We start from the raw sequence: 57,671 nt of genomic DNA, 5'->3' as shown, positions 1-57,671 counted from the left end.
GCAACGGCAGCATGCTACGGTTCGAGCGCGCAAACTGCTGCCTGCGGAACTCCTCGACAAACGCGGTAGGCTCCAGGTCGAAGGCAAGTTCCTCGATGCCAAAGTCCTCCAGGCAGTCATCGACATCAAACACATAGTCGATATCGAAGTCGCAGGCATCATGTGCTAGGCGTGCCTCAAAGCGCATGCCCTCGGACAACAGCTGGTAGGCAGGGATCCGCGAAGCGGCATCTCCCAAGCAGGCGCGCAGGGTGCGTTCTCCCGTCTTGCCAAAATCGAGCGCATGCCGAGCGCTCGGGTTCGTGGCCATCAATACGTCCTTGCGGGCAGTCTGAGACCATTGGACGGCATTGACGAGCGCGACCTCCTCACCAGCAAGAATCTCGGGGACAGTCTCAATAAACTGATTCCAGCGCGACTTGCTGCTCGAAAGCATGGTGCCAACAAGTACCGCATAGCCGAGCTTGAGGTCCTCGGGGTCCGCTTCGCGAACAAGGTCGAGGTCACACACGACCAAGCCCGGTTCGGGACGGAACGCGATAGCGGGAAGCGCATTGGCCGACGAGGCGACGAGCGGCTTCATGGTCGTCGCGACCGTGAGCATGGCGTCGAAGGTCGTCGGCAGCAGCGCGCACTCAGTTCGGCCGCACCACTGGTTGGCGCACCAGCTAACAACCGAGCAGGTCGCCGTGTCGCCGACGGCGACAACGAGATCGTCACAGGTAATGCCGTTAGCCGACAGGGCGCCAAAGACGGTATCGGCATCGGCCAGCGTGGCACCGGCAGGCGAAACCTCGAGGACGAGCGGCGACACGGCAAAGCCAGCATCGACCAGAGCGTGCTCAACGACCTCGCCAAAACGCTCTGACGTGGCGGTGTTCCAAACGACCATCGCACGCTTAGGCTTGCCCACGGCCGAGGCAAACATACGCGACAGCTCATCGAACGCGCCCAATCCGACACGGACATCGACGCTGCGGTTTTGGAAATTGATCAGTTGACGGCGAATCATAGCAGTCCACGCTCCAAAAGCATCTCGGCACAAAGGTAGGAAACGTCCTCGAAGGACTTGTTGCGAATATCAAGGGTAAGGTCGGCTGCCTGGCGATACAGCGGACGGCGATGCTCAAACAGGCGCGCGGCATGCTCGGGCGAGCGGAAATCGGGGCGCGTGTCGCACCGACGAATCTGGCGCAACGAGTCCTCGAAGTCGCCCTCGAGGTACACGCACGTACCCATTTCGTGCATCAGTTTAATGTTCACTGGCGTCTCGACGATGCCACCCCCGCACGATACCAGCAGGCTGCGCTCGCTTTGAAGCGAACGGAGTGCCGAGGTCTCGAGCTCGCGAAAACGATCCTCGCCCTCGGTCTCAAAAATCTCGGTAACCGACTTGCCGCATCGACGCACGACCAGGCGGTCGGTATCGATAAAACGCCGCTTGAACATGGTGCCGACGTTGCGCGCGAGCGTCGATTTGCCCGCGCCCAAAAAGCCGATAAAGAAGATATGGTCGCAGCCGTGTTTGATGTGCTGGGACATAGCGAGACCTATTCCTCGCAGGGAAGGTCGCGCAGGGCCCGGCGCTCAAAGATACGGAAGATCTGCGTGTACCACAGGTCCTGGGTTGCTTGCGGCTTGACCAGGATGGTATCGACGCCGGCAAAGTTGCCGCTCCACACGTCCGTGTAGAGCTGATCACCGATCAGCACCGCCTCATCGGCCGTGGCGCCGAGGCGCTTAAGACCCGCCTTGAGGGCAAACGGAGCCGGCTTCATAGCGTGGCTGATGGCCTCGAGCCCCAACTCGCGTGCAGAGCTCATGACCTGGTCGCGATGCCAGTTGTTGGACACCATGCACAGCTTAAAGCCTTTGGCACGGGCGGCATCGAGCCAAGCGGAAACCGCGGCGGGAACCTGCTCGGTATCGCGCGGCACCAGGGTGTTATCGCGATCGAGCAGAATGGCGCGTTTGCCGTCGGCCCACAGGGTATCAAGGTCGATGCGATCGACCGAGGCAACGTATCGTTTGGGGCTAAAAATCCTCATGCTAATTCCAAGACTGTTGATGTTCTTCGTAGGTTTGCGAGAAATACTCCTCGTCCTGTGTAATGTAGAAATACAGGTCATCGGAGTCGGTCGGCTCAAGGGTGGCCTTGAGCGCCTCGAGCGACGGAGAACAGATGGGCGTGGGCGGCAGGCCCTCGTGCTTATAGGTGTTATACGGGCTATCGCTCTGCAGGTCGTCGGCGGTAACCTCGCCGCCGGTAACATACATCATGGTCGCATCGCTGTTGAGATAACGCAGACCGTCAAGCTTACCGGCAAGGCGGTTGTAGAAGACCGAGGCCACGTGCGACCGTTGATCGGCGTTGAGACCCTCGCGCTCAACGATAGAGGCAAGGTTAACGATGTCGTAATCGGACATCTCCACACCGTAGCGCTCCTTGATCTTGGCCTCGCAGCTGGCAAAGTCAAGCGACTTGTACTCGGTCTTAAACTGATCGAGCATGGCGCGAATCACTTCATCGGCCGTCGGCGAATCGCCCAGCGAATAGGTCTTGGGGAACAAGAAGCCCTCGAGCGAATCGTTTGCAGCACCCCTAAGGAAGCTATAATCGTCCACGTAGTTGGAGGCCTTGGCCTGGTTGAGGAAGTCTTCCTTAGAGATGCTGTCGTAGGCCTGGGCCACACGGTCGGCGACTTGATCGACCGTCAAGCCCTCGGGAATCGTCAGCGCATTGGAGCCCGCGTTGGGGCCTTCCATGAGTTGCTGCACCACCTTAGTCGTATCCATGAGCGTGGTGAACGAATAAGTACCGGGCTTAAGCGACATATCGGCGTTGAGCTTTTTTACCGCCGCATAGTAATCCTTGGGATTTTCGACGATATGGTTCTCGGAGAGAATCGAGGCGATCGTATCGCCCGAAGCACCGTCGGGAATGGTCACCGTAACCTGCTGACCAGCCGTGACCTTCGAATCCTCGCCGGCAAAGAAGCCCTTGACGACTGGCACGACAAAGAAAACGATCGCGACAAGCGCAAGCACGGCGACGACGCCACCGATAATCATAGGCACCGGGGAGCTTTTCTTTTGGGCACCACGGCGGGCGTGCGTGTTATAGCTCGATCGCGTGGCCGGAGCAACGCCGTGCGAGCCATGAGCGTGATACGAATGCGATTGGGGGGCCTGCGTTCGCTGGATAGGTGCCTGCTGCTTAAAGCGGGTACCGCCTGTAGGCTGGGCTGTACGAGCAGTGGGCTGCTGACCCGTCCGCTGAGCAGGTTGGGCCGAACGAGAGGAGGACTGCACCGGGCGCGCGGCAGGCTGAGCTGCGCGCTGTGTCGGCTGTGCCGGACGCTGGCCAGGTTGGGTAGGGCGCGGCACAGGCTGTCCCTGGCGAATCGGCTGGCGCGGATCGGAAGCGCTAGGCATGCGAGACCTCCTCGTTTTTACGATCAAGCCACGTCTGCAAAAACAGGCTAGCGGCAATCATGTCAATCTTGCCCCTCATCTGCTTTTCGTTGAGTCCCTGCTCGCGCAAGATGCGCTTGGCCTCTTGCGAGGACAGGCGCTCGTCCTCAAACTCCAGCGGAAGTTCGAGCTCGTCGGCAATCTTTTGCGCTACGGCGGCGACGCGCTCGGCCTGGGGGCCGGGCTCACCGGCCATGGTCAAGGGACGTCCGCTTACCAGGATATCGGGCTCATAGTCCTCGACCATGTAGCGAAACGTCTTGGACATACCGGTGACCTCAGCAGCCGGAAGCACCTTGACAGGCATTGCCATCTTGCCATCACGGCTTGAGACGGCAATACCGATCCTAGTCTCCCCTATGTCCAGCGCGAGCGCGACCACAGCGACTACTTAGGTTCTTAGGCGCCGAGCGCGGTCTTGGCGGCCGCGATGGCATCGGCGATACCGGCAGCGTTCTTGCCACCGGCCTGGGCCATGTTGGGACGACCGCCACCGCGACCATCGACCAGGCCCGCGATCTGCTTGATCACGTTGCCGGCGTGGAAACCGGCCTTCACAGCGTCATCGGAGCCGGCGGCGAGCAGGGCCGGGGTGCCCTTCTCGGTAACGCTGGCAACTACGCAGGCGACGGGGCCGGCAACCTTCTGGTGCACGGTATCCCAGACGTTGCGCAGGTCTGCGGCCTCGAGACCCTGGAGCTCAGCGACGACGAGCTTGTAGCCATTCAGCTCGACAGCGCCGTCGATGGCGCTGGAAATGGCGTCGGAGGAGCCACCGGTCAGAGCCTTCTTGAGCTTGTTAGAAGTCTCGCGCAGCTCGGCCTGCAGGTTCTCCACGCGGGCGGGAACCTCGTCGACGTGGCACTTGAGCGCAGCGGCGGCAGCGTCGACGAGCGCCAGGCGGTCGGCCATGTAATCGAGAGCGCCCTTGGAGGTCACGGCCTCGATACGGCGGACGTTCGAGCCCGTGGAGGACTCGGAAATGATCTTGAACAGACCGATCTCGGCGGTATTGGCGGCATGCGTACCTCCGCAGAGCTCGCGGGAGAACGGCTGATCCTCGGCGCCCACGGAGACGACGCGGACGACGTCTCCGTACTTCTCGCCAAACAGGGCGACAGCGCCGGCGGCCTTGGCCTCATCGATGCCCATGACGCGGGTCACGACCGGCTTGGAAGCGAAAATCTGCTGGTTGACCAGGTCCTCGACAGCCTTGAGCTGCTCGGAAGACAGAGCCTCGAAGTGCGTGAAGTCAAAGCGCAGGTGCTCGGGCGTCACGAGCGAGCCGGCCTGGGAGACATGCTCGCCCAGGACCTGCTTAAGCGCGGCGTCGAGCAGGTGGGTGGCGGTGTGGTTGCGGCGCAGGAAACCACGGCGCTCGGCGTCGAGCGCGGCGGTCACGGTAGCACCGACGGTCAGCGTACCCTCGGCAACGTGCGCGACGTGGGCATACAGGCCGTTGTGGTTCTTGGTATCGGAAATGGTCAGCGCAACGCCCTCGGCGGAAAGCTCGCCGGCGTCGCCCTGCTGGCCGCCCATCTCGGCGTAGAACGGGGTACGGTCGAGCACAACCTCGACGTCCTCGCCGGCGGCAGCGGACTCGACGGACTCGCCGTTGCGCACGATGGCGACAACCTTGGCGCACTCAATCACATCGTTGTCGTAACCGTCGAACTCGGTCGCGGCAACCTTGTCGGAAAGCTCGACCCACACGTCGTTGAAGCTGCCCCAGGCGTCGCCCTTGGCATTGGCGCGAGCGCGGGCCTTCTGGTCCTCCATGCAGGCGGCGAAACCGTCCATGTCGACGTCATGGCCAGCAGCACCGGCGATCTCGACGGTCAGGTCGATGGGGAAACCAAAGGTGTCGTGCAGCTTAAAGGCAACGTCGCCCGGAAGGACGGCGCCGTCGGCGAGCGCTGCCAGGGCCTCGTCAAGATAAACGCGGCCGTTGTCGAGCGTCGTGGAGAAGCGCTCCTCCTCGGAGGCAACGATACCCTTGACGAGCGCGACGTTCTTGAGCAGCTCAGGATAGGCCTCGCCCATCTGAGCGTTGACCTCGTCGATGAACTTGGTCAGGAAGGCGCCCTCGATGCCCAGCAGGCGGCCGTGGAACACGGCACGGCGGAGCAGTCGGCGCAGGACGTACTCGCGGCCCTCGTTACCGGGCAGGATGCCGTCCGAGATCATAAAGTCGACGGCACGGGAGTGGTCGGCAATGATGCGCAGGGAGCGGCTGGCGCCGGAGTAATCGTCGGCGTCATAGGTCTTGCCGCTAATCTCCTCACCGAGCTTGATGAGGTGCTGCATCAGATCGCCGTCGTAGTTGGCGGTCTTATGCTGCATGATAGCGGCCATGCGCTCCAGGCCCATGCCCGTATCGAGGTTGCGGTGCGGCAGCTCCGGCATGGAGCCGTCCTCCTGGCGGTCGTACTGGGTAAACACGAGATTCCAGAACTCAAGGAAACGGTCGCAGTCGCAGCCGGGCTTGCAGTCGGGACTGCCGCAACCGACCTCCTCGCCCATGTCAAAGTAGATCTCGGAGCACGGACCGCAGGGGCCGGTGGGGCCAGCGGCCCAGAAGTTGTCATCCTCGCCCAGACGCGAGATGTGATCCTCGGCAACACCCAGAGAGCGCCACACGTCGTGAGTCTCGTCGTCTTCGGTAAAGACGGTGAAGTACAGGCGGTCGAGCGGCAGCTTGAACTCCTTGGTGATGAGCTCAAAGGCCCAAGCGCAAGCCTGCTGCTTGGAGACGCCGCCAAAGGAGAAGTCGCCGAGCATCTCAAAGAAGGACAGGTGACGGCCGTCCTCGCCGATGCAGTCGATGTCGTTGGTGCGGACGCACTTCTGGCAGGAGATCGCGCCGATCTCCTTCATGGTCTTCTTGCCCTGGTAGTACTCCTTAAACTGGTTCATACCGGCGTTGGCAAGCAGCAGCGAAGGGTCGTCGGGGACGAGGGACGAAGAAGAATAGAGCTTAAGACCGCGCTCCTCAAAGAAGTTGAGGAACTTGGAGCGAATCTCGGCCGTAGTCATTGACGGGTAGTCAGCACTCATAGAGGGAATCTCCTCGGTTTCACATCGAAACAGTTCAAACGTAACGATATTACCATCCCACCGCGCAAGTGCAAAAAGAGGGCCGGCACAATGCCGGCCCTTCAGCGAAATTGCATGTTAGCGCGTATGAATGTTGAATCGAATTACCCCGCTAGTTGTCGTCATCGTCCATGGAGCCGTCGATACCGGTTTTGGTGTCGTCCGTATTGGAATCGTCATCCATGGCGAAGGGGTTCTTGAAGAAACCGGTCGCATCGGGCTGCAGACCCGAGAGCTTGATCCAGGGATTATCGAGCTCGGGCTTGGGCATGGCCTGGGCCTCGGGCGCGGTCTCGTTGCCGATGAGCTCGGACTCGTAAATGAAGGTGTCGTCGCCGAGCGCGTCATAGGCGGCGACCGGATTGCCATCGGCATCGCGGTACGGCGTGCCCTTAAACACGGCGCCGTCGTATGCCACGAGCTGGCGGCCGGTCTCGTTCTCAAAGTAATAGACGAAGATGCCCTTGAGGGCAGCGCACAGCGGGATGGCGATAATCATGCCGATGGGGCCCATGAGTGCCGAGCCAATAACGAGCGCCGTGAGGCTCATGATGGGATGCACCTGCACCGAGCTCTGCATGACCTTAGGCGAAATCACGTTATCGGTGACGTTTTGTGCGACCATCGTCACGATGAGCGTCCATAACGCCAACATGGGGCTGAACATAAAGCCGAGTACCGTGGCGATTGCTGCGCTCACCCAGGGACCGACGACCGGAACCAAATGCATGATGCCGGTAAAGATAGCCATGAGCGCCGCATACGGATGGCCGATGATCATAAAACCGATAAAGGCAAGGAAGCCACCGCAGATGGACGTCACGACCATACCGCGCATGTAGCCGCCGACGGAGCGAGAAAGGATGGCGACCATAAAGCGGTACGAGGTCTCCTTCTCCTGACCGATGATGGTGCAAATCTCGTGATGCATGCGAGGGTAGTCGCAGGCCATCCAGTAGGCAAGCACCAGACCAAGGAAGATCACGAACAACTGCGAGGCCGTATTGGTGATGAGCGGGAACACACCGCGGCCAAGCTCGGCAGCGATCTGTGACACATACTTCGATGCCACAGCGACCAGCGACGAAAGATTATCGTCCAAATACTCCTTGAGCGGCGTGTTGTTAAGCGTCTTGGCATGCGAGATCATCTCATTGAGATCGCCACCCGCAACACGAAGCTGCTCGGGCAGGCGGCTCAGGACTTCCATGATCTGACCAAAAAGAATCGGCGACAAGATGCAAACGACACCGACGAGCACGGCAACGACAACAATAAGCGCAATAAGCGAACCGATGCCGCGATTCACACCATGGTGCTCGAGCCAGTTGGTGATCGGGGACATCACAAAAGCAATAATGGAGCCGACGGCGAGAAACTCGATAACCGGTGCCAGGATGCCCATAAGGTTAAAGATGACAGCAGCAATAACAATGCAGCCGACAACAGCCCAAATGCGCAGCGTCAGAATGCGGGTGCCGCGCAGCGCGCGATCGGTTTGCTGGGGGCGCTCACTCATGAACGAATCATCACTCCGTCGGGGTCGATCTTGTCCTGAATCTTCTTAAGCGTGCGGCGCAGCAGGCGCGAAACCTGCACCTGAGAAATACCCAGCTTCTTGGCAATCTCGATCTGGGTCATGCCCTTCACGAAGCGCAGCTCGATCACCTCGCGCTCGCGCGGCGAGAAATCGCGAATGGCCTCCTCAATCACCAAGCGGTCATCGGTAAAGTCGAGTTCATTGTCCTCGTCGGCATAACGGTCGAGAATCGAAGGCGAATCGTCGGAATCAGATGTACCGGGAGCCTCGATAGGCACCGAGGTATAGGCCGAAGACGATTCCATAGCCTCGAGGACCTCGTCGACAGTCACATCTAGATACTCAGCGATCTCCTCAACCTTGGGCGAACGCTGCAGCTCGTTGGTAAGTTTGTCAGTAGCCTGGTTGACCTTGGCCGAGAGCTCCTGCAGACGACGCGGCACGCGTACGCTCCAGCCCTTGTCGCGGAAATGGCGTTTGATCTCACCCAGGATAGTGGGTGTCGCAAACGTCGTGAACTCAAGTCCGCGTTCAGGGTCAAAGCGGTCGATAGCCTTGAGCAAGCCCAGATAGCCGACCTGCAAAAGGTCATCGAGTGGCTCGCCGCGATTCTTAAATTTGTTGGCAAGAAACCTTACCAGGTTCATATGGGACATGACGAGCTGCTCGCGGGCGTCCGGATCACCGGTCTCCTTGTAGCGGCGAAACAGCTCGCGGGTTTTCTCCTTATCCCAAGCGGTCTTGCCGCTCCGGGAACGTTCGGTCATATTAGATATCCGCCTTGAGGTCGAGGGAAAGCGTCAGGGGCGCCGCGGTCTTTTCGTAGGAGTCGCACACGCTTGCAAGGATGAGCTCGGCATACACCGCAGCCTGGTCGTCTTCATCGACAGTCGCCTGATCGCCAAAGGTAAAGGTCATGCCCACGTGCGATTCGTCGACATCGAATTTGATCGAGATATCGTCGGAATCAACAGCCGTGCAGCCAAAGATGAAGGCTTCCTCGGCAGCCATGCGGATGTCCTCGATGCGATCGACAGACATGGAGCACAGGGCACCAACGTTGGCCGCCGTCATGCGCACAAGGCGAGCGAGACGCGGGTCACCAGCAACGGTAAGCGTGATGGGGCAGGTTGCTTCGCTACTCATCTCAGGACTCCTCAGAGGTCTCGGCGGGCGTATAGGTGTAATACTGAGCCGGCCTGGCTACAGACTTGTGAGCCACATCTGCGCCATCGGCGGCCTCGTCCTCGCCAATTAGGACGCGCTCGGTGGGCTGCTCGGCCTCCGCAGCGGCAGCGGCGAGCTTGCGCTCGGCGTCAGCTGCAGGTGCCTTCACCTTATTGAACAGCTTCTGCACGGCACCGGCGGCAGAATCGGTCACGCTCGACACGGCGTTGCTGGCCTCGGCCATACTGCCCGTGACCTCGGAAATGTCGCGAACGACGGCCTCAACCTCAACGAGGTTGGACGTCAGGGCGTCAACGGCGGTCTTGCTCGACTTAAGCAGCGGCTCAATCTGGGCAAGTGCCGGTGTAAGCTCGTCGACAGCGCCGTCGAGTTTTGCCACCACCGGCTGCGCCTCGGCGATAGTGTTGTTGAGGTCGGTTACGGTCTTATCGAGCGAGTCGACTACGGTGCGGGTCTTGCGCAGCGTGAGCGCGAGCTCAGCGATAGCCCACACGCCGGCAATGGCAAGCACCAGCAGGGCAATTTGAATGGGACTCATACAAGCCTCCCGGAAAAATCGAAATACAGACGCTGTTCATGGTACCCCAAAGAAGGGGAAAGATACCCAAAGGGAATGTGCGAGGTGCCGATGACCTACTTGGGCGCGTTACCGCTACGGTCACGTTCGCTTTGCTCCACACGCCACTCTTCCCAACCGCGGCCGGCAGGCTGCCAAAAGGCACCATGTTCCAGGCCGTCGGGCAAGTAGCGCTGATCGACCCAGCCTTCGGGATAATCGTGCGGATACTTGTAAACGCCGTACTCATCGCTACCAGGGCGATGGCGATCGCGTAGGTAACTGGGCACCTCGCGAAGACCACTGCTGTGGATATCGGCTAGCGCCGCATCGATCGAGGCCTCGCACGCATTGGACTTAGGCGCCAAGCACACATAGAGCGCAGCTTGTGCCAGGTTAATGCGACATTCAGGATAGCCAATAACTTCAGCAGATTTAAAGGCAGCATGCGCCACCAAAAGTGCCTGCGGATCGGCATTACCAACGTCCTCAGAAGCCTGAATCATAATGCGGCGGGCGATAAACTTAGGATCCTCACCCGCATCGATCATGCGCGCGAGCCAATAAATGGTGGCATCGGGGTCGCTGCCGCGCATGGACTTGATGAACGCACTGATAATGTCATAGTGCATGTCGCCGTTTTTGTCATACGAAAAACCGCGACGCGGATTGGCAATCTTCACGTTATCCACGGTAATGGGATAGCGCTCCCCCGCCGCAGGCGCTGGCGTTCCCTCGGTATCGGGACGCGTGACGGCAATCTCGCTCGCAAGCTCGAGCGTCGTGAGCGCCGAGCGAGCGTCGCCGGCGGCCAGCGTGCAGATGGTCTTAACCGTATCCTCATCGGCCGAGAACTTGCCGTTCAGACCCTGCGGCGCCTCGAGCGCACGCTCGATAAGCGTGGCGATATCCTCGTCTTTGAGGTGCTCAAGCTCCACCACGCGACCACGCGAGAGCAATGCCGAGTTGACCTCAAAGTACGGATTCTCCGTCGTGGCGCCGATCATAATGACGGTACGATTCTCGACTGCATGCAACAGGGCATCCTGCTGCGACTTGGAAAAGCGATGAATCTCGTCGATAAACAGGATGGTGCGACGGTCGTAGGTATTCAGGCGCGTCTTTGCCTCGTCAATCACGCGGCGCAGATCCTTCACAGTACCCGTGACGGCGCTGACCTCGACAAACTCGCTCTTGGTATGGTTGGCGATAATGTGGGCCAGCGTCGTCTTGCCCGTACCGGCCGGCCCGTACAGAATCACACTCGACAGCACGTCGTGCTCAATCGCGGCACGCAGCCATGAGCCCTTACCGACGGCCTTTTGCTGGCCCACGTAATCATCGAGCGAATTGGGGCGCATGCGCACCGCGAGCGGCGCATTTCTAAAGGAACGCTCGCGCGTCGAGGCAGAAAAAAGGTCGTCCATAGCCATCCCGTGCATCAATCAAAATCGTTGTTGACCAACAGTATACCGAAAGGATACGAACTACCGTTCGTTAATATAGGTGCGGTGCGGAAACTTTAAACCCGGGAACAGCTTGCTCGTGAGCTCGCAGAAATAACCGTCCGTCATGCTCGCGATGTAATCCACCACGGCTTGATCCTTGTCGTCCTGCCAGGCATACACGCGATCGTAGTAAGAAAGCTGCTGCTCAATGCGAGAAATGTGATGCTTAAAGATGTACGAAGACTCGTCGCCTTCGTTTATGTCCCGCAGGCAACGGCCGTAGAGCTTTTCGAAGGCCTCTCGCAGCTCCGCTTCGGAGTCGCCTTCGATACCGCCCTTGCTATAGATTTTCTCGTAGTTCTCGCGCTTGGCTCGGCGTATTTCCTCAAACAGGTCCTCGCTCATCTCGATGCGCGGCTTGCCATAGCTGTGCTCGACGATATCGATGGAAGCGTGCGTGAGGATCCAACTGTTGTAGGCACCGCCCCGGCCATCATCAAAAGCGTCTGGCGAAAGCAGGCCCGCCGCGATCGCATCCTGACGGTCACGACCGACGTAGGCGAGGATGTCCGAAATGCGAACGACGCAGCCCTCGAGCGTCATGGGACGCAGGTGCTCAATAGCGCCATAGCCCGTGGCGATACAGTCCTCAACTGTCCGATCGAACTGGTCAAAGGAGCCCATATCCGACAATTCAAACTCGCGCTGCTCGTACTCGCCGTTATGGCATAGCACGCCGTCGAGCGTCTGGAGCGATACGTTGCGGCCATACAGGGCATCGAGCACGCGCACCGACTGCACGTTATGGAAAAAGAAGCGACCGGTACGCTCGTGGTAAATATCGTTGAGGAATCGCTCACCGGCATGGCCAAAGGGCGTGTGCCCCAAGTCGTGGCCCAGGCCAATCGCCTCGATCAGATCACAGTTGAGCCCCAAGGCGCGGCCGATATCGCGTGCGATGCGCGAAACAAGCTGCACGTGCAGACCGCGGCGCGACAGGTCGTCGTTGCTGCGAAAACTGAAGACCTGCGTTTTGCCTGCATACCGGGTGTACGCCGGAAGATGAAGTATCTTTTCGGTATCGCGCATAAACGCCGGACGCATAAGCGTGCCTTTGTCGGCGGCGCGATCAACACGACGAATGACCTGGTCGTCGTTGCAACGATACGGGTTGACATAGCCCGAAGCACGATCGGCGGCAATGCGCTCGACAAGTTCGGGCGATAACGCCGAGGGGATACGGTCCATGCGCGCCTTGATGACGGCAGTTTCTTGATTAGTTGCCATGGCATGCTCCTTAAGAAGGATGCGCAATCGGTTACAATGTGCAGCCCACGACCTCGATTATGGCAAAAATCGGCACCAAAAACGGGAGCAATGGCAGGGAGCGCGATTTTGTGATGAGGCAGGAGAGGGCAAGGGCCAGGAGCGCGGCGGCAAATGCCACGATGCCACCCATAGGGTCGAGCGTGCAAAGCGCGAAGAGCGCCTTGGCATCTCCCATGCCGATGCCCGGGGTTTGGCGAAGACGACGCCAGAGGGACTCAGTCAGCACGAGAGCAAGATACATGATGACGGCTAGACCCGCGTGGTCAAGCGCTGTGCTCAAACCGAGGTCGAGCCAAACGCCCGCAAACGCCGCCACCGCGCACGCGCCGGCAAGCTCATTCGGGTACCGCCGCTCGCGGGCATCAACCACCGCACCGGCAAAGGCGCAGATCCAAAATGGGATATAGAACATCATGCACCTCCATGAACAGCTGCTCGAAAGCAAAAACCACCACAAAGGTGCCTGTCCCCTTTGTGGTGGTTTTGGTGGTGGTTATTTAGCGCCTTGCATGACCTCGTCGAGGGTAACGTTGACGGCGTGCTGCGTCGGGACCCAGTCGACCTTTAGGAACAGTGCGGCCACCGTGATGGGAATATAGCTGAACATAAAGATCGGGAAGGTAAACAGGTTGGTCACCAGGCGCCACTTTTGAGCGCAGTGAATGTGCTTGTACTCAAAGATGGTCGTGAGCAGCGCCAGGATAAAGAAGGTCTGGTACATCATCGCGAAGGTCATAATGAGCGAGGCGGCACAAGCCTGCATCTCGACTTCGGTAGCCAAGAAGCCGTGTGAGAGTCCACCCACGATAAGGAACGTCGCGTTGGCTAGCATGGAAATCAGGGACAGAAGCATGCCCGGAGCGATGGTCATAAACATGTCATATGCGGCAAAGCGATGATAGCGGAAAGTCGACTTGACCAGGTGCTTACCATACGTAAAGAACACCTGGTAAAAGCCCTTGGTCCAACGCATACGCTGCTTCCAGGATGCCTTGAACGTCACGGGCTGCTCGTCAAAGAACTCCGCCGGCGCATAGCCAATGCGGATGCCGTGAATGGCGCAGAACGTGGTGAACTGGATGTCCTCGGTCAGCGTATGGAACTGCCAACCGTGCATGCCCTCGATCACGCTCGCCGAGATAAGGTAGCCCGAACCCGAAACGGCACAGGAAGTCTTGCAGATATTACGTGCGTTATTGAGGAAACGCGCCTCGCGCAGGTACCAAGTGGCGTTGGCAGCCGAAATCCACGAGCTACCAAAGTTTTTGGAGTTGCGGTAGCTTGTGACCACATGGAAGCCCTGGTCAAAGGCGTCATTCATCTTGGAGACGTAATCGCGGGAGATAACGTTGTCGGCGTCGAAAATAAAGTAGCCCTCAAAGGTATCGGGATACTCGTTAAGAATGCGGTCAAAACCAAAGTCCATGACCCAGCTCTTACCCTTACGGGCCAGGTCGTTACGCTCATAGACGATGGCGCCAGCCTCGCGAGCGAGCTGCGCCGTGTTATCGGTGCAGGCATCGGCGACCACAAAGACCTCGATAAGCTCGGACGGATAGTCCTGGTCTTTGATGGAGCGCACGAGATTGGCAATTACCGCCTCCTCGTTATGCGCCGCAATGAAGAAGGCATAGCGATGGAGCTTTTTGGCCTTGGGAGGTGCAACCTCACCGCGCAGGGCGCCAATGACAAAGAAGACGACCTGGTACAGAAAGCAGACCGTGAGCAGCGTAACCACAATCTGGTTAAAGATCACGATGGGCGTGTTGGTTTGTAAATAGGCGAGCATGCAGGCTCCCAGGAACGCGTTACGTAAACAACCGTATATTTTACCGCAGGCTAGGGGCGTTCAAGAAACCACCTAATACCGACTAGGCTTCGAGAAGACCGAGCTGAGGAACGATCTCGTCGCCGGCAGCGGTGCGACCAAGCGAGCGCGGGGCCAGGTCGTCAAGAACCGCAGCTAGATCCCACGGCAGCTCGTCGCGGCACTCAATGCGCTCCCCCGTCACGGGATGGTCGAATGAGACGCGCCAGGAATGAAGGAATTGCCTGGTCAAACCCTGATCGGCGTGTGCATCGCACTTGCCGTAGAGCGGATCGCCCACGCAGGCGTGGTTGATATGGCGCATATGCACGCGAATCTGATGTGTGCGGCCCGTAAACAGGTGGCACTCGACGAGCGTATAGCCGTCGTCAAAACGCGTGGAATCGAAGCGCTCGAGGACCTTAAAGGTCGTAATGGCCTGGCGGGCAAAGGGATCATCTGAGACTGCCATCTTGACGCGGTCACGCGTAGAGCGGGCGATACCAGTGTTGATGGTCCCCTCATCCATAGCGATATGTCCGTGAACGAGCGTGATATAGCGGCGGTCGAGCGTGCGCGTACGGATAAGATTTTGGAGCGCGCGCTGGGTGTCGTCGTCCTTGGCCGCAAGCATAAGGCCCGAAGTGTCGCGATCCAGACGATGCACGATGCCGGGGCGATCCTCGCCCTGCACGGTGCCCAGATGGTCGATACCGCAGTGATAGACCAGGGCATTCGCGAGCGTACCGCTCTCATGACCATGCGCAGGATGGCACACCAGGCCGCGCTGCTTGGAGAGCACAATGAGATAGTCATCCTCATAGCGAATGTCGAGCGGGATGGCCTCGGGTATCACGTCGGTCGGGTCGTGCGGCTCGGGCAAATCGACCGAAATACGGTCGCCGGCTCGCACGGCGTACTTTTTGAAGAGACAGGTCTCGCCGTTGACGGCAACGGCGCCGCCCTCAATCAGATGCGCGCAGGCAGAGCGTGTGGGACAGCCGTCGTTGGCACCCAGATAGGCGTCGAGACGCTGACCAGCGGAATCGTCAGCAACAAGAATATGAATGTCGGCCATTAGCGCTCATTCCTTTCGCGAATCTTGCGGGCGCGCTCCCCACGCTGCTTGGCTTTGCGTTTGGCGCGGGCCTCGTCACGAGCGTTGAGCTCGGCAGTCGCATCGACCTCGCGAGCGGCGGGGCTCAAGAACATGTAGCCGATGAGCGCCAGCACGACACCGACCGTAATGCCGATATCGGCAACGTTAAAGACGGGGAAATCGATGAAGGTGGTGGCAATAAAATCGGTCACGAACCCAAAGGCGAGACGGTCGATCACGTTGCCGACGGCACCGCCCGCGACCATAGCCATACCAACGACCTCCAGGCGAGCAAGCTGAGGCGCACGAACCAAGTACACGGCAATGGCGGCAATGACCGCAAGCGCCAGCATAGCGAACGCAACGCCATGGCCCTCGCCCATGCTAAACGCAGCTCCGATATTGCGAACAAACACAAAATCGATCACGCCAGGGATAACGGTCATATGCAGGGCATCGCCCACGGCACGAACCGCAAGCTTGGTCAGCTGGTCAACAAGTAGCACAACCAGCGCCACCCCACCAGCAATACCCAGCCGCCAACGCAAAGACGGCGCCATATCCGCAGTACGACCCAAATCAATCCCCTACCCTCAAGAACATCGAATTACGTTTAACGCAAATCAATATCTTATATTGACCAGCAACGAAATAGCCGATGATTCGTTACCGACAGCGAAAACCCGCCAGAGCGAGCAAGGTGCCTTGAAACAAGGCGGCATTGACCTTCTGGTCATGCCGCCGAAGTTGAAAGGCAGATTGCCGCTCTGGCGGGTTTGCAGCGTCAACTGGTTACGCGGTTTGGTAAAACCGCGTAGCTAAAGAGCTTCGGCACAACGCTTGCAGATGTGCGCGTGGCCGTTGTACTCGCCGACCGTGGTGCGGTAGTTCCAGCAACGGTCGCAGCACTCGCCTTCGGCAGCCTCGATGGCAACGGAAAGCTCCTCGCCCTGGGTCAGCTCAACATCGGAGACGATGTAGAACTCGGCCAAGTCGACAGCCTTATCACCGGTCAGCAGCGCATACATCTCGGCGGGAACGACCGCCTTGACGCGGACCTGCTGGCTCTTGGTGAAGGTGCCGGCGGAGCGGGCATCCTCAAGGGCCTTGGTCACGGCGCCACGGAGCTCGAGCGAAGCCTCAAGCACGCCCTCAAACTCGTTGGCCTCGTCGACCGTGATGGGCGACTTGTACCAATCGAGCAGCGCAGCGTACTTCTGGTGATCGACGCAGCCAGCAGGCGCATAGGCCATGGCCTCGTCGACGGTGTAGGACAGGATCGGCTGCAGGTCGCGCATGAGCATCGAGAAGAGCTCGGCCAGCACGGTCTGGGCGCTGCGACGCTCGAGCGAGCCGGGCTTGTCGCAGTACAGACGGTCCTTCAGGGCGTCAAGGTACACGTTGGAAAGCTCGGTAACCACAAAGTCGTAGAGCGCACGGTAGGCGCGCGGGAACTCGTAGCTAGCGTAGGCGTCGTCGACCTCGGCCTGGACCTGGGTCAGACGGGCGACCATGAGCTTGTCGAGCGGCAGCAGGTCGGCAAAGGCGACGCCGTCGGTCTCGGGCTCAAACTGGCCCTCGAGCTCGGAGAGCAAGAAGCGCAGCGTGTTACGGAAACGACGGTAGGCATCGGACGTACGAGCGAGAATCTCGTGGTCGATGGAGACGTCGGAGCTGGTGTCGACGGAGGCAACCCACAGACGGATGATGTCGGCGCCCATCTCGTCGCAGACCTTGTTGGGGTCGATGACGTTGCCGAGCGACTTGGACATCTTGCGGCCCTGGCCGTCGAGGGTAAAGCCCTGCGAGACGACCGCCTTGTACGGAGCATGGCCGTTGGCACCCACCGAGGTGAGCAGCGAGCTCTGGAACCAACCGCGGTGTTGGTCGGAACCCTCGAGGTAGACGTCCGCCGGGTACTCCAGCTCGGGACGATACTCGCAGACGGCCTTCCAAGACACGCCGGAGTCCCACCATACGTCGAGGATGTCCTTATCGGCCTTGAGGTGATGGCCGCCGCACTTGGGGCAGACGCAGGCCTCGCCCAGATAGCTCTCGGGAGCGTCGGTGAACCAAGCATCGGAGCCCTTCTCGTGGAAGAGCTTGATGACGGCGTCGAGCGTGGCGTCGTTCATGACCTTCTCGCCGCAGTCGGCGCACGTGTAGCTGGGGATCGGCACGCCCCAGTTGCGCTGACGGCTGATGCACCAGTCGGGGCGTTGCTCGACCATGGCGCCAATGCGGTTGGCGGCGTGGGCCGGATACCACTTGACGTTCTCGCGGACCTCCTTGCCAGCCTGCTCGCGCAGACCGGTCTTGTCCATCGAGACAAACCACTGGTCGGTAGCACGGAAAAGCACCGGATGCTTGCAGCGCCAGCAGTGCGGATAGCTGTGCGTGATCTTCTTCTCGAGGACCAGGGTGCCGCGCTCGCGCAGGAACTCGATGATGTGCGGGTTAGCCTCGTCGGTGTCCATACCGCTGAAGGGACCACCGGTGCCAAACTCCTCGCCGGTGTAGAACTTACCGTCGTCGTCGACCGGCATGCAGATGTCGGTGATGCCCTCCTTGAGGCAGGCAAAGTAGTCGTCGACACCGTGGCCGGGCGAGTTGTGGACAATACCGGTACCGTCATCGACACCGACGTAATCGGCCAGCAGCGCCACGCCCTCAACACCGTCAAAGATCGGCTGCTTGTAGTGGATGTGGTGGAAGGTCTCGGCGGGAACCACATAGGGCTTGCCGTCGACCGTGACCGGGGTGTACTCCCAGCCAAACTCCTCGCAGCACTTGGGAGCCAGGTCCTCGAGCATGACCTCGGCGCGGCCGTCGTGCTCAACGGCGACGTAGGCGGCACCGGGCTTTAGGGAAACTGCCTGATCGGAGGGGATGGTCCACGGCGTGGTCGTCCAGATGATAAAGTCGACCGGGCCATCGAAGCTCTCGAGGCCAGCGGGCTTGGAAGTCATCTCAAAGCGGACGAAGATGGAGGGGCTCGTCTCGTCGGAGTACTCGATCTCGGCCTCGGCCAGCGCGGTATGGCAATGCTTGCACCAGTGAACCGGCTTGTGGCCGCGATAGATCATGCCTTTGTCGAACATGGCCTTAAAAACCTCGATGTCGGCGGCATCGTGCTGGTGATAAAGCGTCAGGTAGGGGTTGTCCCAGTCGCCAAGCACGCCCAGGCGACGGAAGCCTGCCTTCTGCAACTCGATGTTCTCGACAGCGAACTTGTTGCAAAGCTCGCGAATCTTAGCCGTGGAGGTCTGGTTGAACTTCTCGGTGCCGAGCTTCTCCTCGACCTTATGCTCAATCGGCTGACCGTGGCAGTCCCAACCGGGGACATAGGGAACCTCATAGCCCTGCATCATCCAGTAACGGTTGATCATGTCCTTAGAGATCTTGTTCATGGCGTGGCCGATGTGGATCGGGCCGTTGGCGTACGGAGGGCCGTCGTGCAGCACGAATTTCTTGTGACCCTCGTTCTTCTTCAAAACCTGCTCGTAGACCTTGTTGTCCTGCCAGTCCTTGAGTCGCTTGGGCTCGGACTTGGAAAGACCGGCACGCATGGGAAATCCGGTTTTGGGCAGATTCATCGTCTGCTTGTACTCGTTTGCCACGGTACCCCTTTCATGTCGTGGGCGCACACGCCCTCTGGGCACCAAAAATAGCGCCCGTCCCTACAAGCTGGGACGAAGCGCCACAAAACGGACAGACTGCCCGTAAAAGCTCTTCGCTTAACCACCCAGCTTAGATGCCCTCGCCCGCGTCGCCACGCGCTCGCATCCGTTACTCGGCTGGCCTGTATCGACGACCATCTCGGCGATGTCTACTAAGACGTGCCTGTGCGGCGCGTCCGTTGGGACCGCAGCTCCGGGGTGATTTTCATCGGTCGCATGCACGGGTTCTCAGCGCTCCCCGCTCTCTGTAGCATGCGGATGGCCGACTACTCGTCCCCATCAACGCTTATGCGCTGTATAGTAGCACGGTCAACGCCGGCAAAAAACCCTCAACACTGGTTTTATACGTTCGAAAAATCTCGCGGCTGTGGACTTTCTCTTGGAGCAAAATACCGGGCGGCCAACGCCTACGGTCACACGCTCCTCGCCTAACCTACCAAAACCACCACAAAGGGGACAGGCACCTTTGTGGTGGTTTATTATTGCTCCAGCATGCTGGGGTCGAACTCGCTAGCCGGAATCACGCGATAACCGTGGCGCAGCAGTAGGTCGACGAAGACACCGTTGCCCGCGATGAGCGTACCGCTAAAGGTTCCATCATAGATACGACCCGCGCCACACGAGGGACTGCGGTCCTGAAGGAAGCACGCAGCGATCTCGGACGGGCCGCCAAAGTGCTCGCACATATCGAGCGCACGCTGGGCACCTAGACGAAACTCGCGATCGACCGAGGTGCCCTCGCAGGTGCGGACCTCACCGTCCACAATCTCGGACGGCTTGCGCGGCGTAGGCAGACCGCCAAAAACCTCAGGGCACACCAGCAGGACCTCGGTCCCCGTACGTTCGCAAGCCTCGACCAGCTTGCGATGGTAATTGTCAAGCCCGTTATATTTACAGTTCTCGCCCATCAAGCAGGCGCTCACCACGATCTTCATTTCCATCCCTCTCAAGCAAAACGCCCCATTTGAGAAAGCTGCTCAAATGGGGCGTCGGCGATCACTGGCTCGGCCGCGGCTTTACTGCTGCTTTGGCATCAGCGGATTCTCACGCGTGAGGAGGTTCATGAACTCCTCACCCGTAATCGTCTCCTTCTTGTACAGATAACGAGCCAGCTCGTGAAGCTTAAACTTGTTCTCCTTGAGGATCTGCAGGGCGCGATCATGCGCATCCTCGATCAGCTTGGCGACAATCGCGTCCACGCGCTCAGCCGTACCGGGGGCGCAAGTGAGCGACGTGTCCTGGTTGAGGTACGCGTTCTGAACGGTACCGAGCGCCATCATGCCAAACTCATCGGACATACCAAAACGCGTCACCATGTTGCGGGCGAGCTTGGTGGCCTGCTCGATATCGTTGGCCGCGCCGGTCGTCATCTCACCAAAGATGAGCTCCTCGGCAGCACGTCCGCCGCAGTAGACAGCGAGCTTGTCGAGCACCTCCTGGCGCGTGGTCAGAAAACGCTCGTCCTCCTCGACCTGCATGGTATAGCCAAGAGCACCGCTCGTGCGCGGCACGATGGTGATCTTGGTGACCGGGGCAGAGCCCTTTTGGCGGGCAGCGACAATGGCATGGCCAATCTCGTGGTAGGAAACAACCTGCTTCTCGTGGTCGGAAAGCACCGTGGACTTACGCTGCTGGCCGGCGATAACAACCTCCACCGACTCCTCGAAGTCGTCCTGGGTTGCACGCTTTCGACCCTCGCGAACGGCGCGCAGGGCGCCCTCGTTGATGATATTGGCCAGGTCGGCGCCCGAGGCACCGGGCGTAGCGCGGGCAATCGCGGTCAGATCAATCGGTGGCTGGGTCTTCACACTCTTGGCGTGGAGCTCGAGGATGTTCTTGCGGCCGGTCAGGTCGGGCAGCTCGACGGGAATGCGGCGGTCAAAACGGCCGGGGCGCAGCAGGGCCGGATCGAGGCTGTCGGGGCGGTTGGTGGCAGCAAGGACGACAATACCCTTGTGGTTATCGAAGCCGTCCATCTCGGTCAGCAGCTGGTTGAGCGTCTGCTCGCGCTCGTCGTTGCCGCTAAAGCCGCCGCCATCGCGCTTCTTACCGATGGTATCGATCTCATCGATAAAGACGATACACGGGGCCTTTTCCTTGGCCTGCTTAAACAGGTCACGCACCTTAGCAGCGCCGCGACCAACAAACATCTCAACGAACTCAGAGCCCGAAATGCTAAAGAACGGCACGCCCGCCTCGCCGGCAACAGCCTTGGCAAGCAGGGTCTTACCGGTACCCGGAGGGCCAACAAGAAGAGCGCCGCGCGGCAGCTTAGCGCCGATCTCCTCGTAGCGCTGCGGCTTCTCCAGAAAGTCGACGACCTCCTTGAGGGACTCCTTGGCCTCTTCCTGGCCGGCGACGTCCTTAAAGGTCACGCCCACGTCCTTGGAGGCGATCACGCGCGCGCCGGACTTACCCAGTCCGCCGCCGCCAAAACCGCCGCCGCCAAAGTTCATCGACGGACCGTCATCGCCCATGGCCTTCTTCATGCGGCGGTTGAGCCACCAGCCAATCAGGAAGAAAATCGCCATGGGAAGAATGAGGGTGAGCAGGTAGTAGGTCATCAAACCCGAGTTTTTATCGGGAACGACCGACTCAAGCGAGGCGCCAGATTCAAGCACGCGATCGGTAAAGCCCGCGTCATTCGGCACACCGGTCGTCTTGTAGGCGATGTTCTCGTCCTCGCCCTTCTTGGTGTAATAAATCGAGTAATCGTCCGTGTTGTACTCGACCTTGTCGACACTCTTCTTATCGAGCGCTTTGACAAATGTCGAGTAATCGGTCTTCGTAATCTGCTGCGTGTGACCGATGTTAGGGAACAGAACGGTCGAGAGCACGAGGTAGACGACGAAGGCGATGAGCACGTAGAGGATCATATTCCGTCTACGTTTGTTGTCATCCATCTCCATCTGCTTGAACTCCATCTACTGGGGTTGATAATGTTTTTAGAATACCCAACCCGGACGGCGATAAACCGACGCCGGGCACGAAAGGACAGAGATGGCATCACTGGAAGTCGGCAAGGTTCAAATCTATACGGGCGACGGCAAGGGCAAGACAACGGCTGCGTTGGGGCTCGCCTTGCGCGCGACGGGCTACGGACTTAACGTGCTTATGCTGCAGTTTGCAAAGAAGCTGCACTGCGCCGAGCATGATGCGGCGTCCCGTTTGGGTCTGCGCATCGTACAAGCCGACCGCGACACGCCCGAAGCCTGTGCCGCACAAATCATGGAGCTGGCGCGCGAGCAGATTAGCCAGGTCGACGTGTTGATCTTGGATGAGCTGGGAGAAGCCATGCGGCGGGGCTTTGTGACGCGCAAAGATGTCGAAGCGCTGATCCCGATGAAGCCCGACACCACGGAGCTCGTACTGACCGGCCGAGGCTTGCTGCCCCTCGCCGACCTTGCCGATCTGGTAACCGAAATGCGCCCAGTCAAACACTACTTCGACGAAGGCCTCCTAGCCCGCCAAGGCATCGAATACTAAATGATCCGAAGGGGACGGAGGAAAACGGATCATCGACATCACGACGGGGAGCAATGGTCCGTTTTCCTCCGTCCCCCAGAGATCATTAGGCAGTGGCGCGGCCGAGCCAGTTGCCACTGTGGTGGTAGATAGTAAACATCGTGGCCGTGATGAGCCAGGTTGCGGGGTAAACCAGCAGCAGGTGCTCAAGCGACGGATCGAACGGCATAATCGCAAACACCCAGATCACCCTGAGCACGACGGTGCCAAAAATCGTGAGCAGCATGGGTTGCAAGCTCACGCCGGCACCGCGAATGGAGCCCGACGCGTTTTCGATAATCGAGAAGATCGCGTAGAACGGCGCGATGAAATGAAGAATCGTCGTGGTGTAGGCCGAAATCGCGGCATCGTCGATGAACAAACGCGACAACGGACCCGAGAACACAAGCAGCACGGCAGACAGGCCACCAATGAGCATAAACGACAGCACGAGCGACGTGTGGTATCCCTTTCGCATGCGATCGTAATTGCGCGCACCAAAGTTCTGCGCCGAGAACGTGGTGATCGACACGCCGAGCGCCTCGGTCACCATCCAGATAATGCCATCCAGGCGCCCAGATAGACCCCAAGCAGTCGTGACATCGGCGCCAAACGAATTCACCGACACCTGAATCAGCACGTTCGATATCGAATAGGCAGCCGATTGAAAACCGAGTGGCAGACCACACGAGATCATACTCTTGCAAATACCGCGATCGATGCCGAGCTTAGACAGCGAAAGCCGCCACGCACCCGGTGCGTGCATCATGCGAATCACGATCATCGTTGCATTGGAGCAAATGGTCAGAGCCACTGCGATGCCGCAGCCCAGCGCCTCCATATGCAACACAGCGACAAAGATGATATCCAGCACCACGTTAACCAGGCAGCCAGAGGCAATAATCACGGCAGGCCCGCGCGTGTCGCCCACGGCACGCAGCAGTGCGGTTCCCATATTAAGCAGCAGCGCCGCAACCATCGCGGCAAAATAACAGCGAGCATAGGCAACGCCCTCGGCAAGTAGCTCGTGCGGCGTGTTCATAAGCACCAGCATGGGCTCAACGAACACTATGCCAAGAATCGAGAAAACGATACCGCCCACCAGCGCGAGCGTCATAGCCGTATGGACCGATCGGCTCAGGCGCTCGTCATCGTGCTGGCCAAAAAACTGGCCCGTAATGACCGCGCAGCCGGCACCGACGCCGACACAAAAGCCGATGCAGAGCTCCGTAAGCACCATCGTGGCCTGAATGCCACCCAGCGCGAGCTTGCCGCCAAACTGACCGACGATATAGGTGCCGATTAGCGTGTAGGCCTGCTGAAAAAACGAACTAAAAAAGATGGGAACGCACAGCGACAGCAATTGCTGCCAAATGACACCTTGCGTCACATCGATAGCCGTAGATTTCTTAGCCACACGCCCTCCCCACACGCATACGTCAAACAGTAAAACAGCAATTTAAAACCAAAGCCAAAACCAGCTTAGCACCGACTGGCAGCGACCGAAACGCCCCGAATTAGAGCACGGTGCGGAATAACTGCCTAGTGATACAAACCCGGCTGGTAGTGATACTCATTGCTCACGTGCGGGCATAGCTGCCAAAAGGCGACGGCACTCGCCGCGGCCACGTTGAGCGAATCGACCCCGTGCGCCATCGGAATGCGCACGGCCCGGTCGCAGCCGGAAATGGTCTTGGCGCCCAGGCCGGCACCCTCGGTGCCCATAAAGATCGCCAGACGGTCAATCTCGCGCAGCGCAGGGTCGTCCAGCGAAACGGAGTCGTCCGTCAGCGCCATGGCGGCACAGGAAAACCCGGCATTGTGCAGCGCCGCCAGGCCATCATGCGGCCACACCCGCGCCTCGCTGCCAATACGCGTCCACGGCACTTGAAACACGGTGCCCATGCTCACACGAGCCGAGCGACGATACAGCGGATCGCAGCACGTAGGGCTCACCAGAATACCGTCGACATTGAGCGCGGCGGCCGAGCGGAAAATCGCGCCCACATTGGTATGGTCGACAATGCCCTCAAGCACGCACACGCGCACCGGACGCTCCCCTGCCGCCTCAGCGACGCCGCCGAGAAACTCATCGACCGGAATCTGCCGCGGGCGACGAAAAGCCGCCAGCGCGCCGCGCGTCACATTAAAGCCCGTCAGCTGCTCCATGAGCTCCATCGAGGCAACAAACACGGGAACCGGGCCCTCACCGTCGCGAACGGCCAGACGCCCAAACAGCGGCATCATCTGATCGAGCCAGCGCTCGCCCAACAGAAAGCTCACCGGCTCGTAGCCGGCGCGTACCGCACGCTCGATGACCTTGGCGCTCTCTGCGATAAAGATGCCCTTTTGCGGCTCCAGCACGCAACGTAGCTCACGCTCCGTCAGTCGCACGTAGGCATCGAGCCGCTCGTCCTCGAGCGAATCGATTCGCAGCACCTCAACGGCATCAGTCATAGTAGCCAGCCCGCACCTTTCTTTGCAGCACCTATACAAATATCGGGGCAACGCCATGCGCCGCCCCGTCATTCATTTCATCCCGATAATACCGAAGGGATAATCGGTTTTACGCCTCGATGCGACGATACGTCACGAACTCATAATCGACGCCCTCGTCACCCTCACCGGCGGCAATCGTTGCGACCCCGCTACGCTGCGCAATCTCCCACGCAGGATCGGTTCCCAAATCGGGAAAGTACGTATCCACGACATGCACGCAATGGTTGTGCGTGACCTCGGCCTCGACGCAATACGGCAAAAACTGCCGATAGACATCGCCGCCACCAATCACCCACGCAACGGGCTCATCGGCAACCGCAGCGAGCGCCTCATCAATACTATGCACCACATCGACGTCCTCGGGAGCAAAGTCCACGTCGCGCGTGAGCACGATATTGCGGCGGTTCTTGAGCGGACGCCCCCCGGGAAAACTCAGCAGCGTCTTGCGTCCCATGATGACCGGACAGCCTTTGGTGCACGCAACAAAATGGCGCATGTCGGCGCGATTGGACACTACCATGTCGCCCTCGCAGCCAATGCCCCAGTCGTCACACACGGCGACGATGACAGAAAGCTTACACGTCATAAGCGCCACCTACACCGCAATAGGAATGTTCTTGACCTGCGGGCCGTGCTCGTAGCCCTCGACGATCAGGTCGTCGGTCGTAAACGCGTAGAAATCGTGCACGTCGGGATTGAGCGAAACCTTAGGCGCCGCAAACTGCGGACGCTCGATAAGCTCGCGGACAATATCGACATGACGGTCGTAAATGTGAGCATCGGCAATCACGTGCAGCAGCTCGCCGGGAATCATATCGACGGACTGCGCAACCATCATGAGCAGAATGGCGTACTGGCACACGTTCCAGTTGTTCGCGGCCAAAATGTCCTGGCTGCGCTGGTTGAGAATCATGTTGAGCGTCGGTTTGTCATCCTGCGGGCGCTGCGTCACGTTATATGTCACGCTGTAGGCGCACGGATACAGGTGCATCTCGGACAGGTCGCTGAACACATAGGTGTTCGTCATGATGCGACGGCTATACGGCGTATGCTTAAGGTCGTACAGCACGCGGTCCATCTGGTCAAAGTCGCCCTCGGCATAATGGCTCTTCTGGCCAATCTGGTATCCGTAGGCCTTACCGATGGAGCCGGTCTCGTCAGCCCACTCGTCCCAAATATGGCTGTGGAGGTCATGGACGTTATTGGACTTCTTTTGATAGATCCACAGGATCTCGTCCATGGCAGACTTAAGCGCCGTGCGGCGCAGCGTGAGCGCGGGGAACTCCTCGCGCAGGTCGTAGCGCGCCGTAACGCCAAAGTTTTTAATGGTATAGGCAGGGGTGCCGTCCTCCCACACCGGACGGACCTTTTGGCCCTCGGTGGTGGTGCCATGGTCCAAGATATCGCGGCACATGGCTACAAACTGTTGATCAGCTTTGCTCATTGACCCTCCTGTCAGTCGCCTATAAGCAATTTTTATTGTAGCCCAGGAGCACAGCATCGGATGGGACACTTGGGCCGGCACACGCAATGCACGGCAGCTCACTCTCAGTCGCAACGGCTTTGCCTTTTTCTGACATATGCCAAAAATGCCTTGCGCTGGTCCGCAGGTGCGCTATCCTATTTTTGACATATGTCAGATTTGGAGTGTATATGGCAGGAAGACGCAAAAAATTGCGCCGTGTTGGGATTATTCCCGAATATCGCGGTTTTACCCCCGATGGCCTTGCCAGCGGAGACGCCATCGACATGACGGTCGACGAGCTCGAGGTGCTGCGGCTGTGCGACCTGGAAGGCCTCAATCAGGAGGCTGTCGCCCAGCACATGGGCATCGCTCGTGCAACCGTGGCGGCCATCGGCAGCCGCGCGCATCGCAAGGTGGCAAACGCGCTGGTCAACGGGCGCGCGCTGAGTATCGAAGGTGGCAACATCGCGTACTCCCCCATTACCACGACGACGGCCGCATGGCCAGCAAAGGAGGTTGACACTATGAGGGTGGCAACGACGTACGACAACGGCAACATCTTTATGCACTTTGGCCGCAGCGAGCAGTTCAAGATCTACGACATCCAGGACGGCGAGGTGATCGACGAGCAGGTCGTGGGCACCGGTGGCACCGGTCATGGCGCGCTGGCGGGTCTGCTCGCCAACGGCGGCGTCGACACGCTCATCTGCGGCGGCATCGGCGGTGGCGCTATCAACGCGCTTGCTCAAGCCGGCATCACCGTCTATGCGGGAGCCCAGGGCAGCTGCGATGCGTGCGTCGAAGCCCTTATCGCTGGCACGCTCGCACAGAACGGCGAGGCCACGTGCGGCTGCCACGGCCATGACCACGAGCATTCCCATGAGCATGGCGAGTCCTGTGGCTGCCACGGCCATCACGAGCACGAGGGCCATGAGGGCTGCGCCTGCCACTAGCGGCAGGCAATCGATGCCATCACGTGCCTGCTCACACAACAAATAACGCACCAACGACGAAGGCCGCCTGGAATACCATCCGGGCGGCCTTCGCCATACACGACTCAGCCAGTCGCTACTTTTTATTACGCATCTGCGCTTCCATCTGGCGCAGCAGATCCATATCGGACTTGGGGCCACCCGTTCCCAGGCCGCCCATGCCGCCCAGGCCCATGGCATCCAGGCCGGGAATATTGGGCATGCGCATCTTTTTGCCCTTCTTACCCTTTTTGCCCTTCTTGCCGCCGGCCTGTGCCTGATTGGCCATCGTGCGCATGCGGCCCATCATCTTGTTCATCTCGCCCCACTGCTTCATAAGGCTGTTGACCTCGGTTGGGGTTACGCCAGCTCCCTTGGCAATGCGGGCACGGCGCTGACCGTTGATGATGGAGGGACGCAGGCGCTCCTCCTTGGTCATCGACATGATGATGGCCTCGTTCTTATCGAAGATGCCCTCGTCCAGGTTGCCGCCCATCTGGTTGAGCGCGCGCTGGCCACCGGGAAGCATGCCCAGAATGCCCTTCATGCCGCCCATCTTCTTAACGGCCTTCATCTGGTCGAGCATATCGTTCATGGTGAAGCCCTCGCGCAGCATGCGCTCGGCAGCCTCGAGCTGCTCGGCATCGGCTGCCTCCTGGGCCTTCTCGATGATGCCGACGACGTCGCCCATGCCCAAAATACGCTTGGCCATACGATCGGGATAGAACGGCTCCAGCGAATCGGGCTTCTCGCCCATGCTCACAAACTTGATGGGCTTGCCGGTCACCTGGCGCACGGAAAGCGCGCCGCCGCCACGGGCATCGCCGTCGAGCTTGGAGATGATCACACCGTCAAAGTCGGTGCGCTCGGCAAAGGTCGAGACCACGTTGACGATATCCTGGCCGGTCATGGCATCGACGACCATCAGCACCTGATCGGGCTTGACGGCTTTCTTGATGTCCACGGCCTCCTGCATCATCTGCTCATCGATCTGCAGGCGACCGGCGGTATCGACGATGACCACGTCGCGCAGGTGGTCGACGGCCTCCTGGATGGCGCCCGTGGCAATGTCGACCGGATGCGCACCGTCACCGCGGAAGACCGGCACGCCAATCTCGCCGCCAAGCGTTGCCAACTGGTCGGCAGCGGCAGGGCGGTAGACGTCGCACGCGGCGAGCAGCGGCGAGCGGCCCTGCTTCTTGAGCAGGTAGGCCAGCTTAACAGCCGCCGTGGTCTTACCGGAGCCTTGCAGGCCCACAAGCATAATGACGTTGGGAATACGGTTGCTAAAGACGAGCTTGCTCTCGGTGGAGCCGAGCATCTCGGTGAGCTCGTCGAGCACGATCTTGACGACGTTTTGCGCCGGCGACAGCGACTCCATGACCTCTGCGGTCATGCAGCGCTCCTTGGTCTTGGCGACGAACTCCTTGACGACCTTAAAGTTGACGTCGGCCTCGAGCAGAGCCATACGGATGTCGCGCATGGCCGAGGTGATATCGGCCTCGGTCAGCTTGCCCTTGCCGCGCAGGCGGTCAAATGTGTCATTGAGGCGATCGCTCAGGGAATCAAACACTAGTCACTCCTTAATTGGACTCGCCCACCAGGGCGCGGCAGAAATCTTTGGCATTGAACTCCTGCAGGTCATCGACCTGCTCACCCACGCCGATGCGCAGGATCGGAAGCTTGAGCTTCTCAGCCACGGCCATGGCGATACCGCCCTTTGCCGTGCCGTCGAGCTTCGTCATGATAATACCGTCCAGACCCAGCGCCTCGTTAAACTCGAGCGCCTGGTTCAGACCGTTCTGACCGGTGGCGGCATCAATCACGAGGACAACCGAGACGGGCATGGGGCCGGCGGCCATATTGGCGGCGCGCTTACGCGTCACGTTGACCACCTTGGCAAGCTCTCGCATGAGCTCGGGGCTTGTGTGCAGACGACCGGCGGTGTCGATCAGCACCAGGTCGCTGCCGCGCTTATCGGCCTCGTCGAGCACGTCATAGCACACGCTCGCCGGATCGGAGCCGCGGTCGCGCTTGATGACGGGGACGCCGGCGCGCTGGCCCCACACATCGAGCTGCTCGATGGCGGCGGCGCGGAAGGTATCGGCCGAACCGATCACGACGTTCTTGCCGCGGGCGGCCATGGCGCTCGCGATCTTACCGACCGTCGTGGTCTTGCCGGCACCGTTAATGCCCACAAACAGCACGCAGCTTGGAGTATCGGAAAACGGATCGCGCTCAACAGGCACAAAATGGCCCTCGAGCTGCTCGGCCAGGGCGCGGCGAAGCTGCGGAGCGGTCTTAAGGTTCTTCTTGGCCGCGGCATCGCGCAGGTCATCGGAGACCTTGATGGCAACCTCGGCGCCCATGTCACCCATGACGAGGGTGTCCTCCAGGTCTTCCCAAAAATCCTCGTCGACCTCGCCGCCAAAGTAGAAGACCTCGTTGAGGGCTTCACGGCTGCGCTCAAGTCCGCGCGAGAGTGCGTCAAAGAATCCCATTATGCATTCACGACCTTTCCGGTTTCGCGATCGAGTTTTTGCGAGACGACGCGACTGACGCCGTCGGCTTGCATCGAGACGCCATAGAGAACGTCAGCGTCCTCCATGGTACGGCGCTGATGCGAAATGACCAAGAGCTGCGTATCGGAACGCAGCACATCGAGGGCGCCGATGAGCTTGGACAGGTTGGCGTCATCAAGCGCCGCCTCGACCTCGTCCAGCACATAGAACGGCACCGTGCGCGTGCGGTACACGGCAAAGAGCAGGGCGAGCGCCGTCAGACTCTTCTCGCCGCCCGACATGAGCATCATCTTGGTGATGCGCTTGCCGCGCGGCTGCGCCACGACCTCAATGCCCGTCTCGGCCGGATGCTCGGGATCGGTCATCTCCAGATGAGCCTGACCGCCCGGGAAGAGCATGGCGAAGATCTCGCGGAAGTTCGCGTCGACCTTCTCAAACGTCACCAGGAACGCCTTGCGCATCTTGCGGTCGATCGCCACCGTGATCTTGGTGAGCGCCTTGCGCGCGCTCTCCAGATCGGCCAGCTGCTCCTCGATGTAGTCGGCGCGGCGCTTGAGCTGCTCGTACTCCTCCATGGCAACTTGGTTCACAGGGCCCAGGTTGTTGATCTGGCGCACAAGCTGGTTGAGCTCGCGCTCGGCGGCATCGCGGTCCGTGGGCGCGGGAAGCATGAGCGCTTCCTCGAGTACCGTGGTGCCATCGGCGGTAATGGCCTTAATGGCGGCCTCTACCTGCACCTCGAGCTTGCCACGCGCGACCTTAAACTCATTCTGCGTGGCGGTGGCGGTATCGACCCGCTCCTTAGCGCGGGCAACCTCTGCCTTGGCATCCTCGATGGTCTTCTTGAGCGAAGCGGAGTCTGCCTCTTCCAGAGAGGCCTGGTCACGCAGGCGCGCTGCCCAATCCGACGCGCGTTCCAACAGGGCAGAATAGCGTTCGTACATGGGGTCGACGCGCAGGCGCAGCAGCTCGAGCGAGCGCGAAGCCTGGCGTGTTCCGCGGATACGACGGTCGATGCCCTCAAGACGATGCTCCAGGTCGGGCACGCGGCCCTTCAGCGAACGCAGGCGCTCGCTCGTCTGGGCCAGACGCACCTTGGCATCGGCGAGCTTACCGGCGGCCTCGGAGTCATCGCGGCGCACACGGTCGAGCTCATCGTTAGCCTCGGCAATCTGGAGACCTAGGTCGTTCGCATGCGCACGAGCCTCGTCACGCGAACGAGTGAGCTCGTCCACGCGCGGGCGCGCAGCACGAACGGCCTCTGCGGCCTGCTCACGGCGCTTGGAGATACGCACGCGCTCGATCCCGGCATTGTCGGCGCTTTGCTCCAGACGGCCGATCTCGGACAACAGGGAGCGGCGCTCGCCCTCAAGGCGGGCAATCTCGCCGGCGGCATCGCCCTCGGCGGCACGCGCTTCCTCAACGGCCGCATTGGCCTCAACGACCTGATCAGAAACATGCTCAAACACGGCAGCAAGATCGGGCTCCAAGCCATCGAGCTCACGAATGCGGCGCTTGCGCTCCAGAGCACCCGAGGCCTCGCCAGCATCGAGCCCCACACGCACCAAGCCGCCGCAGGCAACGCGGGCACCATCAGGGGTCACATAGGTCACACCGTCAACGACCGGCGCCGACAGCGCGGCAGAAAGATCGTCCACTACGTAATAGCCGCCGAGCAGTGCCTCGACAATCGGACCATAACCGGCACGCACGGAAAGGCGATCAACCAGACGCGAACCGGCAGCGCCCTCGGCGGCAGCAGTGCCGCTCACGCCGCGCGCTACCAGCAGCGCCTCGCCCGAGGCCTTCTTCTGGTCCAGGGCCGCACGACCGGCACGCTCAAGCGCGGACGTATCGTCGAACAGCAGCGCATCGATATCGCCGGCGAGCAATTGCTCAACCAGGCCCTCAAGCTCACGCGGGGCCTCGAGCACGTCGCCCAGACGACCCGAGACATCGTCGCCCAGCGCACCCACCAGGCGGCTCACGAGCGGCGAGCTGTCGGCCATGCGGGCATCGAGTTTCTTTTGACTGGCAAGCTCCGAGCGCACCTCGGATAATTTGTCGCGCGCCTCGCTCTCGCGGGCACGCAGGCCCTTCAGGACCGCGCGTGCCGTCTCGGTGGCTTCACGCGCATCGACCTGAGCCTGGCGCGCTTCGTCAAGAGCGCACTCAAGCTCCTCGGCGCGGTCGCGACGGCTCTCGAGCGAAGCCGTGACCTCCTCGAGCTGTTCATCGATCTGCTCCAGGCGCGAGGCGTACATGTTGTCCTCGACCTCGGCATTGCTCAAGGAATCCTTCACCTTAGCGAGCTCGAGCGCGGCGTTATCGGCCACGCGCTGCACATCGCGTTGCTCACGCGTAAGCTGCGAAAGCTGATTGTCGAGCGCCACGCGGCGCTCGTGGAGCTCGGCGGCGGCAGGACCAGCGGCGTCAACGTCCTCCTGGGCCTGCATGTGCGCACCGGTCACCTCCTCAAGCTGCGCACGCGCGTCCTCGAGCTCCTCGACCACGCGACGACGCTGATGCTCGGAGCTCGAAATCTGGCCGCGCATGTCGGACAGGCGCGACACCATGTTGTGGCCCTTTTCCTCGAGCAGGCGCATATCGGAGTTAATGCGGCCGACCACGTCTTGCATATGGCGGCGCTGCTCGCCCAGATCGCCCACAAACAGGCCCTTTTCCTCGAGCATAACCTGGAGCTTCTCGAGCTCGCGCTCCTTTTCGCCCATGCGGTACTGCGCAAGCTCCAGCTCGGCGGCACCTTCCTTGGAGCGGCTCTCCAAGTCGTTCCACTGCGACTGCAGCGAACGCAGCTCGTCGACAGCCAGCATCTGCGTAAGCTCATTCGCGCGCGAGGACAGCTCTTTGTACTTGCGCGCGCGATCGACCTGACGCTCCAGCGGTCGCAGTTGACGGGCGATTTCCTTATTGATGTCGCGGGCACGCGTCAGGTGCTCGTCCATCGACTTGATCTTTTTGAGCGCACGCTCCTTGCGGCGCTTGTGCTTGGAGATGCCGGCGGCCTCCTCGATGAGGGCACGGCGCTCCTCGGGGCGGCTCTGCAAAATGGCGTCGAGCTTGCCCTGACTGATGATGGAATGCGTATCCTTACCCAGGCCCGAATCGTGCAGGATGTCCTGAATGTCCATCAGGCGGCACGGACTCGAGTTGATGAGGTACTCGCTTTCGCCCGAGCGATACATGCGACGGGTGATGGCGACCTCGTCAAAATCGACGGGTAGCACATGGTCCGAGTTATCGAGCACCAGCGTGACCTCGGCGACACCCACCGGCTTGCGAGCCGACGAGCCCGAGAAGATGACATCCTCCATGGCCTGGCCGCGCAGCTGCTTGGCGCTCTGCTCGCCCAGAACCCACAGGATGGAGTCGGAGATGTTCGATTTTCCCGAGCCGTTGGGACCGACGATGACGGTCAGGCCCGGCTCAAACGTCATATGGGCGCGGTCGGCAAACGACTTGAACCCTTTGAGCGTGAGGGACTTGAGATACACGGTTCCTCGCTTACACAGGCTTCTTGTTGAGAATCACGCCGTTAGTGGTGTAGCCCATGCGGTCAAGTGCCTCGAGTGCAGCGGCCCCCTCGGCTTCCTTCTTTGAGGAGCCGGAGCCGCGACCCTGGCGAATACCATCGATCAACACCACGGCGGTAAAGGTGGGCGCATGCGCCGGGCCCTCGGAGCCAACGAGCTTATACGCCGGGGGTTCGTGACCGTCGGCTTGCACGCACTCCTGCAAGAACGACTTGGGGTTCGCAGGGTGCTCGGCACGCTCGGAAGCCAGGTGCGGCTTAAGCGTACGGTGGATGAACTCCGCCGCCGCATCCCAGCCGGCATCCAGGTACAGCGCGCCCACGAGCGACTCGTAGACGTTCTCGAGCGCCGAATGCAGGCCGCGCGCACCCGTACCGGTCTCGGAGGCACCAAAGATGATGATGTCGTCGATGCCCAGCTCGTTAGAAACCTCGGACAGCGTGGCGCCCGAGACAAGCGACACCTTCAGGCGCGTGAGCTTGCCCTCGTCAAACTCCGGATAGGACTCAAACAGGGAGCGTGCGACCACGGCGCCCAAAATGGAATCGCCCAAGAACTCAAGGCGCTCATAGCTGGCAGAAACCGGCTGGCCCTCGACTGCCGAGGGATGCGTAAGCGCCGCGCGAAGCAGCACCTTATTATTGAACTCATGCCCCAGGATTTCCTGGGCGCGCGTAAGTCGTTCAGACAAAGCCAAGACCTAGGCCTCCCTGGCGTTTTCGATCGCGTCGACGGCGTCGGCGACAGAGTTGAGCGAAAGCAGAGTCTCGTCATCGATCTCGAGGTTGAACTCGTCCTCGATAGCCGTAACCAGCTGCAGGCGCTCGAGCGAGTTGGCATCGAGGTCGTCAAAGGTGGTCTCATCGCTAATTTCGGCAACATCGACGCCCAGAACGTCAGCAGCGACCTCGGCGATCTTGTCGAAGATTTCGGAGCGGTCCATAGCGCTTCCTCTCATAGTGCATGAATACCAAAAGAATGGTACCGCCCGGGCGGTACCAAGACACGGTTCTGATTCTACCCCACGACGCACGCCCCGAGGCGCATAACAGCGCTCTAACTCGCTCTTATAAAACGATACCGTCCATAGAGTTGGCGACATTCTCGACCAGCCCGGCGCGCACAGCTTCGGCCGCCGCGAGCGTACCGTTTTTGACAGCTTCGACCGACGTGGCGCCGTGGCCGATCAGAACCACGCCGCGCAGGCCCAAAAGAATCGCGCCGCCCTTGGCGTCGCCAGAGAGATTGGCCTTGATCTCGCGCATCTGCTTTTTAATAAGCAGCGCGGCGATCTTGGTTCCAAGTGAAGACATAAAGACGCCCTTGAGTTCCTGCAGCAAAAACTTAGCAGCGCCCTCAGTGGCCTTGAGCGCGATGTTGCCCGACATGCCGTCGGCGACCACGACGTCAAAATTGCCCGACGTAAGATCGGTGCCCTCGCAGTTACCAACAAAGCCGGGAACGACGGCTTTCATGGCCGGGAAGCACGCCTTGGTAAAGTTGGAGCCCTTCTCGTCCTCGGTGCCGTTAGCAAGCAGGCCCACGCGGGGATGCTCAATGCCCAGGACGACGCGGGCATAGGCGCTACCCATCTGAGCAAAACGCACCATGTCATCGACCTCGACATCGGGGTTGGCGCCCATATCGCACAGCACCGTCAGACCGCCGGCGCGATTGGGCAGCGCATTGGTCAGACAGGGGCGCACCGGCTGCTTCTTGCCTTCGGCCTGATACCTAAACGGCGTCACATAGGCGGTGGCGGCGGCGGTCATGGCACCGGTCGAGCCGGCAGAGAAGAACGCGTCCGCATTGCCCTTCTTGATGGCGCGGCAAGACAGCACGATCGAAGACTTGCGTTTGGTCATCACGGCGCGAATGGGATCGTCATCCATGGCGATAACGTCGGGTGCCTCAAGGGCCTCAACACGTGCATGGGAAGCTGCAAAGGGATTGACGATTTCGGCGGGGCCAGCTGCCAAGACCTCGATATCGGGATCGGCGGCAAGCGCAGCCTCGATACCATCGAGAACAACCTGAGGTTTCTCGTCTCCGCCCACAACGTCTACACAAACGCGAACGTTACTCATATACATGCTCCTTATACAAAAATGGCCGACTCATTGAGCCGGCCATTGTGGTTCCATTTGGAACGGCATCGCATCCAGAGTATACCGTTACTCGGTAACGATAACCTCGCGGTCCTTGTAGAAACCGCAGCTGGGGCACACGTGGTGCGGGAGCTTGACAGCGCCGCAACGGGGGCACGTGGACTGAGCCGCAGCCGAGATCTTCATGTTGGCGGAACGACGGGTGTGAGTGCGGATACGACCCTGCTTTTGTTTAGGTACGGGCATAGTGACCTTCCTTATGAACTATCCAGTGTGGCGATTACGCGCAAGTAGCGATACTACCACAGTTTTACTCGTCAAGCTTGAGATTCTTCAATGCTGCAAATGGATTTTCCGTGGCAGCGGCCCATTCGGCCTCCGCCTGGGCGGCGCAATCGCATTGCTCGACGTTGAGATTGCAACCGCAAGTGGAGCACAGACCGTGGCAATCGGGCTTGCAGAGCACCACAAACGGCGTGTCCATGACGACCGCGTCATTGATGGGCTCACCCAGATCGACGATGCGGTCCTCACCCAGGAGCTCGTAGCCGTCCTCGTAGGCCTCGGGGTCCTCGGGCTCCTCAAAGAGGTAGAACTCCTCGATCTCGCCGGCGATATCAAACGAAGCGGGCTCCAGGCAACGGTCGCACTCGCCGGTGGCGTGCGCGCGGACCATACCCGTGAGCAAGACACCGGTACCGGCGTTGGTAAAGACAACGTCGTAGTCGATGCCGTCCTGTAGCTGGTACTCCTTCTCGCCCACCGTGTAGGTGGCGACATCGACCTTACCGGTCAGCGGATACGAATCTCCAGGAAACTCGAGCTGCTCAGATAGATCGACGGTAACGCTCGGGAACTCAGCCATTACCACTGACCATTCTGTTGGGCGGCACCCTCGTTAAGCTGCTGACGGCAACGAGTAACGGTGCCGGTCAGGCTCTTGAGGTTCTCCTCCAGGTGCGTAAAGACCTGCTCTGCGTAGTCCTCGGCAGCATAACGCGTCTCGCGCTCGTACTGCTGGGCACGATCACGGATGTCGTCGGCCTGCTGCTGCGCTAAGCGGACGATCTCCTGCTCACCGGCAATGGTAAGGGCCTGCTGCTGAGCGTCGGCGATGATGGAATCGGCCTGAGCGGCAGCGGAAGCCATAAGCTCCTCGCGCTCCTTAAGGATACGGCGGGACTTCTGCCACTCCTCGGGATAGCTCATGCGGATCTCGTCGAGGATGTTGAAGAACACGTCGGCGTCGATGACCTTGAACTGAGCGTTCTTGCCGAAAGGCGGCTTGGCTTCCTCGATCAGCCCTTCGAGCTCATCGACCAAGCTGACGATCCTATCGCCAGGAAAATTCTCGCCCGGCATCCGGTCTCCTTTCATAGGTAACATATCATCGTGCTAGTTTACCACATGCCACCAGGCAATAAGAAACGTCACGAAAAGCGAAGTCTGAGCGCTTCGACCACGTTGGGCGGGACAAACGTCGATACATCGCTGCCGAGTGAGGCGATCTGGCGAACGACCGAGCTCGAGATGTAGCCGTACTGCGGCGCACTCATGACAAAGATGGACTCCAGCTCGTTATCCAAGCGATAGTTGAGATCTGCCTGCTGCAGCTCGTACTCAAAGTCGGTCATGGCGCGCAGGCCCTTGACCACGGCCCCCGCCCCCTGCTCACGTGCAAAGTCGACCAAGAGGCCGGTGAAGGGCAGTACCTCAACGCCGTCCAAATCACCGAGGGCCTCGCGGGCCAGCGCCACGCGCTCATCGAGCATAAACGTCGTGCCCACACCGTTTTTACCCTGCGACTCGGCAACAGCGACGATCACGCTGGGAAAGATGCGGCGGGCGCGGCGGATTACATCGATATGGCCAAACGTAATGGGGTCGAAGGTGCCCGGAACGATGACGCGGTTAATGGTGTCACTCATGGGCGTCCTCCTGAAACGTCGTGGCATCGTTGTTGTCAGCATCGGTGCCGGCGTTATCACCCTCACCATCGTCATCGCCGACCCAACGAAGCAGATCGACCGAGGTGATGCCATAACGCTTCTCACGCACGGTCTCAAAACCTGCCGGATGCGCGCCCGCATCGGCAGCGGCATGCTCAAACAGGGCATAAGCGCCAGATGCAAGCAGACCCTGCTGAGCCAGGTTCTGCAGCAGCTCCTCGACCGGCTCGGCACCAAAAGCATATGGTGGGTCGAGCAGGACCAGATCAAAGGGGCCGCCCGGCACACGACCGCGCGAGGCACTCGCCAGCATGTCGCCCGCTACCACGCGCCAACGCGCACGGTCACAGCAGAGCGACTCGATATTCTTGGTAATGAGCCGCGCGGCGTTGCGATCGATCTCAAACGTCGTGAGCGAGCGGGCCCCACGAGAGAGCATCTCTAACCCTAAGGCACCGGAGCCGCCAAAGGCGTCCAGCACACGGACCTCGTCCAAATCGAAGTCGAATGCCGACATGACCATAGATGCGCACGCCTCGCGTACGCGATCAGTCGTGGGGCGGGTGACATCGCGACCACGGGGCTCCTCGATCTTACGACCGCGCCATTCGCCGCCGATGATTCTCATCCTCCGCTGACCTCCTTAAAAATGTGTCGATATCGCATGGCGACCGCATCGCGCAGGGGGCGCGTCGCCACGGAGTCAAGGGTGCAAGCATACCGCAAGAGCTCGACCGCGTCCAAATGTGCCCACTCAATCAGCTCCTCGTCGGCATCCAGGTCGACAAAGCGCAGGGTCACACCGCCATGTTGGCGGTACCCCAGGATCTCGCCCTCGTGGCGCAGACGCAGGTCCATCTGGGCGAGCGTAAAGCCATCCGAGGTCTTCTCGAGCGATTGTAGGCGATCTTGTGCTGCCGACGCGCCGCCGTTGCCCTTGGAGTGCGTCATGACCAGGCACGTGCCCGACACGCTGCCACGGCCCACGCGACCGCGCAGCTGGTGCAGGGCAGCCAAACCAAAGCGCTCGCCGTTCTCGATGACCATGACGGTGGCATTGGGCACGTCGACGCCCACCTCGACCACCGTAGTCGAGACGAGCACGTTGATCTCGCCACGCTTGAAGGCATCGATGACCCGATCCTTCTCCCCCGCCGGCATGCGGCCGTGAAGGCGCTCGACGGTAAGCCCAGGCAACGCAAGACGCAGTCGGTCGAGCTCGGTTGCCGTATCGTGCAGCGGCACGGGGACCGTCACGCGGCCCTCGTCGTCGCGGGCGATACCGGGCACGTCCTCCAGCTCATCGGCCGAGTCACTCGGCTCCACGAGCGGGCAGATCACGTAAGCCTGCTGGCCCTTTTCGTGCGCCTCACGGATGGCGCCATAGGCGAGGTCACGGCTCGACTCGGTCAGCACGCGTGTCGTCACGCCAGCGCCAGGGACGGGCCGATGGCGGATGATGCTCGTGTCCAGATCGCCGTAGACCGAAAGCGCCAGCGTACGCGGGATGGGCGTTGCCGTCATTACGAGCAGATCGGCACCGGGGCCCTTCGCGCGCAGGGCGTTGCGTTGGCCGACGCCAAACCGGTGCTGCTCATCGATGACCACGAGCGACAGGTGCTTGAACGCAACGTCATCCGAAAGCACCGCGTGGGTGCCAAAGAGCACGTCAAGCTCGCCCGATTCCAGCTGTGCATGGATGCGCTCGCGCTCTGCGGTCGGCGTAGCACCCGTCAGAAGCGCCCAGGACATGCCGGCCTGCGAGAGCAGAGGGCCAGTCTTATCGGCATATTGGCGCGCCAGCACGCCCGTGGGCGCCATAACGCAGGCCTGGGTGCCCGAATCGGCCGCGACAGCCAGTGCGCAGGCGGCGACGGCGGTCTTACCGGTACCGACATCACCCAGCAGCAGGCGGTTCATCACGCGCCCGCCATCGCACATATCGCGCAGGATATCCTGGAACGCGGCTTCCTGCTCGTCGCTCAGCGAAAACGGCAAGGCCTGCTTGAGCGCGGCCAGGTGATCGCCCGCGGTATGGGCATAGGGCACCACATCGACCAGGCCGCCGTCGTTGCGCAGGCGCAGCGCCAGCTGCAGGTAGAGGCACTCCTCGTAGGCAAGCCGTGCGCGCGCGATATCGCGCTCAGCCATGCTCGAGGGAAAGTGGATCGAGTGCAAAGCACGGGCATTGCTCATGAGCTTCCGCTTTGCGCGCAGCGGTGCCGGAATGGGATCAAAGGGATTGCCGACAACCTCGAGCGCGCCGCTTACAATGCGGCGCATCCATGCCTGGCTCACCCCATCGCTCACATAATGGACCGGCAGGATCGTGCCCGCGGCACGCCCGTCCTCGAGCTTTTCGAAATGCGGAGAGGCCATCTGCTTAAAACCATAGGCAAACTCGACCTTGCCCATCACGGCCAGGCGGTCGCCCTGCTTAAGCTGCTGGGCAATCCAGGGCTGGCGGAAAAAGGCGACCTGCAGCACGCCCGTCTCGTCAACGAGCGAGACCTCGGTCACCTGCATGCGCGGACGCGGCTGCTTTTGGACGATACGGTCAACCGTGGCGATGATGGTGCACACGATACCGATGGGCGCCATCTCGATGGACCACGAGCGGGTAAAGTCGAGGTATCGATGAGGGATATGGAGAAGGAGGTCCCCCACCGTCCGAATTCCCAGACGGCGAAGGGCCTCCTCACGTTTACCCGAAACATATTTGAGTCGCGCGATATCCTCGTCGAGCGCATTGCTCTGGGCAAAGCGCTCCGAGACGCGCGGCACGGAGCACAGCTCGGACATGGGCAGTTGCCTACTCGATCGAGAAGATCACGGGATAGAGCGGCTGCTCGCCACGATGGGCGTCAATCTCCAGATCGGGCTGAGCCTCCTCAATGGCGTCGACGATCTCCTGGAAGGCTTCATCGGACAGCTCCTCGCCGGCCAGAATCGTCAGCGCGTCACCCTCCTCTTCCTCCTGCATGCGGTTGATGCAATCGAGCGTGACCTGCTTCACATCGGAGCCGACCACGTCAATGGAACCGGCAATGATACCCATGACGTCACCGGAGTGAATCGGCGAGCCGTCGGAGGCGCTGGAGTCGCGCACAGCGCGGGTGACCTCGCCATCGCGGACTTCGCTGATGGCGTCGACCATAGCGGCGACGGCTTCCTCGAGCTCGGAATCGGGCAGGACCGCGAACAGCGCGGAGAAGGCCTGCGGAACGGTCTTGGTGGGAACGACGGCAACCTTCTTGTCGGTGCAGGCAGAAGCGGCAGCCTCAGCGGCCATGCGGATGTTACCGTTATTGGGCAGGATGATGACCGAGGTCGCGTTGACCTGGTCGACGGCGCCCAGCAGGTCTGCAGTCGAGGGGTTCATGGTCTGACCACCCGACACGATCACGTCGACGCCGAGGGACTTGAGGATATCGGCCTCGCCGGAACCGGCGGCAACAGCGACAAAGCCCAGCGCCTTGGCGGGCTCGGCGGCCTTCTCCTGGTCCTCATGGATCTTGGCGGTACGGTCGTGGGCCTCCATCTCCATGTTGTGGATAAAGACCTCATAGATCTGACCAAGCTGCAGCATGTGCTCGAGCACCAGGTTGGGGGTGTTGGAGTGCACGTGAATCTTGTAATCGGGGTAAGCACCCACGAGCAGCTCGCAGTCGCCCATGGAGCCCAGGAACTTAAGGCATTCGTCCTCATCAAACGGGGCATCGGCCTTAAAGAGGAACTCGTTGCAGTAACGAAACTCCGAGCCCTCCCAGTCGTCGTTGGCCTCGATCTCAACGCGGTCGAGGGCCGCGTCGCGGGCAGAGCCAGCGGAGTCAAACATGGCGGAGAAATCCTCGACAACGGTGCTGCGACCAAGCGCGGCGGCAACAAAGTTCTCAAGGAAAATGGCAAATCCAAAGGCGCCGGAGTCGACCACGCCGTTCTCCTTCAGAACAGGCAGCAGGTCGGGCGTACGGGCGACGGACTGATAGGCCTCGACGACGATGGCGTCGAGCGCTTCCTCGGCCGAGAACTTCTTCTTCTCGCACTCGTCTGCCTTGGTCGAGACGTCGCGCAACACCGTGAGGATCGTACCCTCGATGGGCTTACGCACTGCCTGGAAGGCAACCTTGACGGCTCGGCGGAAGGCATAGGCGATGTTGGCGGACGCGATGGGCTCATCGGCAGAGACAAGGCCCTCGGCCACACCACGCAGAATCTGCGAGGTGATGACGCCGGAGTTGCCACGGGCACCCATCAGGGAGCCGTGAGTGATGGCGCCGGCGATGGCCTCCATGTCGGCGTCAGCAGGAAGGGCGGAAAGCTCCTTGGTCACCGAGGCGAGTGTGAGCGACATGTTGGTACCGGTGTCGCCGTCGGGTACGGGGAAGACGTTGAGCTTGTTGATCTCCTCGGCCTTGTCGGAAACAGCAGCCGCAGCGATCGGAAAACAGGTGCGAATGGTCTTTGCAATCATGGGTATTTGAATCTCCGTTTTCGGATGCTAGTTCAGACGGCTCTTGAGCGCGTCGATGTGAATGCCGATCTTAAGGCTGGCGGGATCGATCTGGGCGACCTCCTGCAGAGTGAAGGCAACGGAGCTCGAAAGATTGTGGCAGACGGACTTCATGTTGACGCCGTTCTCGAGCACGACGTGAAGGTCGACCGTGAGGCCGTTCTCGTCGGCGGAGACAAGCACGCCCTTGCGGAGGCGCTGACCGGCAAGCAGGCGCACGCTCTCGGCGCCCTGGAGCTGCTCGGCCATACCGACAACGCCATAGCACGTCATCGCGGCATAACCGGCAATATCGGCAATGACGTCGTTCGAGACGCTCAGGCTGCCGTTAATGGTCTCAGACACAAGAATCTCCTTATCTGGTGCTCGCGGCACCATCTCGTGGGAGCAATCATTGCAATATTCTACAACGAGCGCGCCATGTTGAGGTGGTGGGTCGCGGGATTACATCCTCGACACGAAATGTTGATATGGTAACGTTCGCGCCAGGCGATCGCGGTATGAAAAAACCCGCCGCATAAGCGACGGGTTTTACAACCTGGCTCCCCGGGTAGGACTCGAACCTACAACAGCGCGGTTAACAGCCGCGTGCTCTACCATTGAGCTACCGAGGAATTTAAAAGCCCAGCGGAATGGGCTGAAAAATTCTGGCTCCCCGGGTAGGACTCGAACCTACAACAGCGCGGTTAACAGCCGCGTGCTCTACCATTGAGCTACCGAGGAATAGGAGCGTGCTCTCAAGCAACGAAGTTTATTATACGGACGAATCAGCTCAGGGCAAGAACTTTTTTAAGAAATTTTCCGACCCAACCGTTGCGGCAAGGAGTGTCCCAAAGTGCCGGCAAAAAAGGAACGTCCCTAACTGCCGAAACGGAAACGCCGTGACTACTAAGACTCAATGTAGTCCTTGAGCTTGCTCGAGCGGCTCGGGTGGCGGAGCTTGGCCAGGGTCTTGGACTCGATCTGGCGGATACGCTCGCGCGTGACACCAAACTCGCGGCCGACTTCCTCGAGCGTGCGGGGATGTCCGTCGACAAGGCCAAAGCGCAGCTCGATAACCTTGCGCTCACGATCGGCAAGCGAATCGAGCACCTGGGTGAGCTGCTCCTGCAGCATGGAGAAGCTGGCCGCATCGGGCGGAACGATGGCCTGGGAGTCCTCGATGAAGTCGCCCAGCTGGGAATCCTCTTCCTCGCCGATGGGAGTCTCGAGCGACACGGGCTCCTGCGAAATCTTCTGGATCTCGCGGACGCGGTCGGCACTCATGTCCATCTCGGCACCGATCTCCTCGGGGGTCGGGTCGCGACCCAGGTCCTGGAGAAGTTGGCGCTGCACGCGGACGAGCTTGTTGATGGTCTCGACCATGTGCACGGGAATACGGATGGTACGGGCTTGGTCGGCGATAGCGCGCGTGATGGCCTGACGGATCCACCACGTGGCGTACGTGGAGAACTTAAAACCCTTCTGGTAGTCGAACTTCTCGACGGCGCGGATCAGACCGAGGTTGCCCTCCTGGATCAGGTCCAGGAACAGCATACCGCGACCGACATAGCGCTTGGCGATGGAGACGACCAAACGCAGGTTTGCGCTGATGAGTGCCTGCTTAGCTTCGAGGCCCACGTTCTCAATGCGCGTAAGACGACGCATCTCGGCACGCGTGAGCTCGAGCTCGCCTGCCTCGGCAGCCTCGAGCTTCTCGGTGGCCTCGAGACCGGCCTCGATCTTCATGGCCAGATCGACCTCTTCGGAGGCGGTCAGCAGGTCGACCTTGCCGATCTCCTTGAGGTACATACGAACCGGATCGCCGGTCAGCATCACCGTGGAGGCATCGATGCCACGCACGCGGGAGCGTGAGCGGGACGTGCGCACGGTGCGCTTCTTCTTGCTCTTGGAAGAACCCATCTCGGCGTCGGCCTGACGGGCCATCTTGAGCTCATGATCGTCGAGCGAGCCGGAATCGTGCTCGTCGTCGTCATCGAAATCGTCGGTATCGGTATCGTTATCGTCATCGTCGACGTCCATGGGGGCGTCGTCGTTACCGCTCGCGGAGATAATCTGGATGCCGCTGTTGCGCAGCGCGGAATACACCGCGGTGAGCTGCTCGTCAGAAACATCGATATCCTTCAGGGCGACCTGAATCTCGTCCTCGGTTACCGAAGTCCTGTTTGAGCCGTTGCCCATGAGCTTTGCAACGCAGGATTCCAGCCCAGTACCCGTGCTCTCAGTCTTTTTTGGCACAGATTCTCCCTTCATAGTCCACAGGACTCAATACTTTAGCACACACATAGACGTCTATACCCAAAAAGAGAACTGGATATAGGCGAGAATACGCTGGTTGACCACAACATCTAGGCCTGTTCGGTGCCCGCGGTCTCCAAACCGATCAAACGGAACGGGTCCGCCACGCCGCCGATAGACTTTTGCAGCTCGCGTTGACGCTGCGAATCCTGCGCGGCCTGCACGGTCAGCGCGCGGCGGGCCTCATCATCGAGCGATCGATCCTGGCGCAGCTTGGCCTGTGCGGCACGCATGCGGCGCTTGATGGTGTAGAGCTCGAGCGTATCGAGCATGAACACGATGTTCGTCTCGGTAGGGTGTTTGCTCGTGGCGGAGATGCGCCCGGCACTCACAAGCGTTGCCGCCTCGGGACACACCGAGCGCGCCGCATCCATGCAGGTCGCAGGATCGGTACCCGGCGGCGTTGCCAGCACGGCCCACGCGATGGACTCGTGGCGCGGGTCGACCCACTCGATGGAGCAGATGCGGTCAGCATACGTGCGGAACAGGTCGGGGTAGCTCGTGAGCATGGTCAGCAGCTCGCGCTCCCCTGCCAAGGACTTGCGCTCTAGATCGGTCAAAACCATAGGGAACGAGGCGTCTACCGGAGCACCGGCGGGCGCAGAGCCCATACCATCAGGCACGTCGATCGGCGGCAGGTCGTCGACGACCTCCACAGGAGCGGCACCGTAAGCATCGAGCGGGACATAGTCGTACGGCTCTTCCTCGACCGGCGCCGCTACTGCCGGCGTCGCGCCCGACGCCCAAGCACCACGAGATGTCCCTTGCAAACCAGACGACCGACCGCCCGCGCTACCAGATCGCTCGGCTTGCGCCCGCTGGCGTTCATAATTCTGCTCACGACGTCGTTCCGCATCTTCGCGCTTGGCGACATCGCGAAACACGCGACCCGAACTCGCGCGCACCGTCTCCAAATCCAAACCCAGCAGATCGGCAATCTGGATAAAGTACGTGTCGATCATATAGCTATCGCGCAGCGGATAGATAAGCGTCAGCGCATCTTCCAGCGCCTTGGCGCGACCGCCCGGCGTGGTGATGTCGCTCGCTTCCTGCAGCGAACGGTACACGAAGTCCATGAGCGGCTCGGCGGCGTCGATGCGCGCCTGCAGCTCCTTTCCGCCGTGCGCCGTGATGAACTCCATGGGATCGTTGCCGTCGGGCAGCACCACGCAGCGCAGGTCCATCGAATCCTGCTCGATAAACTGTATCGCGCGACGGGCGGCCTTCTGGCCCGCGGCATCGCCGTCAAACATATACACGATGCGCTTGGCAAAGCGGGTGAGCGTCTTGACGTGATGCTCCGTGAGCGCAGTGCCCAGCGTGGCGACGACGTTTTTAATCCCCGCCTCCCAACAGGCGATGCAGTCGGTATAGCCCTCTACCACGATAGCGGTATCCTGCGCGACGATAAACTCCTTGGCCCAATTAAAGCCGTAGAGGTTTAGCTTTTTATGAAACACGCTCGTCTCGGCGGTGTTGAGGTACTTAGGTTGGCCGTCTCCCATGATGCGACCGCCAAAGGCGATGTTATGCCCCTGCTCATCAAAAATGGGAAACATCACGCGGTCGTAGAAGCGGTCGGCAAGCTGCCCGCGCCCGCGACTCACAGCCACGTTGGCGTCGATCATCTCCTGCGGAGTAAAGCCCGCCTGCGACAGATGAGCCACCAGCATGTTACGACCCGGTGCAAAGCCCAGGCAGTAGCGGCGGCAGACGTCACCACCCATGCCGCGGCTGGCGAAGTACTCACGTGGACGGCCGTCCTTACCGCGCATAAGCATGGTGTGGTAGAACTGGGCGGTCTCGGCGCACAGATCGTAGATTCGGGCACGCTTAGTACCGCGCTCGCGGCGGTCTCCGGTGTCGTGCAGCTCAATACCCGCGCGATCGGCTAAATAACGGATTGACTCGGGAAAGCTCAGGTTCTCGCGCTTCATGATATAGGTGAAGACGTCGCCGCCCTCGCCACATCCAAAGCAGTGCCACACCTGCGTGGCAGGGATAATGTGAAACGACGGGGTCTTTTCGCCATGGAAGGGGCAGCAGCCCCAAAACTCATGGCCGCGGGGCTTGAGCTCAACCGTTTCCTGCACGATGGCTACCAGATCGGACGCAGCGCGGACCTGGTCTTTCTCCTCATCGCTAATCACGGATACTCACCCCCTGCTCACCCAAGTTATGACGGATATCATCGATATTACCCTCGACGGTCGCGATCAACTCGTCCAGGGAATCGAACACGCGTGACGGACGCAGCCAGCGCGTAAACGCCAGCGAAACGGAAGCGCCGTACAGGTCGCCCGTATACCCAATTAAGTTGGCTTCGAGATGCGCAGATGCCGCATCGTCGGCATACGTTGGCGGCAGGCCGACGTTGACAGCAGCGGGCCACACGGTGTCATCGACCAGCACCAGACCCTCATACACGCCATCGGCAGGCACCTGAATGCCGCTGGGAACCTGCAGGTTTGCCGTGGGAAAGCCCATGCCAGAACCCTCGTGACGACCGCGAATAACACCGCCACGCACCATATACGGGCGGCCGAGTAACCCAGCAGCAAGCCCCACATGGCCCTGTCCCAGCTCGTGACGAATGCGGGTGGCGCAAATGGCCTCACCGCCCTCGCAAAGCAGGTCGTGACCATACACGTCAACGCCGCGCTCGGAACCCCAAACGCGCATCTCGGCAACACCAGAAGCACCGCCGCGACCCAGCCTAAAGTCGCTGCCAACGCGAATCGAACGAATGTCGACCACGCGTGACAACAGTGCGAGAAAACCGACATGGTCGAGTGCCGCAACCTCAGGCGTAAAGGGAACGGCCACCACTGCATCGACCCCGATTTGAGCCAGGGCATGCAGACGGTCGGCCGTCGTCATCAATTTTTGAGCGGGTGAAGGGCTCACGACAACGTCCGGGTCGGGATCGAAGGTAACTACGACCGCCTTGCAGCCATGGGCACGGGCATCACGGACGAGCGCCGCAATAAGCTCCTGGTGTCCACGGTGCACACCATCGAACACGCCGATGGCGATGGAGGCAGCACCCAAGTGCTCGCACTCATCAAACACATCGGCAGTAACGATGCGAGCCTCGTCCGACTCGCCCGCGAAAAAGATACGCGCGAGCTCGCGAGCGGAAAACATCATCGAACACCGCCGATTGCCTGCGGAAACACGTGATCCATGACAAAGCGGCCACTCTCAATGCGGGCGAGCGCCTTGAGCCCGCCATCGAGCACCAGCGCGAACGGCGCCTTCGAGGAATCGAAATCGGCAAGCGCACGCTCAACGGGAATGCGTCGGCCGCAGAGCAGGTCGTCGGCAAGATTGCCCGGCAAGTCAACACGCGTGGCGCCCAGGGCCGCAATGGGATCCAGGGCAAAGCCAGCCGCGGACTCGGGAGAAAGCTCCTCGACCGCATGACAAGCGCCAATGGAAACAACACCGGAGGCCGTGCGGCGCAACGCGGAAATGTGCGCGGCGCTCTCACAGGCGCGGCCCAAGTCGCGAGCTAGCGCACGGATATAGGTGCCCTTGCTCACCGAGAACGCCACGGTCCACACACATGTATCACCTTCACCGCCCACGGCGATCAGGTCGGCGGCATAGACCTCGACAGGGCGCGGAGGTAGGTCCACCGCATTGCCCTCTCGAGCAGACTTGTAGGCGCGAACGCCATTTACCGAGATAGCCGAAAAAGCCGGCGGCACCTGCATCTGCGGGCCCAACATGGCGACCAAGCGCTCGCGGGCATAAGCCGGATCGCGCAGCTCGGGTGCAACGGGCACCGTGCGGACCGCCTCGCCCTCCGCATCATCGGTATTGGTCTCGGCACCAAACGAGATGTCGGCGACGTAGCTTTTGGTATCGAGCGTGAGCATGCCCAGCAGACGGGTGGCTTGGCCTACACCCACCACCATGACACCCGAAGCCATGGGGTCGAGCGTGCCGGCATGGCCGACGCGCCGCTCATGGAGGGCGCGCCGGCATTGCGAGACCACATCGTGGGACGTGCAGCCCACCGGCTTATCGACGGCGAGCAGCATATTCAATTGAGAAGGCGTACGACGAGCCATGTACCATCCAAAAAGTTAAAGCTCGACGGTCACCGAAGCGGGATCCTCCCCTACCAGCTCGGCGAGCATGGGAAGTGCCACGGTGAGCGTCTCGAGAATCGTTCCGTTGTTGGAGAAACCGGCGGCAGCGGGATGTCCGCCTCCGCCAAAAGAAGCAGCGATCTCGGACACGTTGAGGTCGCCCTTGGAGCGCAGGTTGCCGCGCACCTTGGTATCGCCCTCAATGCCCTTCAGGAACAGGCAGACCTCGACGCCCATCACCGAGCGCACCACGTCAACCAGGCCGTCGCACTCATCCGAGGTGACACCGCAAGCCTCAAGGTCGCTCTGGTACGCGTAGCTATACGCGACGCGCCCGTGGGCCACCGTCTTGATGCGGCCCATAACGATGGACTTGAGGTGCAAAAACTCAACGCGCATGCTCTGATATACCTCGAGTGCCACACGCGCCGGATCGGCACCGTGGGCAACCAGACGCGAGGCCGCATGGAACGCAGCGGCATCGGCGTTTTGGTACTGAAAACGGCCGGTATCGGTAACCAAGCCGCACAGCAGGCAGGTCGCAACGCCATCACGTGCGACAATGCCACAATTGTCCAAGAAGCGGTCGATGATCATAGCGCAGGCTGCGGCTTCGACGCGCCTCAGGCTCAGCTCGGCAAACTCCTCGCGCGCCGGATGGTGATCGAAGCACACCACATGCTTGGAGCGACGAAGCACCTCGGCGGAATTATTGAGACGCTCGACGACCGGTACGTCCACCGAGATGAACAGGTCCGGATTGCCGGTGTACGCAGATGCCGGAACCAGGCGATCGGAGCCTTCCATAAAGCGGTAGATACGCGGAACCGGGTCATCGTCTGCCAGCAGCAGCGCAATGTCCTTGTTGGGGAAAAACTTCATAAGCGAGAGACCCAGACCCAACACGGAGCCCAAGGCGTCGCCATCGGGGGAAGTATGTCCCGAAATCGCAATGGAGGACGCACCCTCGATGAGCTCGAGGATGCGTCGCTGAATATCTGCAGACTCGCACGAGGCGAGGTCGGCGGAATTAGTCATCTAAAGCTGCCTCCTGGGCGGCATCCGCTATCGGATAGCCGTCCTCGTCCTTTTCGATCGCAAGCGTGGCGGGAACGTTTTCCAGCGCACGCGTGATGCGCTCGGCCTCATCGGTCGAGCGATCGATGCGAAAATCGAGCTCGGGCGTAACACGCCAATCGAGCGAGCGAGCCAACAGGCTGCGAATACGGCCCTTAGCGCTGGCGAGCGCCTCCATGACCTCGTCGTAGCGGCTCGCATCGCACGACACGTACACACGCGCGAACGAACGGTCCACCGCGACCTCGACCGCGGTCAAAGTAACCAGGTCGAGACGCGGATCGGAAACTTCAAAGAGCAGGATATAACCGAGCTTCTCGCGAAGCTGCTCGCCCAGACGGCGGGTTGCCAGCGTTTGCTTCATAGCGCTACCCCCTACTCGGTACGGGCAACCTGGTCGATACGGTAACCCTCGATCTGGTCGCCGGGCTTGATGTCCTGGAAGTTCTCCAGGCCAATGCCGCCCTCGGAACCGCTCTTGAGGCTCTTGGCCTCGTCCTTGTAGTGGCGCATCGAGGCGATCTTGCCGTTGAAGACCACGATACCGTCGCGCACCAGGCGCACGGAATCGGTCGCGGCGATCTCGCCCTCTTCGACGCGGACACCGGCGGCGATACCGACTTTGGGCACCTTGAAGGTGTCCAGGACGGTCGCGGTACCCGTGGCGACCTCGACCTCGGTGGGCTTGAGCATGCCGATACGGGCGGCGTCGAGCTCCTCGAGGCACTTGTAGATGACGTCGTAGCAACGGATCTCGACGCCCTCGCGCTCGGCGGCGGAGCGGGCCTTACCGTCGGGACGGACGCCAAAGCCGATGATGATGGCGTTGGAGGCGTCGGCCAGGACGACGTCGGTCTCGTTGATGGCGCCAACGGCGGAGTGGATCGTGTTGATGCGGACCTCGGACTGATCCATCTTGTCGAGCGAGTCCTGAAGGGCCTCGATGGAACCCTGGACGTCGGCCTTGATGATCAGGTTGAGCTCCTTGACCTCGGCGTCGGCGATGGTCTCGAAGAGGTTCTCGAGCGTGACGTGCTTGACGCGGCTCTGCTCCTCGATACGGGCCTTGAGCGAACGCTCGTCGGCAAGGGCGCGAGCCTCGCGCTCGTCCTCGAACACGCGGAACTCGTCACCGGCGTTGGGCACGGACTGCAAGCCCAGGATCTCGACGGCGTCGGAAGGACCGGCCTCGGTGACGGCGTTGCCCTTGGGATCGAGCATGGCGCGGACGCGACCGTAGGTAAGGCCGGCGACCAGCGTATCGCCCACGTGCAGGGTACCGCGGGTCACGAGCACCGTGGCAACCGAACCGCGGCCCTTGTCGAGCTTAGCCTCGAGGACGTTACCGGAGGCAAAAGTGTCGGGGTTGGCCTTGAGCTCGAGCACGTCGGCCTGGAGCAGCACGGTCTCGAGCAGGTCGTCGATACCGATCTTCTGCTTGGCCGAGATGTTGACGAACATGTTCTGTCCGCCCCACTCCTCGGGGATGATGCCGTACTCGGTGAGCTCTTGGCGCACGCGGTCGGGGTTGGCACCCGGCTTATCGATCTTGTTGACGGCGACGACGATGGGTACGCCGGCGGCCTTGGCGTGGTTGATCGACTCGATGGTCTGGGGCATGACGCCGTCGTCGGCAGCCACGATCAGAATGACGATGTCGGTCACCTTGGCACCACGGGCACGCATGGCCGTAAAGGTGGCGTGGCCCGGGGTATCGATGAAGGTGATCTTGCGGTCGTTAATCATGACCTGCGAAGCGCCGATGGCCTGGGTAATGCCGCCCGCCTCGCCGGCAGCGACACCGGTGTGACGGATAGCGTCGAGCAGCGACGTCTTACCGTGGTCGACGTGGCCCATGACGGTGACGACCGGTGCGCGCGGCTTAAGGTCGGCGGGATCGTCGTAGAACGAGAAGGTGTTCTCCTCCTCGGGGGTGATGATCTTGATCTGACGACCCAGGTCGTCGGCAACGAGCTCGACGAGGTCGTCGGACATGGACTGCGTCATGGTGAGCGGCGTACCCAGCAGGAACAGGCGCTTGATGATATCGTTGGCCGGAACGTCAAGCGCCTCGGCGAGCTCCTGGACCGTAACGCCCTGGGAGACCTTGATGGCATCGAGCTCCTCGGGGTTCACGCCCTGGGCCAATGCCTCCTCTATCTTGCGCTCCTCCTGAGCCTTTGCAGCCTCGCGCTCGCGCTTCTCCTTTCGCTTCTTGCGGCGACCGGTGGACTCGCGAGAGGCCTCCTCGACGGCGGCACGGGCCTCCTCGAGCACCTTCTCGCGGCTGTACTCCTCGGCCTCGCGAGCCATGCGGCTGTAGTGGTCCTCTTCGTTGTTGTGACCGCCCTTGCGCTTCTTGCCCTTGCCCTGCTTGTCGGGGTTGGGGAAGTCCATGCCGGCAGCGACGTTGTTGCTGGCGTTGGTGCGATGGCTGTGCGGGCGGCTCTCGGAGACGTTGCGCTCGGAGTTGTTGTCGGAGGCGTTGCGGTCGTTGCGACGGCCACCGCGGCGGTCGTTGTTACCGCCACGACGGTTACCGCGCTCGGCGGCGCGCTCGGCCTTGGCCTTGTCCTCGGCGTCCTTCTTCTCCTTGAGCACGGTCTCCTGTGCGGCGATCTGATCGAGCAGCGAGCGGAAGCGCGAACCGGAGTCCGAAGCGGGAACGGCGCGGCGCTGGGCCTCGCGGGCAGCCTCCTCCTTCTCGCGGGCAAGGCGCTCCTGCTCGGCCTTCTTCTTGGCCTCGGCCTCGGCGCGGGCAGCCTCCTCGGCAGCCTGGGCTGCGGCAAACTGGCGGCGCTCCTCCTCGCGGGCCTTCTCGGCGGCGATGCGCTCGCGCTCGGCCTCGGCGGCGCGAGCGGCCTCCTCGGCGGCGGCAGCCTCCTCCTCGGCCTGCTTGGCGGCCTCGACTTCCTGGGCGCGGGCCTCGATCACCGAGGCGAGCTGCTTACGGACCATGGCAACGTAGGCGTCCTCCAGAGTGGAGGAAGCGGACTTAGCGGGAATCTTCATATCGGCGAGATGACCCATCAGTTCCTTAGAGGTCATGCCGAACTCTTTGGCCAGGGTGGACACACGGACTTTTGCCATATGACTTCACCTACCCTTTCTGGCACCTTGGGTGCCTAGAGACTGAACGAGCGTGGGAGATGCGCCGGGACCCGCCCGGCGCGACCGCGCGCTAGATCAGGTCCTCCGCATCATCGAAGGCGTCGGTGTCGTGGACACCGCAGAAACGGGAGCCGGGACGAGCCTGGTTGCGGCACTGGATGCCGTCCTCGGACACGTACTCGCAGCGGCGGACGTCCTCGTCCTCCTCGTCACCGATCAGGTCGGCGGCGGGCTCCTCGTGAACGGGAACGTTCTTGAGGATGTCGGCGGCAAGCGTCTCGGACTTGATGTCGATGTGCCAGCCGGTCAGGCGCGCGGCGAGGCGGGCGTTCTGGCCCTCCTTGCCGATGGCGAGGGACAGCTGGTCGTCGGGCACGATGACGCCGGCGTAGGCCTTCTCCTCGTCGATGAGGACGCGGGTGACCTTAGCGGGCGAAAGGGCGTTGGCGACGTAAACGGCAGGATCGGCATCCCACAGGATGACGTCGACGCGCTCGCCACGGAGCTCGCCCACGACAGCGCGAACACGGCTGCCCTTGGGGCCGACGCAGGCGCCCACGGGATCCAGACGATCGTCGAGCGAGTGGACGGCGACCTTGGAGCGCTGGCCGGGCTCGCGGGCGATCGACTTGATCTGGACGGTGCCCTCATAGATCTCGGGCACCTCCTGCTCAAACAGACGACGCATGAGCTCGGGATGGGTACGAGAGATGACAATCGGCGGACGGCTGTGTTCGCCGCGAACAGGCTGCAGGTTGGAGTTGGGGTCGCGAACGTCGATGATCACGGCCTTGATGTGCTGGTTGTGCAGGTAGCGCTCGCCCATCGGACGCTCGTTGCGCTCGTTCTCGTAACGACGCTGGTCAAAGTGCGGCAGCTCGGCCTCGACGCCCTCGCGGATCTTGACGATCGTGAAGTCGGGGGTGGACTGCAGCACGGTACCGCTGATGAGGTCGCCGATGCGGCCGGAGAACTCCTCGTAGATCTGCTCGCGGGCGGAGTTGCGAACGATGGCGTTGATCTCGGCCTTGGCGTGCTGGGCGGCGATGCGGCTCGTGTTCTTGGGAGTGACGTCGATCTCCTCGAACTCGGTGAAGTTGCCCTCCTCGTCCATGGAATCGTCGATCGGCTCCAGGCGGTAGACATAGATCTTGCCGGTGGTGCGGTCGATGGTCACCTTGGCGCCCCACTCAAGATGCAGGATCTCGGCGTAGCTCTTGGCGAGCGACTGCTCCAGGCGGTCGATCAGGTAGAGCTGGTCGATGTGCTTCTCCTGGCAAAGCTCCATCAGGGCGGACATCATGTCGGATGCTGCCATCTTACTTTCCTTCCTTCGCGGGCTTGAAGTCGTAGGTGGGCTTCAACTTGCACTTTTTAACATCAGTGAAATCGAGGGTGACGGACTCGCCGTCCTCGAGCTCGAGGGTCACGTTCGTCTCGGTGGCGGCGGCAATCTTGCCGGCGTACTTGCGACGGCCCTCGGTGGCGGTGGAGGTGAGCTCGCAGTCCTCGCCCATAAAGCGGGCAAAGTCGCACGGGCGGCGCAACGGGCGCGCCATGCCTGGACTCGACACCTCGAGCGTATAGCTCGAAGAGATGGGGTCGAGCTCCTCAATCACATCGCCGACCCACTTGGTGTTGGCCGTGACGTCGTTGAGGGACAGGCTCTGACCCTCGGCACCCTCGATACGCACACGCACGCAGGGGGCCTTGGTGGCACCCACGAGCTCGACGTCGACGATGTCGACATCGTGCTGGGGAGCGACGGCCTCGAGCGCGTCGATGATCGCCTGCTCGGTCTTGGTCTTGACCATTGCGGCACCTCCATCCATACAAAAAAGAAGCGGGGTCGAAACCCCACTTCTTTCAATTACAACTTCATTTGCAAGCAAACTATACCAATACCTGCGGAAACACGCAAGTGCCACAGAAACCCGCAGGTCAGCGTGCCCACAGCATCTCCACAAGAATAAGACAATTGACCGCGGTCTCGAGTGAACGACAATAAGACGAGGGACGACCCAACCGGATCGTCCCTCGTCTTTTACACGTCAGCTGCGCATGCGGCGTTTACTTGACCACCAGGTTGACCAGCTTGCCGGGCACGCAGATGGCCTTGACGACCGTCTTGCCCTCAAGCCACTTGGCAACGGCTTCCTCGGCGGCAGTCTGCATCTCCTCGTTGGAGGCATCGCGGGCCACGTCGATGCGGCCGCGGACCTTGCCGAGCACCTGGACGACGATCTGCACCGTGTCCTCAATGGACTCGGCCAGGTCAAACTCGGGCCAGGCGGCGGTGTAGGCGTTGCCCTCGCAGCCGAGCGCCTCATGCCACAGCTCATCGGCCCAGAACGGGCAGATGGGGGCAAGGACGCTCACGATATCCTTAGCCACGCCGTAGCACAGCGCCTTGTCGCGGGCGGTACCCTCGGTGGCGTTGAGGTAGGCGCTCGCCGCGTTGACGAGCTCCATGACGGCCGAGATGGCAGTGTTGAACTGGCCGCGGTCAAAGTCCTCGGTGCACTTGGCGATGGTGCGGTGACGCTCGCGATAGAGCTTGAGTGCAGCCTCGTCGAGCACGGACTTGTCGAAGGCCACGTTGGCATCGCCAGACTGGACGAGCTGCCAAACGATACGCCAGGCGCGCTTGATAAAGCGGTTGGCACCCTCGACGGCCTTGGGATCCCAGTCGAAGTCCTTCTCGGGCGGGGCGATAAACAGGATCGCCAGACGCATGGTATCGGCGCCGTAGGGCTCGATAACCGAGCTCGGGGGCACCACATTGCCCTTGGACTTGGACATGGTGTCGCCGTTTTCGTCCTTGACCATGCCCTGGCACAGCAGGTTGGTGAAGGGCTCGTCCACGCTCAGCAGACCCAGGTCGCGCAGCGCCTTGGTAAAGAAGCGGCTGTAGAGCAGGTGCAAAATGGCGTGCTCGATGCCGCCGATGTAGTTATCGACGGGCATCCAACGGTCGGCAGCTTCCTTGGAGAAGGGCAGCTCGGTGTTGTGCGGGTCGGTGTAGCGCAGGTAATACCAGCTGGAGCAGGTGAAGGTGTCCATGGTATCGGTCTCGCGCTTGGCCGGGCGACCGCAGACTGGGCAGGTGGTCTCGTAGAAGTCCTTGCACTCGGCGAGGGTCTCGCCGGCGCCCAGGTCCAGGTTCTCAGGCAGCGTCACAGGCAGCTGATCCTCGGGCACGGGCACGATGCCGCAGTGCTCGCAGTGGATGGCCGGGATGGGGTTGCCCCAATAGCGCTGGCGACTGATAAGCCAGTCACGCAGGCGGAACTCGACCTTGCGACGGCCGCAGCCCATGGCCTCAAGGTCGGCCACGATGGCAGCCTCGCCCTCGGAGTGCTTACCGCCGCGCATGCCGGTGTACTTGCCGGACTGGACGAGCGTGCCCTCGGCAGCGTGGGCGCAGTCCCAGTCGACGGTCTCGGCATGGAAGGTGTCGATGGTCTCGCCGCTGGCCTCGACGGCAGCGCGATCGTCATCGTCCAGGATGATCGGCACGATCGGCAGGTCGTACTTGCGGGCAAACTCAAAGTCGCGCTGATCGCCACAGGGAACGGCCATGACGGCGCCGGTGCCATAGTCGGCAACGACATAATCGGCAACCCAAACGGGGACCTTCTCGCCGTTGACGGGGTTCACCACGTAGCGGCCGGTAAAGGCACCGTGCTTCTCGAGGGTGCCCTGGGCACGCTCGACGGCAGAGATATGCTTGGAGTCCTCGACGATCTTGGTGACGGCCTCCTCGTACTCCGTGCCCTCGACGAGCTCGTGCAGACGAGCGTACTCGGGAGCCAGGACAAAGAAAGAGACGCCAAACAGGGTATCGGCACGCGTGGTGAAGACGGTGATCTTGCCCTCGTCGCCCTCGATGGGCTCGCCATCCTGGTCGCACAGGGTAAAGTCGACCTCGGCGCCCTCGGAGCGGCCAATCCAGTTGGCCTGCATCTGCTTGACGCGCTCGGGCCAGCCGGGGAGCTTCTCCAGGTCGTCGAGCAGCTCCTGGGAGTACTCGGTGATCTTGTAGTACCACTGCTCCAGGTCGCGCTTCTCGGGCTCGGTACCGCAGCGCCAGCACTTACCCTCGGTGACCTGCTCGTTGGCCAGAACGGTCTTGCAGGTGGGGCACCAGTTGACCGGGTTCTTTTTGCGGTAGACCAGACCCTTTTCCCACAGCTTCTCAAAGATCCACTGACCCCAGCGGTAGTAGTCGGGGCTGCAGGTCTTGACCATGCGATCCAGATCATAGGAGAAGCCCATGCGCTTCATCGTGGCGAGCGCCTGGTCCATGTTCTTATACGTCCAGGCGGCAGCCTGCGTGTTGTGCTTGATGGCGGCGTTCTCGGCAGGCAGGCCAAAGGCGTCAAAGCCGATGGGGTGCAGCACGTCGTAGCCGCGCATGCGGGCCTGACGGGCCATGGCATCGCCGATGGTATAGTTGCGCGCGTGGCCCATGTGCAGGTCACCCGACGGATACGGGAACATCTCGAGCACATACTTCTTGGGCTTGCTGTCGTCGGTGTCGACAGCAAAGAGGTTGGAGTCCTCCCAGGCCTTCATCCACTTGGACTCAATGGCCTGCGCGTCGTAAGCAGGGATCTCGTCCTTATGATCTGTGCAATCGCACATATCAGCTCCTTTAATCTTAGCTGGGGTCGGGCGGCTTGGCTTTATTCGCTACTGCGGACAGTCCTGCGCAAGACGAAGAGCACATTAAGTGCTCTTCTTTGCGTGCGGAACTTGTAGCGAACAAAGCAAAGCCGCC

Annotated in this window: 49 protein-coding genes and 2 tRNA genes (1 of these 51 cut by a window edge); 2 read left to right on the top strand and 49 right to left on the bottom strand. The window is 61.0% G+C overall.

Going from position 1 to position 57,671, the window contains the following annotated elements; translation table 11 throughout:
* The 19 genes from DW123_RS05090 to ftsH all read right to left on the bottom strand — a co-directional run.
* Positions 1–1,012: the 5' portion of a hypothetical protein gene (locus DW123_RS05090; RefSeq protein WP_117735065.1), read on the bottom strand. The gene continues 98 nt to the left of window position 1, outside the view; 1,012 of the gene's 1,110 nt are visible here — the first part of the coding sequence; the start codon lies at positions 1,010–1,012; its stop codon lies off the left edge, out of view.
* The gene (locus tag DW123_RS05085; protein ID WP_117735064.1) at positions 1,009–1,542 is read right to left on the bottom strand and encodes a shikimate kinase; all 534 of its coding nucleotides are present in this window, start codon (positions 1,540–1,542) and stop codon (positions 1,009–1,011) included. Before DW123_RS05085 ends, DW123_RS05090 begins: the two co-directional genes overlap by 4 nt.
* 8 nt (positions 1,543–1,550) lie before the next feature.
* Positions 1,551–2,048, bottom strand: a complete 498-nt coding sequence (locus tag DW123_RS05080; protein WP_117646451.1) for a YqeG family HAD IIIA-type phosphatase — start codon at positions 2,046–2,048, stop codon at positions 1,551–1,553.
* A 1-nt stretch (position 2,049) separates the two neighbouring features.
* The gene (gene mltG, locus DW123_RS05075; protein ID WP_233540131.1) at positions 2,050–3,435 is read right to left on the bottom strand and encodes an endolytic transglycosylase MltG; all 1,386 of its coding nucleotides are present in this window, start codon (positions 3,433–3,435) and stop codon (positions 2,050–2,052) included.
* Positions 3,428–3,856 carry a Holliday junction resolvase RuvX gene (gene ruvX, locus DW123_RS05070; RefSeq protein WP_117742838.1) on the bottom strand — a complete coding sequence of 143 codons (429 nt, stop codon included), beginning with the start codon at positions 3,854–3,856 and terminating at the stop codon, positions 3,428–3,430. The genes mltG and ruvX overlap by 8 nt, the downstream gene beginning before the upstream one ends.
* A 17-nt stretch (positions 3,857–3,873) precedes the next feature.
* The gene (alaS, locus tag DW123_RS05065; RefSeq protein ID WP_118273434.1) at positions 3,874–6,531 is read right to left on the bottom strand and encodes an alanine--tRNA ligase; all 2,658 of its coding nucleotides are present in this window, start codon (positions 6,529–6,531) and stop codon (positions 3,874–3,876) included.
* Positions 6,532–6,682: 151 nt separating this feature from the next.
* Positions 6,683–8,089 (bottom strand): AI-2E family transporter, encoded by a 1,407-nt coding sequence (locus tag DW123_RS05060; protein ID WP_118273433.1) that lies wholly within the window; start codon positions 8,087–8,089, stop codon positions 6,683–6,685.
* Positions 8,086–8,877, bottom strand: a complete 792-nt coding sequence (locus DW123_RS05055; protein ID WP_117735059.1) for an RNA polymerase sigma factor SigF — start codon at positions 8,875–8,877, stop codon at positions 8,086–8,088. Before DW123_RS05055 ends, DW123_RS05060 begins: the two co-directional genes overlap by 4 nt.
* Position 8,878: 1 nt before the next feature.
* Entirely contained in the window at positions 8,879–9,256 is a 378-nt protein-coding gene (locus DW123_RS05050; RefSeq protein WP_022094590.1) for a hypothetical protein, read from the bottom strand.
* Between the two features lies 1 nt (position 9,257).
* Positions 9,258–9,836 (bottom strand): hypothetical protein, encoded by a 579-nt coding sequence (locus tag DW123_RS05045; RefSeq protein ID WP_117735058.1) that lies wholly within the window; start codon positions 9,834–9,836, stop codon positions 9,258–9,260.
* Positions 9,837–9,931: 95 nt separating this feature from the next.
* Complete coding sequence (locus DW123_RS05040; protein WP_199570188.1) at positions 9,932–11,281, bottom strand: replication-associated recombination protein A; 1,350 nt, start codon at positions 11,279–11,281, stop codon at positions 9,932–9,934.
* Between the two features lie 60 nt (positions 11,282–11,341).
* Positions 11,342–12,589 carry a deoxyguanosinetriphosphate triphosphohydrolase family protein gene (locus DW123_RS05035; RefSeq protein ID WP_118273431.1) on the bottom strand — a complete coding sequence of 416 codons (1,248 nt, stop codon included), beginning with the start codon at positions 12,587–12,589 and terminating at the stop codon, positions 11,342–11,344.
* Positions 12,590–12,620: 31 nt separating this feature from the next.
* Positions 12,621–13,046 (bottom strand): prepilin peptidase, encoded by a 426-nt coding sequence (locus DW123_RS05030; protein ID WP_118273430.1) that lies wholly within the window; start codon positions 13,044–13,046, stop codon positions 12,621–12,623.
* A gap of 78 nt (positions 13,047–13,124) precedes the next feature.
* Positions 13,125–14,420 (bottom strand): glycosyltransferase family 2 protein, encoded by a 1,296-nt coding sequence (locus DW123_RS05025; RefSeq protein ID WP_118098509.1) that lies wholly within the window; start codon positions 14,418–14,420, stop codon positions 13,125–13,127.
* Between the two features lie 82 nt (positions 14,421–14,502).
* The gene (locus DW123_RS05020) at positions 14,503–15,516 is read right to left on the bottom strand and encodes an RluA family pseudouridine synthase (protein WP_118273429.1); all 1,014 of its coding nucleotides are present in this window, start codon (positions 15,514–15,516) and stop codon (positions 14,503–14,505) included.
* Entirely contained in the window at positions 15,516–16,115 is a 600-nt protein-coding gene (gene lspA / locus DW123_RS05015; RefSeq protein WP_233540130.1) for a signal peptidase II, read from the bottom strand. Before lspA ends, DW123_RS05020 begins: the two co-directional genes overlap by 1 nt.
* 240 nt (positions 16,116–16,355) lie before the next feature.
* On the bottom strand, positions 16,356–19,133 hold the full coding sequence (gene ileS, locus DW123_RS05010) for an isoleucine--tRNA ligase (RefSeq protein WP_369831511.1): 2,778 nt from the start codon (positions 19,131–19,133) through the stop codon (positions 16,356–16,358).
* 563 nt (positions 19,134–19,696) lie between these two features.
* A complete protein-coding gene (locus tag DW123_RS05005; protein ID WP_117799234.1) occupies positions 19,697–20,152 on the bottom strand; it encodes a DUF523 domain-containing protein in 456 nt (151 codons plus the stop codon).
* An 81-nt stretch (positions 20,153–20,233) separates the two neighbouring features.
* Entirely contained in the window at positions 20,234–22,126 is a 1,893-nt protein-coding gene (gene ftsH, locus DW123_RS05000; protein WP_172544932.1) for an ATP-dependent zinc metalloprotease FtsH, read from the bottom strand.
* A 91-nt stretch (positions 22,127–22,217) separates the two neighbouring features.
* Between ftsH and DW123_RS04995 the strand changes: the two genes are divergently transcribed.
* Complete coding sequence (locus DW123_RS04995; protein WP_118273426.1) at positions 22,218–22,703, top strand: cob(I)yrinic acid a,c-diamide adenosyltransferase; 486 nt, start codon at positions 22,218–22,220, stop codon at positions 22,701–22,703.
* 85 nt (positions 22,704–22,788) lie between these two features.
* On the opposite strand, the gene DW123_RS04990 is transcribed toward DW123_RS04995, so the two are convergent.
* From DW123_RS04990 to thyA, 4 genes are all read right to left on the bottom strand, one after another.
* Entirely contained in the window at positions 22,789–24,138 is a 1,350-nt protein-coding gene (locus DW123_RS04990) for an MATE family efflux transporter (protein ID WP_199570187.1), read from the bottom strand.
* A gap of 125 nt (positions 24,139–24,263) precedes the next feature.
* The gene (locus DW123_RS04985) at positions 24,264–25,178 is read right to left on the bottom strand and encodes an RNA methyltransferase (protein WP_118273424.1); all 915 of its coding nucleotides are present in this window, start codon (positions 25,176–25,178) and stop codon (positions 24,264–24,266) included.
* Positions 25,179–25,287: 109 nt separating this feature from the next.
* Positions 25,288–25,806: a dihydrofolate reductase gene (locus tag DW123_RS04980; RefSeq protein WP_117794257.1), complete on the bottom strand. Its 519-nt coding sequence runs from the start codon at positions 25,804–25,806 to the stop codon at positions 25,288–25,290.
* A gap of 9 nt (positions 25,807–25,815) precedes the next feature.
* Positions 25,816–26,664, bottom strand: a complete 849-nt coding sequence (thyA, locus tag DW123_RS04975; protein WP_117735047.1) for a thymidylate synthase — start codon at positions 26,662–26,664, stop codon at positions 25,816–25,818.
* 209 nt (positions 26,665–26,873) lie between these two features.
* Between thyA and DW123_RS04970 the strand changes: the two genes are divergently transcribed.
* A complete protein-coding gene (locus DW123_RS04970; RefSeq protein ID WP_118273423.1) occupies positions 26,874–27,638 on the top strand; it encodes a NifB/NifX family molybdenum-iron cluster-binding protein in 765 nt (254 codons plus the stop codon).
* Between the two features lie 115 nt (positions 27,639–27,753).
* On the opposite strand, the gene ffh is transcribed toward DW123_RS04970, so the two are convergent.
* From ffh to leuS, 26 genes are all read right to left on the bottom strand, one after another.
* Complete coding sequence (ffh, locus tag DW123_RS04965; RefSeq protein ID WP_117794255.1) at positions 27,754–29,229, bottom strand: signal recognition particle protein; 1,476 nt, start codon at positions 29,227–29,229, stop codon at positions 27,754–27,756.
* 10 nt (positions 29,230–29,239) lie between these two features.
* On the bottom strand, positions 29,240–30,157 hold the full coding sequence (gene ftsY, locus DW123_RS04960) for a signal recognition particle-docking protein FtsY (protein ID WP_118273422.1): 918 nt from the start codon (positions 30,155–30,157) through the stop codon (positions 29,240–29,242).
* Positions 30,157–33,693, bottom strand: coding sequence for a chromosome segregation protein SMC (gene smc, locus DW123_RS04955; protein WP_118273421.1), 3,537 nt, complete (start codon positions 33,691–33,693; stop codon positions 30,157–30,159). The genes ftsY and smc overlap by 1 nt, the downstream gene beginning before the upstream one ends.
* A 10-nt stretch (positions 33,694–33,703) precedes the next feature.
* Entirely contained in the window at positions 33,704–34,429 is a 726-nt protein-coding gene (gene rnc, locus DW123_RS04950) for a ribonuclease III (protein WP_117742819.1), read from the bottom strand.
* Positions 34,430–34,432: 3 nt separating this feature from the next.
* Complete coding sequence (locus tag DW123_RS04945) at positions 34,433–34,675, bottom strand: acyl carrier protein (protein ID WP_055309519.1); 243 nt, start codon at positions 34,673–34,675, stop codon at positions 34,433–34,435.
* A gap of 124 nt (positions 34,676–34,799) precedes the next feature.
* The gene (plsX, locus tag DW123_RS04940) at positions 34,800–35,819 is read right to left on the bottom strand and encodes a phosphate acyltransferase PlsX (RefSeq protein WP_118273420.1); all 1,020 of its coding nucleotides are present in this window, start codon (positions 35,817–35,819) and stop codon (positions 34,800–34,802) included.
* 87 nt (positions 35,820–35,906) lie between these two features.
* The gene (gene rpmF / locus DW123_RS04935) at positions 35,907–36,086 is read right to left on the bottom strand and encodes a 50S ribosomal protein L32 (RefSeq protein WP_022094017.1); all 180 of its coding nucleotides are present in this window, start codon (positions 36,084–36,086) and stop codon (positions 35,907–35,909) included.
* Between the two features lie 64 nt (positions 36,087–36,150).
* A complete protein-coding gene (locus DW123_RS04930) occupies positions 36,151–36,705 on the bottom strand; it encodes a DUF177 domain-containing protein (protein ID WP_117735041.1) in 555 nt (184 codons plus the stop codon).
* Positions 36,705–37,202: an ATPase gene (locus DW123_RS04925; protein ID WP_040358176.1), complete on the bottom strand. Its 498-nt coding sequence runs from the start codon at positions 37,200–37,202 to the stop codon at positions 36,705–36,707. Before DW123_RS04925 ends, DW123_RS04930 begins: the two co-directional genes overlap by 1 nt.
* A gap of 68 nt (positions 37,203–37,270) precedes the next feature.
* Positions 37,271–37,768, bottom strand: a complete 498-nt coding sequence (gene coaD, locus DW123_RS04920) for a pantetheine-phosphate adenylyltransferase (protein WP_117735040.1) — start codon at positions 37,766–37,768, stop codon at positions 37,271–37,273.
* Positions 37,761–38,417: a 16S rRNA (guanine(966)-N(2))-methyltransferase RsmD gene (gene rsmD, locus DW123_RS04915; protein WP_117735039.1), complete on the bottom strand. Its 657-nt coding sequence runs from the start codon at positions 38,415–38,417 to the stop codon at positions 37,761–37,763. The genes coaD and rsmD overlap by 8 nt, the downstream gene beginning before the upstream one ends.
* Positions 38,414–40,591: an ATP-dependent DNA helicase RecG gene (locus tag DW123_RS04910; RefSeq protein WP_118273419.1), complete on the bottom strand. Its 2,178-nt coding sequence runs from the start codon at positions 40,589–40,591 to the stop codon at positions 38,414–38,416. Before DW123_RS04910 ends, rsmD begins: the two co-directional genes overlap by 4 nt.
* Positions 40,592–40,601: 10 nt before the next feature.
* Positions 40,602–42,263: a DAK2 domain-containing protein gene (locus DW123_RS04905; protein ID WP_118273418.1), complete on the bottom strand. Its 1,662-nt coding sequence runs from the start codon at positions 42,261–42,263 to the stop codon at positions 40,602–40,604.
* A 27-nt stretch (positions 42,264–42,290) separates the two neighbouring features.
* The gene (locus DW123_RS04900; RefSeq protein ID WP_195919456.1) at positions 42,291–42,680 is read right to left on the bottom strand and encodes an Asp23/Gls24 family envelope stress response protein; all 390 of its coding nucleotides are present in this window, start codon (positions 42,678–42,680) and stop codon (positions 42,291–42,293) included.
* A gap of 161 nt (positions 42,681–42,841) precedes the next feature.
* Positions 42,842–42,916, bottom strand: a tRNA-Asn gene (locus DW123_RS04895).
* Between the two features lie 34 nt (positions 42,917–42,950).
* Positions 42,951–43,025 (bottom strand) — tRNA-Asn (locus DW123_RS04890).
* Between the two features lie 165 nt (positions 43,026–43,190).
* Complete coding sequence (gene rpoD / locus DW123_RS04885; RefSeq protein WP_117742812.1) at positions 43,191–44,540, bottom strand: RNA polymerase sigma factor RpoD; 1,350 nt, start codon at positions 44,538–44,540, stop codon at positions 43,191–43,193.
* 110 nt (positions 44,541–44,650) lie between these two features.
* The gene (dnaG, locus tag DW123_RS04880; protein ID WP_118273417.1) at positions 44,651–46,750 is read right to left on the bottom strand and encodes a DNA primase; all 2,100 of its coding nucleotides are present in this window, start codon (positions 46,748–46,750) and stop codon (positions 44,651–44,653) included.
* The gene (ribF, locus tag DW123_RS04875; protein WP_233505046.1) at positions 46,743–47,750 is read right to left on the bottom strand and encodes a riboflavin biosynthesis protein RibF; all 1,008 of its coding nucleotides are present in this window, start codon (positions 47,748–47,750) and stop codon (positions 46,743–46,745) included. The genes dnaG and ribF overlap by 8 nt, the downstream gene beginning before the upstream one ends.
* The gene (gene truB, locus DW123_RS04870) at positions 47,747–48,679 is read right to left on the bottom strand and encodes a tRNA pseudouridine(55) synthase TruB (protein WP_117762904.1); all 933 of its coding nucleotides are present in this window, start codon (positions 48,677–48,679) and stop codon (positions 47,747–47,749) included. Before truB ends, ribF begins: the two co-directional genes overlap by 4 nt.
* 15 nt (positions 48,680–48,694) lie before the next feature.
* Complete coding sequence (locus DW123_RS04865; RefSeq protein WP_118273416.1) at positions 48,695–49,738, bottom strand: bifunctional oligoribonuclease/PAP phosphatase NrnA; 1,044 nt, start codon at positions 49,736–49,738, stop codon at positions 48,695–48,697.
* On the bottom strand, positions 49,731–50,141 hold the full coding sequence (gene rbfA, locus DW123_RS04860) for a 30S ribosome-binding factor RbfA (protein ID WP_118273415.1): 411 nt from the start codon (positions 50,139–50,141) through the stop codon (positions 49,731–49,733). The genes DW123_RS04865 and rbfA overlap by 8 nt, the downstream gene beginning before the upstream one ends.
* A gap of 11 nt (positions 50,142–50,152) precedes the next feature.
* Positions 50,153–52,867 (bottom strand): translation initiation factor IF-2, encoded by a 2,715-nt coding sequence (gene infB / locus DW123_RS04855; RefSeq protein WP_118273414.1) that lies wholly within the window; start codon positions 52,865–52,867, stop codon positions 50,153–50,155.
* 91 nt (positions 52,868–52,958) lie between these two features.
* Positions 52,959–54,206 (bottom strand): transcription termination factor NusA, encoded by a 1,248-nt coding sequence (nusA, locus tag DW123_RS04850; protein WP_006234042.1) that lies wholly within the window; start codon positions 54,204–54,206, stop codon positions 52,959–52,961.
* Between the two features lies 1 nt (position 54,207).
* Complete coding sequence (gene rimP, locus DW123_RS04845) at positions 54,208–54,702, bottom strand: ribosome maturation factor RimP (RefSeq protein ID WP_117742809.1); 495 nt, start codon at positions 54,700–54,702, stop codon at positions 54,208–54,210.
* 256 nt (positions 54,703–54,958) lie between these two features.
* Positions 54,959–57,535 carry a leucine--tRNA ligase gene (leuS, locus tag DW123_RS04840; RefSeq protein WP_118273413.1) on the bottom strand — a complete coding sequence of 859 codons (2,577 nt, stop codon included), beginning with the start codon at positions 57,533–57,535 and terminating at the stop codon, positions 54,959–54,961.
* Between the last annotated feature and the right edge of the window lie 136 nt (positions 57,536–57,671).

Origin of the sequence: Collinsella sp. AM10-26, assembly GCF_003472525.1 — a bacterium.
GTDB lineage: Bacteria > Actinomycetota > Coriobacteriia > Coriobacteriales > Coriobacteriaceae > Collinsella.
This window is presented reverse-complemented; position numbering and strand designations above follow the sequence as displayed.

Bases quoted from the DNA above. Each gene is read 5' to 3' on its own strand.
- DW123_RS05085 (WP_117735064.1), bottom strand. From the start codon at position 1,542: ATGTCCCAGCACATCAAACACGGCTGCGACCATATCTTCTTTATCGGC.
- DW123_RS05080 (WP_117646451.1), bottom strand. From the start codon at position 2,048: ATGAGGATTTTTAGCCCCAAACGATACGTTGCCTCGGTCGATCGCATC.
- mltG (WP_233540131.1), bottom strand. From the start codon at position 3,435: ATGCCTAGCGCTTCCGATCCGCGCCAGCCGATTCGCCAGGGACAGCCT.
- alaS (WP_118273434.1), bottom strand. From the start codon at position 6,531: ATGAGTGCTGACTACCCGTCAATGACTACGGCCGAGATTCGCTCCAAG.
- DW123_RS05060 (WP_118273433.1), bottom strand. From the start codon at position 8,089: ATGAGTGAGCGCCCCCAGCAAACCGATCGCGCGCTGCGCGGCACCCGC.
- DW123_RS05055 (WP_117735059.1), bottom strand. From the start codon at position 8,877: ATGACCGAACGTTCCCGGAGCGGCAAGACCGCTTGGGATAAGGAGAAA.
- DW123_RS05050 (WP_022094590.1), bottom strand. From the start codon at position 9,256: ATGAGTAGCGAAGCAACCTGCCCCATCACGCTTACCGTTGCTGGTGAC.
- DW123_RS05045 (WP_117735058.1), bottom strand. From the start codon at position 9,836: ATGAGTCCCATTCAAATTGCCCTGCTGGTGCTTGCCATTGCCGGCGTG.
- DW123_RS05040 (WP_199570188.1), bottom strand. From the start codon at position 11,281: ATGGACGACCTTTTTTCTGCCTCGACGCGCGAGCGTTCCTTTAGAAAT.
- DW123_RS05035 (WP_118273431.1), bottom strand. From the start codon at position 12,589: ATGGCAACTAATCAAGAAACTGCCGTCATCAAGGCGCGCATGGACCGT.
- DW123_RS05030 (WP_118273430.1), bottom strand. From the start codon at position 13,046: ATGATGTTCTATATCCCATTTTGGATCTGCGCCTTTGCCGGTGCGGTG.
- DW123_RS05025 (WP_118098509.1), bottom strand. From the start codon at position 14,420: ATGCTCGCCTATTTACAAACCAACACGCCCATCGTGATCTTTAACCAG.
- DW123_RS05020 (WP_118273429.1), bottom strand. From the start codon at position 15,516: ATGGCCGACATTCATATTCTTGTTGCTGACGATTCCGCTGGTCAGCGT.
- ileS (WP_369831511.1), bottom strand. From the start codon at position 19,133: ATGAATCTGCCCAAAACCGGATTTCCCATGCGTGCCGGTCTTTCCAAG.
- DW123_RS05005 (WP_117799234.1), bottom strand. From the start codon at position 20,152: ATGAAGATCGTGGTGAGCGCCTGCTTGATGGGCGAGAACTGTAAATAT.
- ftsH (WP_172544932.1), bottom strand. From the start codon at position 22,126: ATGGAGATGGATGACAACAAACGTAGACGGAATATGATCCTCTACGTG.
- DW123_RS04995 (WP_118273426.1), top strand. From the start codon at position 22,218: ATGGCATCACTGGAAGTCGGCAAGGTTCAAATCTATACGGGCGACGGC.
- DW123_RS04985 (WP_118273424.1), bottom strand. From the start codon at position 25,178: ATGACTGATGCCGTTGAGGTGCTGCGAATCGATTCGCTCGAGGACGAG.
- DW123_RS04980 (WP_117794257.1), bottom strand. From the start codon at position 25,806: ATGACGTGTAAGCTTTCTGTCATCGTCGCCGTGTGTGACGACTGGGGC.
- thyA (WP_117735047.1), bottom strand. From the start codon at position 26,664: ATGAGCAAAGCTGATCAACAGTTTGTAGCCATGTGCCGCGATATCTTG.
- DW123_RS04970 (WP_118273423.1), top strand. From the start codon at position 26,874: ATGGCAGGAAGACGCAAAAAATTGCGCCGTGTTGGGATTATTCCCGAA.
- ftsY (WP_118273422.1), bottom strand. From the start codon at position 30,157: ATGGGATTCTTTGACGCACTCTCGCGCGGACTTGAGCGCAGCCGTGAA.
- DW123_RS04945 (WP_055309519.1), bottom strand. From the start codon at position 34,675: ATGGACCGCTCCGAAATCTTCGACAAGATCGCCGAGGTCGCTGCTGAC.
- plsX (WP_118273420.1), bottom strand. From the start codon at position 35,819: ATGAGTAACGTTCGCGTTTGTGTAGACGTTGTGGGCGGAGACGAGAAA.
- rpmF (WP_022094017.1), bottom strand. From the start codon at position 36,086: ATGCCCGTACCTAAACAAAAGCAGGGTCGTATCCGCACTCACACCCGT.
- DW123_RS04930 (WP_117735041.1), bottom strand. From the start codon at position 36,705: ATGGCTGAGTTCCCGAGCGTTACCGTCGATCTATCTGAGCAGCTCGAG.
- DW123_RS04925 (WP_040358176.1), bottom strand. From the start codon at position 37,202: ATGCCGGGCGAGAATTTTCCTGGCGATAGGATCGTCAGCTTGGTCGAT.
- coaD (WP_117735040.1), bottom strand. From the start codon at position 37,768: ATGAGTGACACCATTAACCGCGTCATCGTTCCGGGCACCTTCGACCCC.
- rsmD (WP_117735039.1), bottom strand. From the start codon at position 38,417: ATGAGAATCATCGGCGGCGAATGGCGCGGTCGTAAGATCGAGGAGCCC.
- DW123_RS04910 (WP_118273419.1), bottom strand. From the start codon at position 40,591: ATGTCCGAGCTGTGCTCCGTGCCGCGCGTCTCGGAGCGCTTTGCCCAG.
- DW123_RS04905 (WP_118273418.1), bottom strand. From the start codon at position 42,263: ATGATTGCAAAGACCATTCGCACCTGTTTTCCGATCGCTGCGGCTGCT.
- DW123_RS04900 (WP_195919456.1), bottom strand. From the start codon at position 42,680: ATGGTGCCGCGAGCACCAGATAAGGAGATTCTTGTGTCTGAGACCATT.
- ribF (WP_233505046.1), bottom strand. From the start codon at position 47,750: ATGATGTTTTCCGCTCGCGAGCTCGCGCGTATCTTTTTCGCGGGCGAG.
- truB (WP_117762904.1), bottom strand. From the start codon at position 48,679: ATGGCTCGTCGTACGCCTTCTCAATTGAATATGCTGCTCGCCGTCGAT.
- DW123_RS04865 (WP_118273416.1), bottom strand. From the start codon at position 49,738: ATGACTAATTCCGCCGACCTCGCCTCGTGCGAGTCTGCAGATATTCAG.
- rbfA (WP_118273415.1), bottom strand. From the start codon at position 50,141: ATGAAGCAAACGCTGGCAACCCGCCGTCTGGGCGAGCAGCTTCGCGAG.
- infB (WP_118273414.1), bottom strand. From the start codon at position 52,867: ATGGCAAAAGTCCGTGTGTCCACCCTGGCCAAAGAGTTCGGCATGACC.
- nusA (WP_006234042.1), bottom strand. From the start codon at position 54,206: ATGGCAGCATCCGACATGATGTCCGCCCTGATGGAGCTTTGCCAGGAG.
- rimP (WP_117742809.1), bottom strand. From the start codon at position 54,702: ATGGTCAAGACCAAGACCGAGCAGGCGATCATCGACGCGCTCGAGGCC.
- leuS (WP_118273413.1), bottom strand. From the start codon at position 57,535: ATGTGCGATTGCACAGATCATAAGGACGAGATCCCTGCTTACGACGCG.